Annotated in this window: 45 protein-coding genes and 1 pseudogene (1 of these 46 running past the window's edge); 17 read left to right on the top strand and 29 right to left on the bottom strand. The window is 64.0% G+C overall.

The genetic code is table 11. The annotated features are described in order from the left end of the window. From E5X34_RS19410 to E5X34_RS19370, 9 genes and pseudogenes are all read right to left on the bottom strand, one after another. On the bottom strand, positions 1 to 368 hold a 368-nt coding region (locus E5X34_RS19410; protein WP_292567945.1), incomplete at its 3' end, for a cupredoxin domain-containing protein. Beyond that, on the bottom strand, positions 365 to 2,896 hold the full coding sequence (locus tag E5X34_RS19405) for a copper-translocating P-type ATPase (protein WP_292567943.1): 2,532 nt from the start codon (positions 2,894 to 2,896) through the stop codon (positions 365 to 367). The genes E5X34_RS19410 and E5X34_RS19405, both read right to left, overlap by 4 nt. A gap of 700 nt (positions 2,897 to 3,596) precedes the next feature. Further along, positions 3,597 to 4,145, bottom strand: a complete 549-nt coding sequence (locus E5X34_RS19400) for an iron transporter (protein ID WP_292567941.1) — start codon at positions 4,143 to 4,145, stop codon at positions 3,597 to 3,599. A 41-nt stretch (positions 4,146 to 4,186) separates the two neighbouring features. Next, a complete protein-coding gene (locus E5X34_RS19395) occupies positions 4,187 to 5,074 on the bottom strand; it encodes a ribose-phosphate pyrophosphokinase (RefSeq protein WP_292567939.1) in 888 nt (295 codons plus the stop codon). Then, positions 5,071 to 6,627 carry a thymidine phosphorylase family protein gene (locus E5X34_RS19390; RefSeq protein WP_292567937.1) on the bottom strand — a complete coding sequence of 519 codons (1,557 nt, stop codon included), beginning with the start codon at positions 6,625 to 6,627 and terminating at the stop codon, positions 5,071 to 5,073. The genes E5X34_RS19395 and E5X34_RS19390 overlap by 4 nt, the downstream gene beginning before the upstream one ends. 100 nt (positions 6,628 to 6,727) lie before the next feature. Next, positions 6,728 to 7,990: an MFS transporter gene (locus E5X34_RS19385; RefSeq protein ID WP_292567935.1), complete on the bottom strand. Its 1,263-nt coding sequence runs from the start codon at positions 7,988 to 7,990 to the stop codon at positions 6,728 to 6,730. An 82-nt stretch (positions 7,991 to 8,072) separates the two neighbouring features. Beyond that, a pseudogene (locus E5X34_RS19380) lies at positions 8,073 to 9,391 on the bottom strand (glucoamylase family protein). Positions 9,392 to 9,460: 69 nt separating this feature from the next. After that, complete coding sequence (locus E5X34_RS19375; RefSeq protein ID WP_292567933.1) at positions 9,461 to 10,084, bottom strand: Spy/CpxP family protein refolding chaperone; 624 nt, start codon at positions 10,082 to 10,084, stop codon at positions 9,461 to 9,463. 20 nt (positions 10,085 to 10,104) lie between these two features. Then, positions 10,105 to 11,583, bottom strand: a complete 1,479-nt coding sequence (locus tag E5X34_RS19370; protein WP_292567931.1) for a multicopper oxidase family protein — start codon at positions 11,581 to 11,583, stop codon at positions 10,105 to 10,107. 790 nt (positions 11,584 to 12,373) lie between these two features. Between E5X34_RS19370 and E5X34_RS19365 the strand changes: the two genes are divergently transcribed. Next, positions 12,374 to 12,787 (top strand): hypothetical protein, encoded by a 414-nt coding sequence (locus tag E5X34_RS19365; protein WP_292567929.1) that lies wholly within the window; start codon positions 12,374 to 12,376, stop codon positions 12,785 to 12,787. A 236-nt stretch (positions 12,788 to 13,023) separates the two neighbouring features. On the opposite strand, the gene recQ is transcribed toward E5X34_RS19365, so the two are convergent. Both recQ and E5X34_RS19355 read right to left on the bottom strand, forming a co-directional pair. Further along, complete coding sequence (recQ, locus tag E5X34_RS19360) at positions 13,024 to 14,874, bottom strand: DNA helicase RecQ (protein ID WP_292567927.1); 1,851 nt, start codon at positions 14,872 to 14,874, stop codon at positions 13,024 to 13,026. After that, positions 14,874 to 16,514: a hypothetical protein gene (locus tag E5X34_RS19355; RefSeq protein WP_292567925.1), complete on the bottom strand. Its 1,641-nt coding sequence runs from the start codon at positions 16,512 to 16,514 to the stop codon at positions 14,874 to 14,876. The genes recQ and E5X34_RS19355 overlap by 1 nt, the downstream gene beginning before the upstream one ends. A 553-nt stretch (positions 16,515 to 17,067) precedes the next feature. Here E5X34_RS19355 and E5X34_RS19350 point away from each other — a divergent pair. Then, a complete protein-coding gene (locus E5X34_RS19350) occupies positions 17,068 to 17,694 on the top strand; it encodes a LysE family translocator (protein ID WP_292567923.1) in 627 nt (208 codons plus the stop codon). Between the two features lie 165 nt (positions 17,695 to 17,859). On the opposite strand, the gene E5X34_RS19345 is transcribed toward E5X34_RS19350, so the two are convergent. Together E5X34_RS19345 and uxaC are read right to left on the bottom strand one after the other, a co-directional pair. Next, positions 17,860 to 18,192, bottom strand: a complete 333-nt coding sequence (locus tag E5X34_RS19345) for a cupin domain-containing protein (RefSeq protein WP_292567921.1) — start codon at positions 18,190 to 18,192, stop codon at positions 17,860 to 17,862. Between the two features lie 58 nt (positions 18,193 to 18,250). Then, the gene (gene uxaC / locus E5X34_RS19340; RefSeq protein WP_292567919.1) at positions 18,251 to 19,660 is read right to left on the bottom strand and encodes a glucuronate isomerase; all 1,410 of its coding nucleotides are present in this window, start codon (positions 19,658 to 19,660) and stop codon (positions 18,251 to 18,253) included. Between the two features lie 307 nt (positions 19,661 to 19,967). Between uxaC and E5X34_RS19335 the strand changes: the two genes are divergently transcribed. Then, complete coding sequence (locus tag E5X34_RS19335) at positions 19,968 to 21,461, top strand: mannitol dehydrogenase family protein (protein WP_292567917.1); 1,494 nt, start codon at positions 19,968 to 19,970, stop codon at positions 21,459 to 21,461. Between the two features lie 117 nt (positions 21,462 to 21,578). On the opposite strand, the gene E5X34_RS19330 is transcribed toward E5X34_RS19335, so the two are convergent. From E5X34_RS19330 to E5X34_RS19295, 8 genes are all read right to left on the bottom strand, one after another. Continuing rightward, positions 21,579 to 21,986, bottom strand: a complete 408-nt coding sequence (locus tag E5X34_RS19330; protein WP_292567915.1) for a F0F1 ATP synthase subunit epsilon — start codon at positions 21,984 to 21,986, stop codon at positions 21,579 to 21,581. Continuing rightward, positions 21,979 to 22,203: a hypothetical protein gene (locus E5X34_RS19325; RefSeq protein ID WP_042645650.1), complete on the bottom strand. Its 225-nt coding sequence runs from the start codon at positions 22,201 to 22,203 to the stop codon at positions 21,979 to 21,981. Before E5X34_RS19325 ends, E5X34_RS19330 begins: the two co-directional genes overlap by 8 nt. 3 nt (positions 22,204 to 22,206) lie before the next feature. Continuing rightward, positions 22,207 to 23,784: a F0F1 ATP synthase subunit beta gene (gene atpD / locus E5X34_RS19320; protein ID WP_292567913.1), complete on the bottom strand. Its 1,578-nt coding sequence runs from the start codon at positions 23,782 to 23,784 to the stop codon at positions 22,207 to 22,209. A gap of 68 nt (positions 23,785 to 23,852) precedes the next feature. Further along, complete coding sequence (locus tag E5X34_RS19315) at positions 23,853 to 24,737, bottom strand: F0F1 ATP synthase subunit gamma (protein WP_292567911.1); 885 nt, start codon at positions 24,735 to 24,737, stop codon at positions 23,853 to 23,855. A 33-nt stretch (positions 24,738 to 24,770) separates the two neighbouring features. Beyond that, positions 24,771 to 26,300, bottom strand: coding sequence for a F0F1 ATP synthase subunit alpha (atpA, locus tag E5X34_RS19310; protein ID WP_292567909.1), 1,530 nt, complete (start codon positions 26,298 to 26,300; stop codon positions 24,771 to 24,773). Continuing rightward, entirely contained in the window at positions 26,300 to 26,860 is a 561-nt protein-coding gene (locus E5X34_RS19305; protein ID WP_292567907.1) for a F0F1 ATP synthase subunit delta, read from the bottom strand. Before E5X34_RS19305 ends, atpA begins: the two co-directional genes overlap by 1 nt. Positions 26,861 to 27,094: 234 nt before the next feature. Then, positions 27,095 to 27,490 (bottom strand): DUF4345 family protein, encoded by a 396-nt coding sequence (locus tag E5X34_RS19300; protein ID WP_292567905.1) that lies wholly within the window; start codon positions 27,488 to 27,490, stop codon positions 27,095 to 27,097. A 95-nt stretch (positions 27,491 to 27,585) separates the two neighbouring features. After that, positions 27,586 to 28,281, bottom strand: coding sequence for an aspartate/glutamate racemase family protein (locus E5X34_RS19295; protein WP_292567902.1), 696 nt, complete (start codon positions 28,279 to 28,281; stop codon positions 27,586 to 27,588). Between the two features lie 66 nt (positions 28,282 to 28,347). Between E5X34_RS19295 and E5X34_RS19290 the strand changes: the two genes are divergently transcribed. Then, positions 28,348 to 28,593 (top strand): type II toxin-antitoxin system Phd/YefM family antitoxin, encoded by a 246-nt coding sequence (locus tag E5X34_RS19290; RefSeq protein ID WP_292567900.1) that lies wholly within the window; start codon positions 28,348 to 28,350, stop codon positions 28,591 to 28,593. Beyond that, positions 28,590 to 29,042 carry a type II toxin-antitoxin system VapC family toxin gene (locus E5X34_RS19285; protein ID WP_292567898.1) on the top strand — a complete coding sequence of 151 codons (453 nt, stop codon included), beginning with the start codon at positions 28,590 to 28,592 and terminating at the stop codon, positions 29,040 to 29,042. Before E5X34_RS19290 ends, E5X34_RS19285 begins: the two co-directional genes overlap by 4 nt. Positions 29,043 to 29,052: 10 nt before the next feature. On the opposite strand, the gene E5X34_RS19280 is transcribed toward E5X34_RS19285, so the two are convergent. Continuing rightward, positions 29,053 to 31,236, bottom strand: coding sequence for a primosomal protein N' (locus E5X34_RS19280; protein WP_292567896.1), 2,184 nt, complete (start codon positions 31,234 to 31,236; stop codon positions 29,053 to 29,055). Between the two features lie 90 nt (positions 31,237 to 31,326). On the opposite strand from E5X34_RS19280, the gene fsa reads away from it, so the two are divergent. Beyond that, a complete protein-coding gene (gene fsa, locus E5X34_RS19275; RefSeq protein WP_042645642.1) occupies positions 31,327 to 31,983 on the top strand; it encodes a fructose-6-phosphate aldolase in 657 nt (218 codons plus the stop codon). Positions 31,984 to 32,188: 205 nt separating this feature from the next. Here the strand turns inward: fsa and lptE are convergent, their stop codons facing one another. Next, positions 32,189 to 32,770: an LPS assembly lipoprotein LptE gene (lptE, locus tag E5X34_RS19270; RefSeq protein ID WP_292567894.1), complete on the bottom strand. Its 582-nt coding sequence runs from the start codon at positions 32,768 to 32,770 to the stop codon at positions 32,189 to 32,191. Then, entirely contained in the window at positions 32,757 to 35,384 is a 2,628-nt protein-coding gene (leuS, locus tag E5X34_RS19265; RefSeq protein ID WP_292567892.1) for a leucine--tRNA ligase, read from the bottom strand. Before leuS ends, lptE begins: the two co-directional genes overlap by 14 nt. A gap of 148 nt (positions 35,385 to 35,532) precedes the next feature. Between leuS and E5X34_RS19260 the strand changes: the two genes are divergently transcribed. Beyond that, complete coding sequence (locus E5X34_RS19260; protein WP_292567890.1) at positions 35,533 to 36,195, top strand: YggS family pyridoxal phosphate-dependent enzyme; 663 nt, start codon at positions 35,533 to 35,535, stop codon at positions 36,193 to 36,195. 136 nt (positions 36,196 to 36,331) lie between these two features. After that, positions 36,332 to 37,381 (top strand): aldo/keto reductase, encoded by a 1,050-nt coding sequence (locus E5X34_RS19255; RefSeq protein WP_292567888.1) that lies wholly within the window; start codon positions 36,332 to 36,334, stop codon positions 37,379 to 37,381. A 61-nt stretch (positions 37,382 to 37,442) separates the two neighbouring features. Here the strand turns inward: E5X34_RS19255 and E5X34_RS19250 are convergent, their stop codons facing one another. Beyond that, entirely contained in the window at positions 37,443 to 38,348 is a 906-nt protein-coding gene (locus E5X34_RS19250) for a LysR family transcriptional regulator (RefSeq protein ID WP_292567886.1), read from the bottom strand. Between the two features lie 122 nt (positions 38,349 to 38,470). Between E5X34_RS19250 and E5X34_RS19245 the strand changes: the two genes are divergently transcribed. Both E5X34_RS19245 and E5X34_RS19240 read left to right on the top strand, forming a co-directional pair. Continuing rightward, complete coding sequence (locus tag E5X34_RS19245; RefSeq protein ID WP_292567884.1) at positions 38,471 to 39,658, top strand: MFS transporter; 1,188 nt, start codon at positions 38,471 to 38,473, stop codon at positions 39,656 to 39,658. A gap of 37 nt (positions 39,659 to 39,695) precedes the next feature. Further along, complete coding sequence (locus tag E5X34_RS19240; RefSeq protein WP_292567882.1) at positions 39,696 to 40,730, top strand: aldo/keto reductase; 1,035 nt, start codon at positions 39,696 to 39,698, stop codon at positions 40,728 to 40,730. A gap of 177 nt (positions 40,731 to 40,907) precedes the next feature. Here E5X34_RS19240 and E5X34_RS19235 read toward each other — a convergent pair whose 3' ends face one another. Then, entirely contained in the window at positions 40,908 to 41,180 is a 273-nt protein-coding gene (locus tag E5X34_RS19235; RefSeq protein ID WP_292567880.1) for an usg protein, read from the bottom strand. Between the two features lie 303 nt (positions 41,181 to 41,483). On the opposite strand from E5X34_RS19235, the gene acs reads away from it, so the two are divergent. The 3 genes from acs to E5X34_RS19220 all read left to right on the top strand — a co-directional run bounded on the left by acs (position 41,484) and on the right by E5X34_RS19220 (position 44,810). After that, positions 41,484 to 43,439 carry an acetate--CoA ligase gene (gene acs / locus E5X34_RS19230; protein WP_292567878.1) on the top strand — a complete coding sequence of 652 codons (1,956 nt, stop codon included), beginning with the start codon at positions 41,484 to 41,486 and terminating at the stop codon, positions 43,437 to 43,439. A gap of 267 nt (positions 43,440 to 43,706) precedes the next feature. Then, positions 43,707 to 43,994: a DUF3892 domain-containing protein gene (locus tag E5X34_RS19225; RefSeq protein ID WP_292567876.1), complete on the top strand. Its 288-nt coding sequence runs from the start codon at positions 43,707 to 43,709 to the stop codon at positions 43,992 to 43,994. A 60-nt stretch (positions 43,995 to 44,054) separates the two neighbouring features. Then, on the top strand, positions 44,055 to 44,810 hold the full coding sequence (locus E5X34_RS19220) for an MOSC domain-containing protein (RefSeq protein WP_292567874.1): 756 nt from the start codon (positions 44,055 to 44,057) through the stop codon (positions 44,808 to 44,810). 377 nt (positions 44,811 to 45,187) lie between these two features. Here E5X34_RS19220 and E5X34_RS19215 read toward each other — a convergent pair whose 3' ends face one another. Together E5X34_RS19215 and E5X34_RS19210 are read right to left on the bottom strand one after the other, a co-directional pair. Then, on the bottom strand, positions 45,188 to 46,603 hold the full coding sequence (locus E5X34_RS19215; protein ID WP_292567871.1) for a pilus assembly protein: 1,416 nt from the start codon (positions 46,601 to 46,603) through the stop codon (positions 45,188 to 45,190). A 367-nt stretch (positions 46,604 to 46,970) separates the two neighbouring features. Continuing rightward, the gene (locus E5X34_RS19210; protein ID WP_292567869.1) at positions 46,971 to 47,840 is read right to left on the bottom strand and encodes a transglutaminase family protein; all 870 of its coding nucleotides are present in this window, start codon (positions 47,838 to 47,840) and stop codon (positions 46,971 to 46,973) included. Positions 47,841 to 48,026: 186 nt separating this feature from the next. Between E5X34_RS19210 and E5X34_RS19205 the strand changes: the two genes are divergently transcribed. Then, positions 48,027 to 48,692 carry an HAD-IA family hydrolase gene (locus tag E5X34_RS19205; protein WP_292567867.1) on the top strand — a complete coding sequence of 222 codons (666 nt, stop codon included), beginning with the start codon at positions 48,027 to 48,029 and terminating at the stop codon, positions 48,690 to 48,692. Positions 48,693 to 48,836: 144 nt separating this feature from the next. On the opposite strand, the gene E5X34_RS19200 is transcribed toward E5X34_RS19205, so the two are convergent. Next, the gene (locus E5X34_RS19200; protein ID WP_292567865.1) at positions 48,837 to 49,058 is read right to left on the bottom strand and encodes a DUF1674 domain-containing protein; all 222 of its coding nucleotides are present in this window, start codon (positions 49,056 to 49,058) and stop codon (positions 48,837 to 48,839) included. A 105-nt stretch (positions 49,059 to 49,163) separates the two neighbouring features. Between E5X34_RS19200 and htpX the strand changes: the two genes are divergently transcribed. The 3 genes from htpX to E5X34_RS19185 all read left to right on the top strand — a co-directional run. Further along, a complete protein-coding gene (gene htpX / locus E5X34_RS19195; RefSeq protein ID WP_292567863.1) occupies positions 49,164 to 50,192 on the top strand; it encodes a zinc metalloprotease HtpX in 1,029 nt (342 codons plus the stop codon). Beyond that, entirely contained in the window at positions 50,183 to 51,562 is a 1,380-nt protein-coding gene (locus E5X34_RS19190; protein WP_292567949.1) for an RsmB/NOP family class I SAM-dependent RNA methyltransferase, read from the top strand. Before htpX ends, E5X34_RS19190 begins: the two co-directional genes overlap by 10 nt. Before the next feature lie 557 nt (positions 51,563 to 52,119). Then, on the top strand, positions 52,120 to 52,862 hold the 5' portion of the coding sequence (locus E5X34_RS19185) for a heparinase II/III family protein (protein WP_292567861.1). Its footprint extends 982 nt past the window's final position; only the first 743 of its 1,725 coding nucleotides appear in the window; the start codon lies at positions 52,120 to 52,122; the stop codon falls past the right edge of the window.

Raw genomic sequence — 52,862 nt, 5'->3', positions numbered from 1 at the left:
ACGAGCCGGCCGCGGAACATGCCCATCGGGCATGAGAATCCGAACTCGCCTGGTTGCTTGGGTATCAGCTCGACGGCGACGGTTTCACCGGTCGGCAGATCGGCGCTCTTCTGGAAATCGGGAAAAATCACCTTGTCCGAGCAGGAGGCGGTTTCCTCACGGCGGAAATTCAGCCGGACCGGGCGACCGCTGCGGACGACGATCGTGTCTGGCGTGTAGCCGCCCTTCACGAGGATCATCGCCTCCTGGTAGCCGCCGCTCGTTTCCGCCGCCCGCATGCCCTTCGAACGCTTGAGCCAGAAGAACCAGATGATGAAGGCGACCAGGCCGATCCCGGCCACGGTCACTGTCCAGCGGTCGGGTGTCATGAGCCTGTCCTCCTCGGCTGAAAGAAGCGCAAACGATTGGCGTTGGTGACGACGGTCACCGAACTGAACGCCATGGCGGCGGCTGCGATGAGGGGAGAGAGCAGAAGCCCGATGAACGGATAGAGCACGCCCGTCGCGACCGGGATGCCCAGCGCGTTGTAGCCGAAGGCGCCGACGAGGTTCTGCCGGACGTTGCGCATCGTCGCCCGGCTGATCTCGATCGCCGTGACGACGCCCATTAGGCTGCCCTTGATAAGCGTCACGTCGCTTGCCTCGATGGCGACGTCGGTTCCGGTGCCGATGGCGAAACCGACATCGGCTTGGGCGAGCGCCGGCGCGTCGTTGACGCCGTCGCCGACCATGCCGACCGACTTGCCTTCGAGCTGCAGCTTCTGCACCTCGTGCGCCTTGTCGTCCGGAAGGACTTCCGCTAGCACACGATCGATGCCGACTTCGCGCGCGATCGCCCGACCCGTGCGTTCGTTGTCGCCGGTCAGCATGACGACCTCGATGCCGAGCCCTTTCAGGATTTCGATCGCCGCCCTGGAATCCGGCTTCACGGTGTCGGCGACGGCGATCAGCCCGGCCGCCTGCCCGTCGACCGCCACATACATCGGCGTTTTGCCTTCATTGGCGAGGCGCTCCCATTGCGGCAGCAGCGCGTCTGCGGGAACACCGCGGTCGCGCATCAGCTTGGCGTTGCCGAACAGCACATCATGGCCATCGATGCGTCCACTGACGCCGTGGCCCGGGATCGCCGCGAAACCTTCAGCGTCGACCAGCTCGATCATCCACGCCTCGGCGCCCTTCACGATGGCCGAGGCCAGCGGATGCTCGGAGCCGCGCTCAAGGGAAGCGGTGAGCCGCAGCACGGCGCTCTCTTCGTGGCCCGGCGTGACGACGACGTCGGTCAGCGCCGGCTCGCCCTTGGTGATCGTGCCCGTCTTGTCGAGAATGATCGCGTCGAGTTTCTCAGCTGCCTGCAACGCGTCGCCGGAGCGGATCAGGATGCCGTTTTCCGCTCCCTTGCCGATGCCGACCGTAAGCGAGGTCGGTGTGGCAAGGCCGAGCGCGCAGGGACAGGCGATGATCAGCGTGGTGACCAGGATGACCGTGGCATAGATCAGCCGCGGTTCAGGCCCAAAGTCGTACCAGGCCACGGCTGCCAGGATCGCGACGATCATGACCGCGGGCACGAAGTAGCCCGACACGGTATCCACGACGCGCTGGATCGGCGCCTTCGACCCCTGCGCGTCCTTCACCATGCGGATGATACTTGCCAGCGCGGTATCCTTGCCGACCTTGGTCGCGGTGAAGCGGAAGCTGCCCGTCTCGTTGAGCGTGCCGCCGATGACCTCGTCGCCGGCCTGCTTTTCGACCGGCATGGATTCGCCGGTGATCATCGACTCATCGATAGCGCTCGATCCGGCGCTCACCTTGCCATCGACCGGGACCTTTTCGCCGGGACGGACGATCACCGTGTCGCCGACCAGCACCTCCTCGACGGGGAGGTCGATTTCCTTGCCGTCGCGCACAACTCTTGCGGTCTTCGCCTGCAGCCCGATCAGCTTCTTGATCGCTTGCGAGGTCCGGCCCTTGGCCTTGATCTCCAAGGCGAGACCCAGCACGACGAGCGCGACGACGACATCGGTCACGTCCCAGAAGACCTCGGCGAGCGCCATGTCGGGAAAGATCCCTGGCCATGCGACCGCCACGACCGAATAGAGGAACGCCGCCGTGATGCCGATCGCGATCAGCGTGTGCATGTTGGCCGCGCGGTGCTTCAGCGCGTCCCACATGCCAACAAAGAACTGCGATCCCGACCACAGCAGAACGGGCAAGCTCGCCAAACCGAGCAGCGCCCAAACGATCCGGCGCGTGTCGCTGCCCATGGGCATCCACTCGCGCAGTCCCGGAATGAGATCGGGATAGCTAAGCGCCATCACCGGGAGGGAGATGACCGCTGCGAGCCAGAACCTCCGCATCAGGCCGCGGTATTCCTGCTCGGTCGCCGCCTCGGCTGGATCTAGCGTCTCGCCCGTGGGTCTCACCTTCGGCTCGGCTACCCTGTAGCCGGAGGATTCGATCGACCTCCTCAGTTCCTGGAAATCAGTCCGTTCCGGCTGATACTCTATGTCGACGGCGTTGGGTGCGAGGCTGGCGCGGGCGGCGATCACGCCAGGGGTCGTCTTCAGCGCCAGCTCGACACGTATGGCGCACGAGGTGCAATGCATGTTCTTGATGGGAATTCGCGTCGTCGCCGTACCGGCGGCGTAGCCGACGGAGCGAATGGCGCGCAGGATTTCCGCAACCTTCGCCTGGGTCGGGTCATACTCGACCTTCGCCGTCTGCGTTGCGAGATTGACTGAGACGCCCTGCACCCCTTTGACGGCCCGAATGGCCTGCTCGATTGCCGGCGGGCAGTGGGCGCAGTTCATTCCTCCAATGCGGAGGGTGAGTGACTCGCGCGCCTCGGCCAGGCCACCAGACGTGTGATCAGGGATTGGGGCTTCTGTCCGCATGTTCATGCGTTTTCTCCTCGAAATACATTCGCGACCGAAGCCAGCGTAGGCCCGGCACAAAGAGCGATCCTGTTCGGCAAGCGCGAGATTTGTCCGCCGAACAGGGCGTCAGAGAACGGAACGAGGGGGCCGAAAGGCTTCGTCAGGCCTGGTCAGTGCGAAACCCGATTGTTCGGGGAAAGCTGGGGCGCCAGGCTCAGCTGCGGAGGCGATATCAGGGGAGGCTGCCAGAGCAACTGCCGAACAACCGAAACAATGTCCGCCCATGCACAAGCCGCAATGGCCGTCATGGCAACCCGACTCGTCCAGGGTTGATGCCGACAGAGAGGCCGCCGAGGCCAGCCGATCGGCCTTGCCATCGGCAACCGACTGGACGACCCTGACTGACGAGAAGTCTGGTGATGCGCCGAACGCGTGCGCTTGCGCTGAGCCCGAAGGCGTCAGCAACAGAAAAAGGGCAAGCCCGAACGCAAGCATGATCGCACCGAGGGTGCCGCTTGCAGTCTGATGGCGTCGCTGCCAGATGTGACAAGATTGTCCAAGCACGGCAAGGCTTCCGAGCTATTCACCATGTGCATGATCGCCTGCTCAGTCCAAATGCGCTTTGATGCACGTCAAATCCCGCCCGGCCGGTTGCAAGCTGCCATCCTCCAACGTCCGCGCGAAACCAGCAACGCCAGCCCGTAAGGCAGCGCGCCCGATCCAGCTACCGGATGTGCTGATAGGTTAAGCCGATCCGGACGGCAGCAGGTTTCCGACCCGGAACAGTGATGTCCAGCTTAATATCGTAGCGGTCATTGCCCGGCAGCTCGACGAAGTTGCCGTAGGTGACGGTTCCGGCAATCGACATCGGCTCCAGCTTGATATTCTGCTGGCCAACATGGCCGAGCGCTGACACATTCGCCGTCACCTCAGCGTTCTCGATCCGTTCGCCGGTCCTGGCATCGAAGACGGCGACGACGACGTGGTATTGATGCGCGCCCCGAGGTGCGCCACCATGCATGCCGCCCTCCGGGTGGCTTTCCAAGTGGCCTCGCAAAATTGCAGCGGGCAAAACCCCAAAATAGACGCTCAGGCCGTGTGCCTCCTTGTAGTTTTCATCGGCGGCCGAAGCCCTACCTCCGGTAGTGATCCCCACTAAAAACACGCTGACAACGAATCCGAGAATCCTAATCAACGTCCCAAATCGCTTTGCTCGGGCGCGTGGCAGTCCAGTCCTTTCGATCGCGATCGAGTATTGTCCCCTAGTGAACATGATCCTTCTCCACGATCTCCCAACCGCCTGCGTTCCAGTGATTAGATCATCAACTCCCTCACAGCCTCCGCAATGACCGGCGTCAAATCGATGGCGTTCGACGGATGAGGAACTGCGTTGGTCGTCACGACAGCCGAGGCGAAGTCCCTCAGACTGCGGTAGCTCTCGGCGGAAAGTAGAGCATGCACGGCAACGCAAACGACGAAATGAAAGTGCTGTTCGCGCAGATGTCGGGCGGTTTCCATCATCGTGCCGCCGCTCGAGATGATGTCGTCGATCAGCACAGGGATACGGTCGGAATAAAGGTGGAGGTCGGGAACACTGATCCTCACGTCGCGGTCTCCCCGCCGCTCCTTGCGAAGAACTCGGTAGGGTGCGCCCACCATGTCAGCGACGGCGGCAACCCACTGCTCGCTTTCGATGTCCGGACCGACCAGAAGCGGCCGTTCCACGTTCGACCTGATCCAGGCGGCGAGAAGCGGTGCCGCATGTGCCGTCCGTGTGGGGATGGGATAGATCGCGCCGAGGGTTGGATAGCGGTGGAGGTGCGGATCGACGGTCGCCAGCCAGTCGACCTCGGCCGAGAGCTGGCGGGCAAAGGCAACCGAGGTGACCGCTTCGCCGGGATGGAAGCGCTTATCTTGGCGCATGTAGGCCAGATAAGGAGCCACGAGACCAACGCGCCGTGCTCCAAGCTCGCGAGCGGTGGCGGCGGCGAAAGCGAGCGTCAGGAACTTTGCGTCTGGGCGATCGAGCGTGCAGACGATAATCATGGAGCGGTTCTTCACATCCGTGTGGAAGCGCAGATAGGTTTCCTCGTCAGGAAAGCTCCGCACCTCTATGACGCCTATTTCTCCTTCTATCTCGCCGGCCAAGACCCTGGTCATGGCTTCGTTACCGGGCAGCGCAAAAAGCAGCGGGCGCGTCATGACTTCATGCTCCCGCCGCTGTGCCAAGGGATATCGCCTGAATCATCCTGCCCTCTGATTTCGAAAACCTCAGCATTAGCGGTGGCGTACCCGAATGCGTATTCGAGTTCCCCCGGCGTTTGAGCGTGGATCTGAAACAGCGGTTCCCCGGAACGGACGCTGTCTCCAATGCGGACGCGGCAATCGACTCCCGCGGCAGCGCTGCCGGGTGCGCCGGCGAGCTTGGCGATCCTTGCAACCCGGCGGTTATCGATCCGCCCGATACGACCAGTCCTGTTGGCCAGGACTGGGCGGGTATGCGGCGCGGTTTTCGGTTCGGTGAAGCCTCCCTGCGCCTCGCAGATCGCGAGGAATTTGGCGAGTGCGGCCCCGCTGTCGAGCAGCATCCGGGCTAGCACGCGTCCCTTGCCGGGCCCCGAGCCAGGCACAGCATCCAGCAGCGCGCCGGCTATCTCGAGCGCGCGGTTGCGCAGGTCTCTGGGGGCTTCCGCTTCGTTGCGCAGGACGCTCAGCACGTCGCGCGCCTCAAGGGCCGGACCGATGCCATATCCGACGGGCTGGGAACCATCGGTGCGCAGTACCGTAAGCTGCAATCCGAGAGCCTGCGCAGTCACAAGCAACCTTGCCTCGAGAGATGAAGCCGCCGCCGCGGAACGCACCTTCGCGGTCAGCCCGACAGGAACGTCGATGAGGGCGTGAGTGGAGCCGGCCGCGACCTTCTTGGAAAGTACGCTGGCGACCAACTGGCCGTCGCTGTCGAAGTCGAGCGGGCGCTCGATACGAACCAAGAGATCGTCGGCCGGGCTAAGACGGGCATTGCCGCCCCACACGATACAGCCTCCTTCCCGCTCGACGACGCGCCGCATGGCATCGATATCCAATGTGACGGGGGCCATGACTTCCATGACATCAGCAGTGCCTGCCGGCGACGTAATGGCGCGCGAGGATGTTTTGGGGATCCGATGCCCTGCCGCGGCGACGATCGCGACGACTATCGGCGTGGTGCGATTTCCCGGCAGCCCGCCGACGCAGTGCTTGTCCAGCACCGGCCCACCGCCCCAATCGATGCGTTCACCGACTGCCACCATTGCCTTGGTGAGCGCGATCGTCTCGTCATTGTCCAACCGCTCGCCGGCACAGGCCGTGACGAAGGCCGTCAGTTCGACGTCGGACAGGCGATTTGCGACCGCGTCGCGCATGAGGGCGAGGAAATCATCATAGCCGAGCTGCCGGCCAAAAACTTTGGCTCGCAGCGCCGTCGTCGACACGGGCGGCTCAGCGTGGGAAAACGTCGCCCACGGATCAGGGCCGGGATCCATCACTTTCCAGGCTGCCTCCGACAGCGCGGCGACATCCGGTGCAAGATGATCGTCGACAACCACGTTAAGCGTGGCAATAACCTCGCGATCGCCGCTGCGCGCTAAAACGCGGGTGAGCGCGGTGAAACCTTCGGAGCGGCACACATGGCAATCGCGATGCATGTAGACCACCGGCTGCTGGTACGTGTCGATGCCCGCCCGGACGAGGCGGAGCCTGTCGTGTGGGTCGCTCATGTCTGCCACTCCCGATCGATCCGTTCGATATGCTCATGAACGCAGGCCTGCCGTCCCACTTCCCCACAGATACGGCCATGCAATATCTCGGGATAATTGCTCATCTTGCGATGCTCTTCCCGCGAGCCGTTGTCCGAGTGACCTCAAGCTGCCGTGGCAACTGCAGGCTTGCTATTGCGGCAATAGCCAGGACTGCGGCAGGCACGAGGGACGCAATCGAGACATCGAAAGACTCGAAAAGCAGGCCGGCACCTGCTGAGCCGAGTGCCTGGCCCGCGCTAGTCACGGTGCTCTGCAGACCAAGCTCAGCAGCATGGCCGCGTCTGGTAATCCAGGATATCCAGTAGGTGAGTGTAGGAGCCAGCAGGCCTCCGGAAGCCGCCACCGTGCCCGTGGGGATCAGAAGCCCGTCGGACCTGCCCGCGACGAGAACCAGCGCCAGGCCGATGGCCATCACCCCAAAAGCTGGAGCGACTAGCCACCGTGTTGTCTCCGGCTTCACCGATCGCGAGAATACGATGCCTTGGGCGACCAACATTACCGCCATGCACATAGCAAACATCGACCCGAGTGCCGTCGGCGTTACGGAAAGGGCGCGGCTCCGCAGCGTGAGATACACCTCGAACAGTCCAAGTCCTCCGGCCAGAGCGGCTGCAAGCCCCAGCAAACGGAACTCAACAGATCTCGCCACACCCTCGGATTCGATGTCGGTGCGCTTCCGCTGCGGCGGCGGACCGCCCTCGATGGCGCGCGCGACCACCGCGGCGGCAACCGCGGCCCCTCCCGCAACGAGAAGGCTCAACAAGAGCGCTCCGTCCGGCATCGCACCAAATGGTATAATAGTGCCGAGCCACTGCCACGAGAGGCCGCCTATCATCGGGCCGGCAAGAAGCCCGAGGCTGGACGCCACGCTGATTTGCCCGAAGGCTCGAGCGCGTCTGCTCTCGTCGGGTTGGATGTCCGCGATGAACGCATAGGCACTGGGAAGCACTGCCGCAGCGAAGCAGCCGTTGAGCAGGCGCATCACGTAGAGAAACGTTAGGTTTAGCGGAATTGTCGTGGCTGCAAAGGTGACGGCAAATCCGGCGAGGCCGAGAATCAGTATCGGCCGCCGCCCATGGCGATCCGACATGCGACCCCAGGGAAACGCTGTCGCCAACGGTGCGACCGCAAATGCAGCGGTCAGCAATCCCGTGTGACGAGCGATGTCAACCGGGTTCGGCGATGCCAGCAATCGCTGTACGATCATTGGCAGCACTGGCAGCATCGTCCCGTAGCCAAGGGCTATCACGAATGCGCAAAAAACGAGCGAGGCAAGCGCCTGGGAGCGACGGCGTCCGAGCTGTTTTGTCAATTGGATCACGCTACAACTCCTGTAGGGCTCTCGCCAGGGTCAAACATGTCGCTCGCAAATGCCGCCGCTCGACCCGCGGGAAAAACAGCGCTCAAGAAGGCGGAGCCTGCCCCAGCCAGCCGCCTTTGAACCCGGCGCGGCGCAATCCGGCAACGATGTGGGGGCAACCGCGCATCAAGCGCCAAACTTGGTCGCTCAGGTAGTTCTCGATCATCAGCACGATGGGGCCCTGGTTGATGCCGAACTGCCAGGGCGATACCCACCATCCGTACGAATTGCCGGGCTCTCCTGGATGGGTGGGATTGAAGGCGGCCTTGAAGCCGTATCTGTTGAACTCCTTCAGCTTCGCCTGATCGATGCAGAAGTCGAGCGCCTCCAGGACGATCTCCGGAGCGAATGGCAATGAAGCCGCGACCGCCCAAGGCGCGAGCGTGCCGTCATCCGGTCCATAGGGAACGCCGCGGCCGACATAGTCGTAGAACTCCCGCTGGACACCATTGAGCTTGAGAGTGACCGGACCTGGTCCCTCGCTTGCAGTGATCCCCCAGCAGCACTCGCGGTAACCTTCGAACTTCCGCGGATTCATGATGGCATAGCATTGCTGGAGATAGGTCGCCCGCCGGCTGTTCTCGAAATAATCGATGCCCTTCCCGCGCATGAAAGCGTCCTGGATCCCGCGAAAGTCGATCCAGACATGCGACAGCTGGTGCGTGAACAACGGCCCGGCATAGAGATATCCATAGCCGTAGCAGCTTTCCCAACGGTAGCTCGACGTCCAGGCGGCGTAACTGCTCTCGGGAAGAGAAAGGTCGGTGAGCCGAGCGCCAGAACGTAAAGCAGAAGGGCCTCGTCGTAACCTTCCCCGCGGTATTTGATGAACCCGTTTTCCGGGCTCCAGCCATGCGTCACCGTAGCGCCCTGGTTCTGGGCCCATTGCCAGTCGGCACGCCGATAGAGCGCATCGGCAAGCGTGCGGATTTCCTGCTCGTCGGCGGTCTCTTCACCGAAATACGCGGCCGCCGTGAGAGCCCCTGCCAACAGGAGGGCGCTGTCGATCGTGGACAGCTCGCACTGCCAGGCGCGCCGTCCTGTCTGCATGTCGAGGAAATGATAGTAGAACCCACGGTAGCCGATAGCGTCGGGCTCCGGCCCCTGGGGACTCGTCCAGAAGAAGCGGAGCGTAGCCAGGGTTCGTGCGACGGCTTCTGGCCGAGTCATGTATCCGCGCTCGACGGCGACCGGATAGCAGGTGAGAGCGAGACCCGTCGCCGCTATGCTGGCCGGCCAATAGGCGGCGGTCTTGTCGCGGATGAGGCCGTTGGCGGGATTCACCTCGCCCAGGAAGTACTCGAAGGTTTCGCGCTGCAGCTGCAGCAGTTCCTCCGTGCGGACGCTCCGCTTCGTCTTCATGGTCCAACCTGGAGATCTCGCGTTGATCGAAGGGGCCGCTGCGGCGTAACGCAACGGCCCCTTCGAGTCTCACATCATGCCCATCGGCGCCGGCACGAGCAGCTTGTCGGCCACGGCCTTCTGGGCATCGTCTAGCGACGCGTAGAAGGGCTCCAAAGCGACCTTGAGCCGCCTCAGTCCCTCGAGCCGCGTCGACAGCATTCGCTCCTGGACCTCGATCCGCTTCACTGGCGTTTCGGGGGCGGTATCTCCGCCCGTCATGCCGCCCGGCATTTTCGCCATCATGTCCTTGGCCGAACGGGTGTTTGCCCGCAGCGCCTCGGCGACGGCGTCCCACAAGGGCCGCTGCGCTTTGGTGAGTTTCAGTTCGGTCGAGAGGAAGGCGATCCGCCCCTCGACATGCTCGGGCGACATCATCTGCCCCATGGGGGTGTCGCCGCCCGCCATCATGTCCATCATCATCTTCATCATGTCGTTCGGCATCATGGTGTTGGACATCGAGCCGCCCATCATCATGGGCATCCCCAAGCCAGTGCCTCCGTCCTCCGCATTCTCCGTCGCGGCAGGTGGCGGCGAGGCATCTCCGCTGCCGGCTGGATGATGGGCATCGTTCGCGAGAACGGGCGCCGAGAAGGCGAGGATTGCTCCGATCGCCAGGGTCCTGAAGAGGGTATTCATATGGTTCTGTCTCATGGTCCTGTCCTTGAAATCGGTTAGGCGGTGTAGTCGACGACGGTCATCATGCCGCTCGCCATGTGATAGAGGTGATGGCAGTGAAACGCCCATGTGCCTGGGTTAGCGGCATCGAACGCCACCGTCACCTCGCGCATCGGCGGCAACCAGACGGTGTCGCGCACAGCTCCCGCGAAGCGGCGTCCGTCGATCGCGACAACCTGGAAATGATGGCCGTGCAGGTGCATGGGATGGCCCATCATGCTGGCGTTGCGCAGGACGAGTTCGATGCGCTCACCCTTTCGCACGGCGATCGGCTTATGGTCGTCCCATGTCCTGCCGTTGAGCGTCCAGGAGTAGCCCTGCATGGTGCCGCCAATCTCGACGGACTGGTTCCGGTCCACAGACGCCACGGCCAGGGGCTTGGCAGCGACGAGGCTGGACTCGAATGCAAGGTCGAACGCGGCTGTCGCCTGGTCGCCAGCCAGCGCGATGCGCTTTACCGCGCCGCCCCTGGTCGCCAACACGAAGCCAGTGCGCTCGACACTGCCCTCCCGCAGCGCCAGGATCGGCCAGGCTCCCGCCTCGTCCGGAATACGCAGCCGGATATCGAGGCGCTGGCCCATGGCGAGCGGAAAGCGGCGACCGCGCACTGGCGTGACGGGATTCCCGTCGACAGCGATCGCTTCGCCCTCGATCGACCCGGTGTCGATCCAGAATGCCGTGGCGGTGGCGCCGTTGATGAGGCGCAGCCGGACCGTGCCGTTGCGTTCCACAGCAAACAGCTGTGGATCGTCGAGCGTCCGGTCGTTCGCCAGGTAGGCGTCGTATTGGATGTCGTTGACGTCCATCGGCATGGCCATGCCTTGCCCGTCCGACATGCCTTGCCCGCCTGACATGTCTTGCATGTCCATGCCTGACATGCCCGACATCGAATGTCCGGCCATGCCGTCGTTTCCCGATCCGGGCACTGATCCGGTCAGCCCGGCCAGCAATTCCTCAGGCGTCTTGAAGCTGAAGTCGTGGAACAGCACCACCAGGGGCTGCTCGTCCGCGCCTGCCTCCGCAGGATCCGTAACGACCAGCGGCGCGGCAAGCAGCTGCTGTTCCTGCAGCGTGTGGGCATGCATCCAATGCGTGCCCGGCGTCGCGACGGGGAAGCTGTAATCATAGGACTGGCCCGGCTGCAGCAACGGTTGCGGCAGGTCGGGCACGCCGTCCTGTCCGAAGGGCGGCGTCAGGCCGTGCCAATGGATCAAGGTCGGCGCGTTCAGCCGATTTTCGAGCCGGACCTGGAAGTCATTGGCGGCCGAGGTGACGAGCCCTGGGGTGCCGTCGGGCTGGACGAGACCGAAGACTTTGGCGGCACGGCCGGCCACCTCGATGATGCGGGTATCTGCCCGGATGACGCTCGGGGAGGCCGCCTGTACAGCGCGGGGATAGATCAGCGGCAGGACGACGCCCGCGGCGCCGGCAGCCACCGTGGATGCCAGGAACTGGCGACGGGATATGGATTGCATTGCAAAGCTCTCATGTTCGTGACTCAAGGGCCGGATTAACCGGCGGCGAAGCGCACGAACGGAAGGCGCGCGTGCGCTCAGGCGGTCACGACAAGATTCGGAGGGCGCAGCCCGACTGGCACGTCACTTGGAGAGGATACGAAAGGCGGCGCTATCGCGACAGGATGGCTTCCCGAAATCGCGACGAAGAGATGAACGTCAACCGGGACGCAGAATGAGCAGCTTGAAGCCGAGATGCAGCATGTGCCTTGATGGCGCGCATGGCCGAAATCCTTGCACGGGGCGGAACCATCATGTCGGATCGCTGCGGAGCCATGATTATGCTCTGCGGCCCAATGGGCGCCAAGCGGAGACGCGGCCGAATTGGCATGGCTGGCAAGGACCGTGGTGAACGCCATCAGCAAGGCGAGGCAGATGCCGAGCCAACGCGAACCGTCGAATCCTGACGAGCGCTTCATGGAACAGCCAAGCCTTGGTCGGATGCCTTTCCGATCCACAATCAACCCTTCCCGAGCCTCGGCGAACGCCATCTTGGAATTACTCTATCCCGCAGACGTGGGCCGGAATTTGCCAAACTCGTTCAAGCACAATGCGGCTTCCAAGTTCTTCACATTAATGATTACTTCTTCAATCAAAAAGCGCTTTGACATACGTCAATCCGATCGAACCGGCTCTAGGGGACAATTCCGCGACAAATAAGAGGATCTCTGATGGAAACATCCCGCGGAGGACCATTTTCGACATACGCCCTGGGTCGAATCCAATCGACGGTTTCACGATGGGTGATAGGATGACCGCGCGAACCATCATGGCAGCCCTGGCAATTGCGTTTTCCCTCTCGCCTTCGCATGCAGCACAGCATCGTCTGCCGACCGGTTACAAATGGGGCCGCTGCCTGCTCGTCGTTCACGGCGAGACCCGCATCTCCGGAAAATGCTCCTACCAAATCGAGCAGGGCGGCGATTTCAACATCCAGGGCCCCAAGCAGGTTTTCGCGGGTATCGACTATCCCGACACGCATAGCGGGGCTGGCGAGATGTCCAAGGATTACTGGGCGGTTATCTACAAGGACGGAGATTCTTGGGCAGGCTATGCCAACGGGGATATTCGCGAGACGCACGGCGAGGTGGGCGATTGGGGAGACCTTCGCCGCGAAGGCGCCTGCTATATCGGGAAGGACGTCAAGGTCTGCCTTTGGCGTTAGAGCAATTCCAGGAAAAGTGTGAGCGGTTTCCGTCCGGAATTGCGTGAAAACAAAGAGATAAGTGGTTCGCCGTTTCCGTGAAACGGTGAACCACTTTACCCGGCTCAAGGCGATTGCGGAGTTCCTTGAGACCTAAAGCGCGTTGCGATCCTTCGGATTCGCTCCATGCGCTTTAGGTTTTTTGATTTTACGCATGTCTTTATCCCGAAACCGGTCCCACTTTCGGGAGACATGCTTTAACGGCCAGCTTTTTCAGACCCCGATTGATGCGCGGCGATCGCGCTCAGGAAAACCTCGCCGAACTCCTTCAGCTTGGCTCCGCCCACGCCATTCACCTCGGCGAAATCGTCGAGGTCTTGCGGGCGGCGCTCGGCCATGTCGATCAGCGTGCGATCGGAGAACACAACATAGGCCGGCACCTGGCGTTCCTTGGCGAGCCGCAGCCGCAGCGTCTTGAGCGTCGCCAGAAGCGATGCATCGACGCCTTCGCCACCCATGGCCGAGCCTTGCGCGGCGCGCTTCCTGCCGCGCGCAAGACGGTCCCGGCCCTCGACGCGATACTCGAAGGCAACCTCGCCGCGCCCGAGCGCGCGGCCGCTTTCCGAGATGACGAGGCCGCCATGGCCGTCTGGATCCGGCACCAGGAAGCCGCCGGCGACCAGTTGCCGGATCAGCGACAGCCAGACCGGCTTCCTGTGCATGATGCCGGTCCCGAAGCTGGCGAGCTTCTGATGGCCTCTCGCCAGCACCTTCTCGGTCTCGTGGTCGAGCAGGATATCGATGACATGGGCGGCTCCGAAGCGCTCGCCGCTCTGCGCCACGGCCGCAAGGATGATGCGCGCCTCGGCGCTGCCGTCGGCGCGCGGCGCCTGGTTAAGACAGTTGTCGCAATTGCCGCAGGCCTTCGCCTCCTCGCCGAAATAGCCGAGCAGCACCTGGCGCCGGCACTGCGCCGTCTCGCAATAGCCGATCAGCGTGTCGAGCCGGCGATGCGCCCGTCTCTTGTGCTCGGGCGAGGTATCCTCCTCGTCGATGAACATGCGGCGCGTGCGGATGTCGCCGGCGCCGTAGAGCATATGCGCTTCCGCCGGCCGGCCGTCGCGCCCGCCGCGGCCGATCTCCTGGTAATAGGCCTCCAGGCTGCCCGGCAGATCGGTGTGGAAGACATAGGCGACATCGGGCTTGTCGATGCCCATGCCGAAGGCGATGGTCGCCACCATGACGACGCCCGGCAGGCTCATGAAGGCGTTCTGGTTAGCTTCCCGCGCCTCCTTGCTCATGCCGGCATGATAGGCGAGCGCGCGCACGCCGTTCTTCTCCAGGAAGGCCGCCATTTCCTCGGTCTTGCGCCGCGACAGGCAGTAGATGATGCCGCTTTTGCCCTGGTGCCGCTCGACGAAGCGCAGCAGCTGGCGCTTGCTGTCCTGCTTGGTCTCGATCGCCAATTTGATGTTGGGCCGGTCGAAACCCAGCACCAGGGTTTCGGCGCGTCCGGCAAACAGCCGCGCCTCGATATCGCCGCGCGTCGCCTCGTCCGCCGTCGCCGTCAACGCAATGATCGGAACGTGCGGAAACACGCCGCGCAGCTGCGACAGGTCCTCATATTCGCGGCGGAAGGCCGGGCCCCATTGCGAGATGCAATGCGCCTCGTCGATGGCGATCAGGCTGACATCGAGCCGCGACAGCGCGTCCAGCATACGCTCCGTCATCAGCCGCTCCGGCGCCAGATAGAGCAGCCGCGTCTGCCCGGATGCCACGCGGCGCCAGGCCGCCACGTTGGCCTCGCGATCGAGCGAGGAATTGATCGTGTCGGCGGCCACGCCGGCGAGACGCAAGGCGGCGACCTGATCCTGCATCAGCGCCACCAGCGGCGACACCACGATGGTGAGCCCGCCCTTGACCAGCGCCGGAACCTGATAGCAGAGCGACTTGCCGGCGCCCGTCGGCATGACCGCCAGCATATGGCGTCCGGAGAGCAGCGCCTCGATCACGGTCGCCTGCCCGGGACGGAAATCGTCGTAGCCGAACACATCCTTCAGGACGCGACGCGTGGGATCCTCGGCCCGGATGCTTGCTGCCTGTGGCATCAACTCGCTTCCGCGGTCAACATGTGGCCCGGCATATCGTAGCCGAATTCGCGGCAGAAGCTTTCCACGCGGGCGAGAAACGTCGCAGGCAGGCTATTCAGATAGGTCCGGAATTCTTCATTGCGCTCCCATTTCCTCAGCGACGTCGCCCGTATCGGATTGTCCGCATCCCGGCTATACAGGGTGACCGGTGAAAGATCGAACGATCGAGCGATCCTGCCCTGGACGATATCAGGTTCGGCGATCAGCTCTTCATAGCGCAAATAGAAAACGGCTCTTTCGGGCTGAGCCCGTCTAAGGCGCATCAATCCGGCGTACTCCGCCTCCCAGCGTTCGGTCGTTACATGGAAACGCCGCTCGTTCACCGTCTCCGGATGCGAGCTGGTGAGCACATCGAAAGGATGCCTCACACAGTAGATCAACCCAACCGAGGCAGGCAGATGTTCGATATCCTTGTGGCTTTCATGAGTGCGTTTGACGACCAGATTGAATTGGGGGCGATCGAGTTCGAGCAGCGCCTGATAGGGCGCTTCGTCCGCATGGACATAGGTATCGTCGAAACACGCCATCAAACGACGGCTGAGCGTGGTTCCGCTGCGAGCACAGCCTGCGATGAAGATTCGTTTGCGAAATGTCATTGCCGAGGGCAGCCGCCGCGCGGCCTTGCGCAGGCGCCAAAAAAATCGCCTTGCGCCGCGGCCCAGAATGGTGACCCGGGTTGGGGCTCGGGCAGGGACGTCCTTCGACGTAATCTCGGCCAAGGCGATGCCGCTCTCTCCCGCGACGGAGTAGAGAAGCCAAGTGCGGCCATTTTCCTCGAAAATAGCGGGATCGCGCAACGCGTTTTCCTTGCCTTCGGCCGCCCCGTCCCGGCTGGGACGGACCGGCAAACCCGCTCCTTCGAAGTCCGTCTGCGGCCGCAGCAGTTCCGTTTCGCCCTGCACCGTCCAGTTTCCCCAGTCCTCGGCGAGATCTATCGCGCCATGAAGGATTCGTTCCGGCGCATCGCCCCTGCGCGTGTAATAGATCCGCAGCCAGCGGCCGGACTTCTGCAGCGCAAGATGCCGTAGGGTCGGGCCGCGCTTTACGGGAGGCAGGATGACCGGGCCTTGTTCGAAATCGGAGATGCCAGTCCCGGAACGGAAGACGGTGACGGTTCCCGTCCCCAGAAAACCGTACCACCATTGGTCGTGGTGGAAAAAGCGCGCATAAGAAGGCCCAAGCGGCTCGGGAAGCGGATTGAAATGAAGGCCGTCAGCGGATGTCGCGGCAAAGGTCATCTGGCCTTCCCCGCTTTCTGCCGGTCCATGAAAATACATGACAAGGCGGTGGTTCCGCTGATCGACATGAACGTCGGGAGACGCGATGTGCTCCTTGATGAACGGACATTGCTCAAGGGACAGCACGCCGCCGGGATGGATGTGCCACGGACCTTCGATCGAATCTGCGTGGGCGAGGCGAATATAGGAGCCGCCATGGTCGGCGAAGTAGAGATGGTAAGCGCCTAGCCGCCCCTGCGCCCAGTCGGGCATGCGGATCAGCGACGGCCCGTTGATGTTGATTCCCTCGTTGCCCGGCAACATGTCCGGCGTCACGATAAGTCCATGCCGCGTTGCGGTGAGGATGGGCTGCGAGATCATGCGTCGGGATGCCTCCGGCCGGCAGCGCCCATCCGACGACAACTGCGCCTGTTTTGGGGGCCCGCACGTTCCAGCCCGGCTTCGCCGGGTCTCACCCGTCGCTTGCTCTTCCAAGCCAGCCCCCTTCAAGGATAAATCCGGGCTCGCCGCGCGCGGCAGGCGTCTTTGCCCGATTGCCGGTTCTGGCATCGTTCGGTCTTGTCGTTTCGATACAACGACATGCGTAGAAACGGAAGGTCTAGAGCAATTCCGGGAAAAGTGTGAGCGGTTTTCCTTCCGGGATTGCGTAAAAACAAGGAGATAGCGCGGTTCGCCGTTTCCGTGAAACGGTGAACCGCTCTAAGCCAATGCCGATCGATCCCGACCAGACACCGCGCAGGCGAAGTAATGACGCTCGTGAAATCGTCGCAGCCTGGCAGGCCGGCGCGTCATGCCGCTTCGAGCCGCGGCGACGGTGACATCGCCGCTGGTGGGAGTTCCACCGGCGCCTTGTGCAGTGCTATAAGGCCAAGCCGTCCGCTGCCGACAGCCGGGATCCAAAAGGAACCTTCACATGATCGATCCCGCCACGCTCATCACCTACATCGCGATCGTGTTCGGCTTCGTCTTCATTCCGGGACCGGCGACGCTGCTCACCGTGTCGCGCGCGACGAGCTCGGGCACGAAGGTCGGCATCGCCACCGGCGCCGGTGTCGCGGCGGGCGATGTCATCCACACCATCATGGCCATTGTCGGCATCTCGGCCATCATCGCCGCCTCGGCGATGCTGTTCAGCATCATCAAATATATCGGCGCTGCCTATCTCGTTTATCTCGGCATCCGCGCCATGCTTGAAAAGGTGCCGGCCGATCTCGCGGGCAGGACGCTATCGATCTCGGCGGGAAAAGCCTTCCGGCAGGCGATCCTGACCGAAGTGCTCAACCCGAAGACCGCTCTGTTCTTCCTCGCCTTCCTGCCACAATTCGTCCACCCGCAAGGCGGCTTCGTGGTGCTGCAATTGATGCTGCTGGGCATCATCTTCGTCCTGCTCGGTCTCTTCAGCACGGTGGTCTTCGCCGTCAGCGCGGGTGGCCTGGGCTCCTTCCTGCGCCGCCATCCGGCAGTTCTGAAATGGCAAGGCAAGGTGGTCGGCGGCATCTATTGCGCGCTCGGCCTGAGGCTCGCGCTGCAGCAGCGCTGAATTTTTGCCAGCCTGCCTCCAGCCAGTCGTCGTTAAACCTATCTTCACCATGCTGCGGCACAGTTGCTGTCCTGCGGCAATGTTAGAGTACCGCGGCGGCGCAACCAGCGCCCAGGCAACAGGCCCGCGCCCGACGGCGCGGGCTTTCCTTTGAGCGGCGGATACTCAGCCGAGGAAATCGGCGCGGTAAGGCGCGAAGCTGTCGACCAGGCGCCCGGCCTCCAGCGCCCTGACGCCATGCACGAGATTGGAAGGCACGATGAAGCTGCTTCCGGTCTCGAGGATCTCCGATCGGCCGTCGATGGTGACCTCGAAGCGGCCCTCGGCGACATAGCTTGCCTGGACATGCGGATGCGAATGCAGCACGCCGACGCCGCCCTTTTCAAAAGCGAATTCGACCATCATCAGTTCGTCTGTATGCACCAGCACGCGCCGGCGATTGCCATCCGGCGTCGGTTCCCAGGCTTTTGTGCCCGCGTGTGAGAAAATATCGCTCATCGTCCAATTTCCATTCGAAGCATGACGTTCCTCCCTGCCAAGACCATGGGCGCCAGGTTCAGAGCCGGTAGGCCTTCTTGGCAAGCGTATAGGCAAGGTCGCGCGCCAGCTCATGCGCCTCGTCCTCGCGCAGCCGATGCTCGGCGACCAGCCGCGCCAGGAAGGCGCAGTCGACGCGGCGCGCGACGTCGTGGCGCGCCGGGATCGACGGAAAGGCGCGCGTGTCGTCGTTGAAGCCGACCGTGTTGTAGAAGCCTGCCGTCTCGGTAGTCATCTCGCGAAAGCGGCGCATCCCTTCCGGACTGTCGTGAAACCACCAGGCCGGGCCCAGCTTTAGCGCCGGATAGACGCCGGCGAGCGGCGCCAGCTCGCGCGCATAGCTCGACTCATCGAGCGTGAACAGGATGATCGTGAGGTCGCGCTCCAGCCCGACGCAGTCGAGCAGCGGCTTCAGCGCCGTCACATAGTCGGCGCGCGTCGGGATATCGAAGCCCTTGTCGCGGCCGAATTTCTGGAAAACGGCAGGGGAATGATTGCGCCATGATCCGGGATGGATCTGCATCACCAGGCCGTCGTCGCGGCTCATCTTGGCCATTTCGGTCAGCATCTGCGCCCTGAACAGCCGCCGCTCGCGCTCGTCGTCGGAGCCGCGGCGGATACGGTTGAACAGCTCCTGCGCCGCCGGGTCGGAGAGATTGGCGGTCTCGGCGGTCGGATGGCCGTGATCGGACGAGGTGGCGCCGAATTGCTTGAAATAGGCGCGGCGCTGCCGATGCGCATCGAGATAGCCCGTCCATGTGCCTGTATTGCAGCCGGTGATGTCGGCAAGGCGATCGAGATTGGAAGCAAATCCCTCGAAATCGGGATCGACCACCGCGTCCGGCCGATAGGCCGTGACGACGCGGCCGTTCCAGCCGCTGTCGCGGATCATCCGGTGCCATTTGAGATCGTCGAGCGCGCCGTCGGTCGTGGCGATCACCTCGATGTTGAAGCGCTCGAACAGCGCGCGCGGACGATAGTCGTCGCGCTGCAGCAGCGTGGCGATCGTATCGTAGGTGCGGTCGGCGGAAGCGGCGGTGAGCAGCTCCTCGATGCCGAACAGATGCGCGAACACATGGTCGAGCCAGAGCCGGGTCGGCGTGCCGCGGAAGAGATAATAATGCTCGGCGAAGCGCCGCCAGATCATCCGGCCATCGGTCTCGCCCGGCGCGCCATCGAGCGTCGGCACGCCGAGCTCTTCCAGCCGCAAGCCCTGGCTGAGCAGCATGCGAAGGATGTAATGATCGGGCACGATCAGCAATTGCGCCGGATCGGGGAACGGCTCGTTGAGCGCATACCAGCGCGGGTCGGTATGACCATGCGGGCTGACGATGGGCAGGTCCTTCACGCCGGCGTAAAGGGCGCGGGCCAGCGCGCGCGAATTCGCCTCGGGCGCGAACAGCAGATCGGGATCGGTTAGTGCGGCCACTTGGCTCCTCCCGGATTGCGTTGGAGCATGATCTCGAACCGAGGGTCGGTGAACGCAAGAAGCGGGACCCGCTTTGCAAAAGATCATGCTCCGACAAAGAGTTAGATCGAAATGGCGATTCAACGAAATCGCCATCCTGATCTAACGGTGAATCTGTCGGAGGCAATGTCAACATGCAAAACGATCGATTGCATGGCGGCTCTCGAAAGCAACGCAGCCATTGTGCGCGCCGACAGCGGATGTTACGTCGCTGCCATCGTTTTCGCCCGGCATCAGGCGGGCAACCCGATCGGAGACTTTGCTTCCCATGAACGGTCGCCTGTCCAACGCCACAATCGCCAAGCTGCCGGCCGAAGTCCTGGTTCCTCGCTATCCCCGCAATTCTGTCACCCCCGGCATCGTCCATCTTGGTGTCGGCGCTTTTCACCGCGCGCACCAGGCCGCCTATGTCGATGCCTGCCTGGCGGACGGCGAAAGCGATTGGGGCATCGTCGGCGTCTCGCTGCGCAGCCCCGACACGCGCGACGCGCTCAAACCGCAGGACGGGCTCTACACGCTGGCGATCCGGGACAGCGCCGGCGAACAGCTACAGGTGATCGGTTCGATCCAGTCCTTGCTCGTCGCTCCGGAGGACCCCGGCGCGGTGCTCGCCGCGCTGTCCGATCCGCGCACCCGCATCGTGACGCTCACCATCACCGAGAAGGCTTATCTCAGGGCGGCCGACGGCAGTCTCGACAGCGCGCACCCCGACATCGTCCACGACCTCGCCAACCCCGGGTCGCCGAGGACGGCGCATGGCTTTCTCGCCGAATCACTGGCGCGCCGCAGCATTGCCGGCACACCGCCTTTCACCGTGCTCTGCTGCGACAATCTTCCGGCCAACGGCGCCACGCTGCACCGGCTGCTGATCGAATTCGCGAAGCTGCGCGATGCCGATCTCGAGCGCCATGTCGCCGACGAAGTCGCCTTCCCGTCCTCCATGGTCGACCGAATCGTGCCGGCGACCACGGATGCCGACCGGACGCGCATCGGCCAACAGCTCGGCGTCGAGGATGCCTGGCCGGTGATGACCGAGCCCTTCCGCCAATGGGTGATCGAAGACCGTTTCCCGGCCGGTCGGCCGGCCTGGGAGAGATTCGGCGTCACCATGGTCGAGGATGTCGGCCCCTTCGAGGATATGAAGCTGAGGCTGCTCAACGGCGCGCATTCCGGCATCGCCTATCTCGGCCTGCTCAGCGGCCATGCCACCGTCGACCGCGCCTTTGCCGACTCGGCAATAAGGCAATTCGTCGACCGGCTCTGGGCCGAAGCCATCCCGACGCTGCCGCAGGATGCCGGGCTCGACACAACCGCCTACACAGCCGAGCTCGCAGATCGGTTTTCGAACACCGCGCTCGCCCACCGCACCGCGCAGATCGCCAATGACGGCAGCCAGAAGCTGCCGCAACGCATCGTCGCTTCAGCGCTTGCGCGGCTTGAGGCGGGACTGCTTCCCGAACATCTGTCGCTGGTTGTCGCCGCCTGGATCGCGGCATGCGCCGCGCGCGGCGGTGCTTTGCCAGAAGGCCATTTCACCGATCCGCTCGATGCCGCCCTCAGCGAGCTGTTCGGCCGCAATCTGCCGACGGCGACAATGGCCGAGGCCGTGTTCGACCTCGCCGGCTTCGCCATAGGCCACGCGGAGCGCCAGCGGTTGATCGAGTTTGTCGCCACGCATCTCGTCCATTTCAGGCAGGGCGGCCCGAAACTGGCCTTTGCCGCGCTCGGCATTGGCAACGAGCCGCCCAGGCTGGCGGAGTAGCAGTTCGCCCGCCGACCCGCCCGGGATTGCGCCCCAAGCAGCGCGAACTTTATTGCAAACAACAAACAAAAAAAGCGGGGCAAGCCCCGCTTTTTCAGTCTCGTGTCCTATCCGCAATCAGGCCGGCAGCAGCGCGCCTTCCAGCGTCGTGAGCTGGGCGAGGAACTGCTCGGCGCGGCTGCGCGCCATGTCGTCCTTGGCGTCGGCGGCGTCTTCCCTGGCGTCCTGGATGCGGCGGGCAAGGTCGGCGCGGTCGATGTCGTTAACATGCACGGCCGATTCGGCAAGCAGCGTGCAGCCCGACGGCAGGATGTCGGCGAAACCGCCGAACACGACATAGCGGTCTTCCTTGCCGCCCGCGGCCTTCACCGTTACGACGCCGGGCTTGATGGTGGTCATGACCGGCGCGTGCTGCGCCATCACCGTCATCTCGCCTTCGGCGCCCGGGATGACGACGGACTCGACCTGCTCGGAAACGAGCAGCCGCTCCGGCGAGACCAGTTCGAACTTGAAAGCTTCAGCCATTGTGCTTCACCTTGCCGGCGATACTTTTGTCAGTCTGCAATCCTGTCCCACAGAAGGGACAGAACATGACCGCTTGATCGAAATACCCAAGACCGTCTTCCGTTTCCACAGTCCCAACGGTCATCATCAATATCCCATCGTCGGTCTCGAAGAACGACGGCGACGGAAGCTCTGTCATCACCTCTTGCAGGGTGGAGCAACAGAACTTCCTGTCCATGGATTACGCCGCTTCAGCCGCCAGGCGCTGTGCCTTCTCGACCGCTTCGTCGATACCGCCCACCATGTAGAAGGCGGCTTCCGGCAGGTGGTCGTAGTCGCCGGCGCAGAGGCCCTTGAAGCCCTTGATGGTGTCGGCGAGGTCGACCAGCTTGCCCGGCGAGCCGGTGAACACTTCGGCGACGAAGAACGGCTGCGACAGGAAGCGCTCGATCTTGCGGGCGCGGGCCACCGTCTGCTTGTCCTCTTCCGAAAGCTCGTCCATGCCCAGGATGGCGATGATGTCCTGCAGCGACTTATAGCGCTGCAGGATCGACTGCACCTGGCGGGCCACCTGATAGTGCTCCTCGCCGACAACCATCGGGTCGAGCATGCGCGAGGTGGAATCCAGCGGATCGACGGCCGGGTAAATTCCCTTCTCCGAGATCGCGCGGTTGAGCACGGTCGTCGCGTCAAGGTGCGCGAAGGAGGTCGCCGGCGCCGGATCGGTCAAGTCGTCGGCCGGCACGTAGATGGCCTGCACCGAGGTGATCGAGCCCTTGGTCGTCGTCGTGATGCGCTCCTGCAGCGCGCCCATGTCGGTGGCTAGCGTCGGCTGATAGCCCACGGCGGAAGGAATGCGGCCGAGCAGCGCCGACACTTCCGAGCCCGCCTGCGTGAAGCGGAAGATGTTGTCGACAAAGAATAGCACGTCCTGGCCCTGGTCGCGGAAGTACTCGGCGACCGTGAGGCCGGTCAGGCCGACGCGGGCGCGCGCGCCCGGCGGCTCGTTCATCTGGCCGTACACCAGCGCCGCCTTCGAGCCCTGGCCGCCGCCCTTCTTGTTGACGCCCGATTCGATGAACTCGTGATAGAGGTCGTTGCCTTCGCGGGTGCGCTCGCCGACGCCGGCGAACACCGAGAAGCCGCCGTGAGCCTTGGCGACGTTGTTGATCAGTTCCTGGATCAGCACGGTCTTGCCGACGCCGGCGCCGCCGAACAGGCCGATCTTGCCGCCGCGGGCGTAAGGCGCCAAGAGGTCGAGAACCTTGATGCCGGTGACCAGGATCTGCGCTTCCGTCGACTGGTCGACATAGGCCGGAGCCGGCTGGTGGATGGCGCGCATTTCGATGCCGTCGACGGGGCCTTCCTCGTCGACCGGCTCGCCGATGACGTTGATGATGCGGCCGAGCATGCCCGGACCGACCGGAACCGAGATCGGCGCGCCGGTGTCAAAGACGTCCTGGCCGCGCACCAGACCTTCGGTCGAGTCCATGGCGATGCAGCGCACGGTGTTCTCGCCGAGATGCTGGGCGACCTCGAGCACCAGGCGGTTGCCGACATTGTCGGTTTCCAGCGCGTTCAGAATGGCCGGCAGGTGATCTTCGAACTGCACGTCGACGACGGCGCCGATGACCTGGCGGACCTTGCCGGCGGCGCCGACGCGCTTGGCCGCGACGCTGGCCGCGGAAGCCGCGGCCTTGGCCGGAGCGGCCGCCTTCTTCGCCGGAGCGGCGGCCTTCGCGGCCGCTGCCGGGGCCTTTGCCGCCTTCGGGGCCGATGCCTCCTTGGCCGCGGTCTTCGGGGTAGCTGCTTTCGCCATCGTCTTTGCCCTTTTCGTCTATCCGTTGTTCACGCCGCTGCGAGGTCCGGGACCCCGCCCGCGCGCGCCTAGAGCGCCTCGGCGCCCGAAATGATTTCGATCAGTTCCTTGGTGATCTGCGCCTGCCGCTGGCGGTTGTAGGTGATCGACAGCCTGTTGATCATGTCGCCGGCATTGCGCGTCGCATTGTCCATCGCGCTCATCTTGGCGCCCATCTCGCCGGCCGCGTTCTCCAGCAGCGCCCGGAAGATCTGCACCGCGATGTTGCGCGGGATGAGGTCGGAGAGGATCTCGCCCGGCTCCGGCTCGTATTCGTAGACCGCGGTGGCGCCATTGCCCGTCGCGGCGGCGGCCGAAGCCTGTGCCGCCGGGATGATCTGCTGCGCCGTCGGAATCTGGCTTATCACCGACTTGAACTGCGAATAGAACAGCGTGCAGATGTCGAAGCCGCCCTCGTTGAAGAGGTGGATGACCTTGCGCGCGATTGCGTCGGCGTTGACGAAGCCGAGCGTCTTGACCTCGCGCAGATCGACGCGTTCGAGGATCAGCGCGCCGTAGTCGCGGCGCAGGATGTCAAAACCCTTCTTGCCGACGCAGATGATCTTGACCTGCTTGCCGTCGGCCAGAAGCCTGCGGATGTGGTCGCGGGCAAGCCGCGCGATCTGCGAGTTGAAGCCGCCGCACAGGCCACGCTCGGCTGTGCAGACGATGAGCAGATGCACGTCGTCCTTGCCGGTGCTGGTCATAAGCGCCGGGGCATCACCGCCACCGCCGATCGCCTGCGTGATGTTGGCCAGCACCGCGCCCATGCGCTCGGAATAGGGACGCGCCGCTTCCGCCGCTTCCTGCGCGCGACGCAGCTTCGCCGCGGCGACCATCTGCATCGCCTTGGTGATCTTCTGCGTCGCCTTGACCGAGGCGATGCGATTACGAAGGTCTTTTAACGAAGCCATGCTTCAAACCTGATCCCGTGCGTCCGGCTTCGTTCAAGCGAAGGTCTTGGCGAAGGCGTCGATTTCCGCCTTCAGCTTGGCGCGCAGATCGTCCGACAGCGCCTTCTCATTGCGGATGCCGTCGAGCACGTCCTTGCCGGCCGAGCGCATGTGGCTGAGCAGGCCATGCTCGAACTTGCCGACCTGATTGAGCGGCAGCTTGTCGAGATAGCCGTTGACGCCAGCGAAGATCACCGCGACCTGCTCTTCGGTCTTCAGCGGCGAGAACTGCGGCTGCTTGAGCAGCTCCGTCAGGCGCGAACCGCGGTTGAGCAGGCGCTGCGTGGCGGCGTCGAGGTCCGAGCCGAACTGCGCGAAGGCCGCCATTTCGCGGTACTGCGCGAGCTCGCCCTTGATCGAGCCGGCGACCTGCTTCATCGCCTTGATCTGCGCCGACGAGCCGACGCGCGACACCGACAGGCCGACATTCACCGCCGGACGGATGCCCTGGAAGAACAGGTTGGTCTCGAGAAAGATCTGGCCGTCGGTGATCGAGATGACGTTGGTCGGAATGTAGGCCGACACGTCGTTGGCCTGCGTCTCGATAATCGGCAGCGCGGTCAGCGAGCCGTTGCCGTTGTCGTCATTGAGCTTGGCGGCGCGCTCGAGCAGGCGCGAGTGCAGGTAGAAGACGTCGCCCGGATAGGCCTCGCGGCCCGGCGGGCGGCGCAGCAAGAGCGACATCTGGCGATAGGCGACGGCCTGCTTCGACAGATCGTCATAGCTGATGAGGGCATGCATGCCGTTGTCGCGGAAATACTCGCCCATGGTGCAGCCGGCGAACGGCGCCAGGAACTGCATCGGCGCCGGGTCGGACGCTGTGGCGGCGATGATGATGGAGTAGTCGAGCGCGCCGCGCTCCTCCAGCACCTTAACGAACTGCGCGACGGTCGAGCGCTTCTGGCCGACGGCGACGTAGACGCAGTAGAGCTTCTCCTTCTCCGGGCCGTTGTCGTGCACCGACTTCTGGTTCAGCATCGTGTCGAGGATGATGGCGGTCTTGCCGGTCTGGCGGTCGCCGATGACCAGCTCGCGCTGGCCGCGTCCGACCGGGATCAGCGCGTCGATGGCCTTGAGGCCGGTCGACATCGGCTCATGCACCGACTTGCGCGGGATGATGCCGGGCGCCTTGACGTCGACGCGCTTGCGCTCGGTCGCCTGGATCGGGCCCTTGCCGTCGATCGGGTTGCCGAGCGCGTCGACGACGCGGCCGAGCAGGCCCGGACCGACCGGAACGTCAACGATAGCGCCGGTGCGCTTGACGGTGTCGCCTTCCTTGATGTCGCGGTCGTTGCCGAAGATGACGACGCCGACATTGTCGGCTTCGAGGTTCAGCGCCATGCCGCGGATGCCGCCCGGGAACTCGACCATTTCGCCGGCCTGGACATTGTCGAGGCCGTAGACGCGGGCGATGCCGTCACCGACGGACAGAACCTGACCGACTTCGGAGACCTCGGCCTCCTTGCCGAAATTCTTGATCTGGTCTTTCAGAATTGCGGAAATTTCCGCGGCGCGGATGTCCATCAGCCGACCTCTTTCAGTGCAAGCTTGAGCGAATTGAGTTTGGTTTTGAGCGACGTATCGATCTGGCGCGAGCCCATCTTGACGATCAGGCCGCCTAGCAGCGACGGATCGACGGTCATGGCGATGGCCACATCCTTGCCGGCGATGCTCTTCAGCGTCGCCTTCAGTTCAGTCTGCTGCGCGGCCGTCAGCGCATGCGCCGAGGTGACCTCGGCGGAAGCCTCGCCGCGATGGTCGGCGGCGATCTGGCGGAACGCCTTGATCATGCCGGGCACCGCGAACAGGCGACGGTTCCTGGCGACGACGCGCAGGAAATTGGCAACGAGACCGGTAATGCCTGCCTTGTCGGCGATGGCGGCGATGGCCTTGGCCTGGTCCTCGCTGGAGAACACCGGGCTGTCGATCAGCCGCTTGAGATCGTCGCTGCTGTTGAGCATCGCCTCGAAGCTGGCGAGGTCGGCCTCGACCTTGGCGACCGAATTGTCCTGCAGAGCAAGCTCGAACAGCGAGCCTGCGTAGCGTTCTGCGACAGCTGAGATTGGCGATGACGATTGGGCCACGGACCGTCTTTTCTCTTGTCTGACAGGCCGCAGATTGTTGGCGCGAGCGAGAACTCTGGCTAAATCTTTGACCTTACTGCATTTTTCCAAGCACGGAGGCGCGGCTTCCGCTATCCCCGGTCGAAAGTCGATTGCCGTCTAGCACAGGCTTTTTAAGACCGCAATGCATCGTCCGGCATGGTTTTCAGGCACTTTTGTCGCATCAGGCGGCAGAGTCCAGCGGAAGTGCTGGATTCATGGCACAAAGCCGAAGGCGAAGGCGAGGGGCAGGGCCGCAAGCGCCAGCTCGACAACGATCGAAACCCAGTTGAACGGCGTGTTGGCGCCATCCGACATCATCGACAGCAGGCGGCCGAAAGCGGTGAAGAGCCACGAGAAGCCCAGCGCCATGTAGAGCAGCGGCTGCGCAAGCAGGATGCAGCACAGGCTGACCCCGAGATAGAAGCCCGACATGCGGCCGCGCCCTTCGGCGATCGCCGCCGCTTTCTCTGGCCTGGACTGCAGCCGCAGCACGCGAAAGGCAAGCCCCGGCGCCAGGAACAGGAAGAGGCCGAGCGCCAGAGTCACGACGGCGCTCGACCAGGCCAGCCATTCGCCCTGGCTCACGGGCCACGGAAACGCGAAATCCATAAAGTCCCCCTCATATTTCTTGCTCTGAAACACCGGCATTCTAGCGGGGGAATGAAAGCGCGCCAGAGCATGGCCGGCACATTAGGAATCGCGCATCAGGAGAGCGCGAAGTCGACCGCGGCCTCGGCATGGATGCGTGTGGTGTCGAACACCGGAATGTCGAAATCGCCCTGGCCGATCAGCATGGTGATCTCGGTGCAACCCATGATGACGCCGTCCACCTGGTCGGCGCGCCGCATCCGGCCGATCTCATCGAGATAGGCGGATTTCGATTCGGGCCTGACGATGCCCTGGCAGAGCTCGTCATAGATCACCTTGTGCACCATCTCGCGGCCAGCCTGATCGGGCACGATCGGCTGCAAGCCGTATCTGTCGGCGAGCCGACCCTTGTAGAAATCCTGCTCCATGGTGAAGCGCGTCGCCAGCAGCGCCGGCCGCTTCACGCCGGCCTTGACGACGGCGCGACCGGTTGCGTCGGCGATGTGAATGAGCGGGATCAAGATGGCCGCCTGCGCCGCGTCGGCGAGCTTATGCATGGTGTTGGTGCAGATCACCAGGCCATCCGCGCCGCCCGCCTCCAGCTTGCGCGCGGCCTCCACCAAAAGCGCGCCGGCGCCTTCCCAGTCGCCCGCATGCTGCCGTTCGGCGATCTCGGCGAAATCGAACGACCACAACAACAGCTTTGCCGAATGCAGCCCGCCCAGGCGCTCGCGCACGATCTCGTTGAGCAGTCGATAGTAGATCGCCGTCGATTCCCAGCTCATGCCGCCGATCAGGCCGAGGGTTTTCATCTGGACTTGCTCCTTTCCTGTGCAATCTCTATATTGTGACCACATGAGACTACAAGGGAGATCGCCTTGAAAACCGTCCATCTTCGGGAAGCTAAGGCAGGGCTCTCGGCGCTCGTCGAGGCCGCGGGAAATGGTGAGCCTACTACCATCACAAGGCATGGCAAAGCGATTGCCATGGTTGTTCCGATTGATGAGGGGCGAAAGCTTTATCCGCAGGGCGGTCAAAAAGCCTTTGTCGACTTCTTGCTTCAGTACCCTGGCGGTATCGAATTCGAGCGGAACGAATCGCCGTCACGGGACGTCGAATTTTGAGCGGTTACTTACTCGATACGTCGTTCCTGTCGGCCTTCGCGCCTGACCGTCCCCGACTTCCCTCACATATGCTGACCTGGATTGATGAACAGCGGGAGCGCGGCTCCTGGCACATCTCGTCCATCGTCGTTCTTGAGCTGGAAAAAGGCATCGCAAAACTGCAGCGATCGGGCGCAAGTTCGAAGGCGGCACGTATCGGCGACTGGTTCGAACGGCTGCTGACGGAATTCGATCAACGCATTCTGCCGGTAGACGTCACAATCGCAAGAGATGCCGGCAAGCTGGAAGATGCCGCGATCGCCAAAGGCTTTAATCCTGGCTTGGCGGACGTCGTGATCGCCTCTACAGCCCGTGTGAACGGCATGTCTGTCTTAACCGCCAATGTCCGGCATTTCGCAATTCTCGATGTGCCCTACTTGAACCCGTTTGCCGAGGGCGGCGCGGCATAATCTCGCAATCTCAGAGGAAGCTCTGCGGGTCGATGTCGACTTGCACGCGCACCGAGCCGCGCAGCTTCGGGCCCTCCGCCAGCATGGTGCGGATGAAGCCCTGCATGTCGGAGCGCCGCTCGCCCTGGACAAGCAAGCGAAAGCGATGCCGTCCGCCGATCAGCGACAGCGGCGCTTCGGCTGGGCCGAGCACGAACAAGTCCGAAGCCTGCGGCGCCGCGCGCCGCAAGCCTCGTGCGTGGCTTTCGGCCTCGCCCCGCGTCGCCGCGCTCACAATGATGCCGGCGAGCCGGCCGAAGGGCGGCAGTCCCGCCCGCTCGCGCTCGGCGATCTCGCGCTCGTAAAAGGTTTCCGAATCGCCCGAGACGATCGCCCGCATCACCGGATGGTCGGGCTGGTAGGTCTGCAGGAGGCCGAGGCTCTTCTTGCCGGTGCGTCCGGCGCGCCCGGTCACCTGGCTGAGCAACTGGAAGGTGCGTTCCGCGGCGCGCGGATCGCCATTGGCCAGTCCCAGATCGGCGTCGACCACGCCGACCAGCGTCATGCCAGGAAAATTGTGGCCCTTGGCCACGAGTTGCGTCCCGATGACGATGTCGGCCTCGCCATTGGCGACGGCCTCCAGTTCCAGCCGCAGCCGGCGCACGCCGCCCAGGAGGTCAGAGGAAAGCACGATGGTGCGCGCGTCCGGGAAATGGGCGACCACTTCCTCGGCGATTCGCTCGACGCCGGGGCCGCAGGCCACCAGATGGTCGAGCGCGCCGCATTCCGGACAGGCCTCCGGCCGCCGTTCATTATGGCCGCAGTGATGGCAGACGAGCTGGCCGCGAAAGCGATGCTCGACCAGCCAGGCTGAGCAGACCGGGCAGCCGAAGCGGTGGCCGCAGACGCGGCAGAGCGTCAGCGGCGCATAGCCGCGCCGGTTGAGGAAGAGCAGCGACTGTTCCTTCCTCTCCAGCGTGCGCTGCATCTGCTCCAGCAGCACCGGCGAGAGGAAGCCGCCGCGCGCCGGCGGCGAACGCCGCATGTCGATCGACTTCAGGTCAGGGAGCGCGGCTTCCGCGAAACGCGACGACAACACGGCCCGATCGTAGCGACCCTGGCTGGCATTGACCCGGCTTTCGACCGACGGCGTGGCCGAGGCGAGCACCACGGGAAAGCCGCCGATATGGCCGCGCACCACCGCCATGTCGCGCGCATTGTAGAAGACGCGGTCCTCCTGCTTGTAGGCGGGGTCGTGCTCCTCGTCGACGACGATCAGGCCGAGTTCCTTGAACGGCAGGAACAGCGCCGAGCGCGCGCCGGCGACGACGCGCACGCCGCCTTCGGCAACCTGGCGCCAGACGCGTTCGCGCATCCTGGGCGGCAGGTCGGAATGCCACTCCGCCGGCTTGGCGCCGAACCGGTCCTGAAAACGTTCGAGGAAGGCATGCGTCAGTGCGATCTCCGGCAGCAGGATCAGCACCTGTTTGCCCTTGTCGAGGGCTGCCGCCACCGCTTCGAAATAGACTTCCGTCTTGCCCGACCCGGTGACGCCATCGAGCAGGGTGACGTTGAAGGCATCGGCCGCAATTGCCGCGCGCAGCTTGTCCGCCGCAGCTTCCTGGTCCGGCATCAATTCCGGCACGGCGTGAGAGGGGTCGGGCGCCGCCACCACCGGACGCGGCGGGATCATCACCGTCTCGAAAACGCCCTGCGCCCTCAGACCGTCGATCACGGTCGAGGAAACGCCCGCGGCATGCGCCAGCCCTGAGCGTGTCCAGGCTAGTCCGCCCTCGGCCGTCTCCAGCACGCGTCGCCGCGCGTCCGTCAGCCGGTCGGGCTCGGCCAGCGTGCGCTGCAATCCCTCGATCCAGGGCTCCGGGTCGAAAGCCTCCGGCGCCCTGAGCAGCATGCGCGCCACCATGCCCGGCGCCGACAATGTGTAATGCGCGATCCAGTCGACGAAACGGCGCATTGCCTTGTCGATCGGCGGACAATCGAAGACCTCCTCGATCGGCCGCAATTTCTTCGCGTCGACCGTCTCGACCGCGCCATCCCAGACGATGCCCGCGACCTGGCGCGGCCCGAGCGGCACGCGCACGATCGAGCCCGGCACCACGCGCATGCCCGGCGGCACGGCATAGGTGTAAGGCCGTTCGGCCGGCATCGGCACCAGCACCGGCGCGGCCGCGACAAAGGGCGAATCTTCGATCATCAGGCGTGACCTTGCCCTGACTTTGGTCTAGATCAAAGGGGACCCTCTCATCTGCCTGGCGCCCGCCGGGCAATCCCCAAGGAGACAGCCATGAAGTTTTTTGTCGACACCGCTGACATCAAGGAAATTAAGGAGCTGCACGATCTGGGGCTTCTGGACGGCGTCACCACCAACCCGTCGCTGATTCTGAAATCGGGCGGCAAGATCGCCGAAGTCACCAAGCAGATCTGCGACATCGTCGAAGGCCCGGTCTCGGCCGAGGTCGTCGCGACCGAATTCAAGCAGATGATGGCCGAGGCCGAGGTGCTGGCCAAGATCGCGCCGAATGTCTGCATCAAGGTGCCGCTGACGCTGGATGGCCTGAAGGCCTGCAAGACGATCCGCACCGAGATGAAGCGCATGGTCAACGTCACCCTCTGCTTCTCGGCCAACCAGGCGCTGCTCGCCGCCAAGGCCGGCGCCTCCTTCATCTCGCCCTTCGTCGGCCGCATCGACGACACCGGCTCGGACGGCATGGAGCTGATCTCGGAAATCCGCACCATCTACGACAATTACGATTTCAAGACCGAGATCCTGACCGCCTCGGTGCGCACGGTGAACCATGTCAAGCAGGCTGCGCTCATCGGCGCCGATGTCGTCACCGCGCCGCCGGCGACGCTGAAGGCGCTGGTCAACCACCCGCTGACCGACAAAGGCCTCGCCGCCTTCCTCGCCGACTGGGCCAAGACCGGCCAGAAGATCGGCTGAAGCCGGCATCTCGTCAGACCAAAAAAGGCCGGGCGACCGGCCTTTTTTATTTCAAACGGTGCGAAGGCGTGCCGAGATTCAGGTCAGGCTGAGCCGAGAACGGTGGTTTTCGAGAACCGGAGCGGAGCGTACTGAAGTACGTGAGCACCGGAAGCGGAGAAAACCGCCGTTCGCAGGCCGGCCTCACCTGAATATCGGTACGGCTCTAGGCTTTCTTGCCGTGCTTGGCCAAATCCTGGGCAATGGAAAGCCGCAGCAGATCGGCCAACTCACGCGCGGCGCGGTTCTCGGCGTCGATCTGTGCCCGATAGGCCGCGAATTCCTGGCGCGGCCGGTCGAAGGACGACGGGATCGAGCGCTTGCCGACGGCAATCACAGTGTTGGTCGCGGTGTCCCTGAGCACGTAGTTGGCGGTCAGCGTGACCGTGCCCGCCGTCGGCTCGTCTTCCTGGGTCTGCACCTGCACGATGGCCGCCGATTCGACCAACTCGCTGACGCCGAGATCGAGCGTGTAGACCGGCGAGGCCGGCTCGCCCGAGCCTTGCCCGAAAGCGAAGATCAGATTGTTGCGCACCTGCTGCGCGTAACGGGTGTTGACCGGCTTGATCGAAATCGAGGCAAGCTCGGCGGAGGCGCTGAGCTGCGATCCGGGCGACAGCGGCTGGTTGGAATAGAGCGGCCGCACCGTGCAGGCCGAGACCAGCGCAAGCGCGGCGGCCATGCCGCAGACCGCCAGGCGGCCACGCAGGCGGGCCGCTTGTGACTTCACCGGATCAGGCAACGACATTGACGATCCTCTGCGGCACGATGATCACCTTGCGCGGAGCCTTACCTTCCAGTGCTTTTTGCACGAAGTCGAGAGCCAGCACCGCTTTTTCGACGGCACCTTGATCCGCGTCGCGGGCAATTGTCAAATCCCCGCGCTTCTTGCCGTTGACCTGCACCGGCAGCACGATCTCGTTGTCGACGACCAGCGCCGGATCGTAGACCGGCCACGGCCGCTCGGCGACCATCTCGGTCCCGCCCAGCGCCTCCCAGCATTCCTCCGCCAGATGCGGCATGACCGGCGCGATGATGTGCACCAGGATCTCCACCGCCTCCCGGCAGGCGCCCTTCAGCGCGGCGTCGGCCTTGCCTTCGGCGACGTCGTTGAGCGGGCTCGCCAGCGCATTGGCAAGCTCGTAGATGCGGGCGATCGCGCGGTTGAAGCCGAGCTTCTCGATGTCCTCGCCGACCGCCTTCAGGATCTTGTGCGCGGCCTTGGACACGGCGCCCGCATCGCCATCCTTCGCCGCTGCCGGCTTCACACCGGGCAGAGATTCGGCGGCGATCTGTACCAGTCGCCAGATGCGCTGCACGAAACGGTGCGCGCCGGCCGCGCCATCGTCGGTCCACTCGACGTCGCGCTCCGGCGGCGAGTCCGACAGCATGAACCAGCGCGCCGTGTCGGCGCCGTAGCCGTCGGTGATCTCTTCCGGGCTCACCGTATTCTTCTTCGACTTCGACATCTTCTCGAGCGCGCCGATCGTCGCCTCCTCGCCGGTGGCGATCTCAAAGGCGAGGCGCTTGCCGCCGACATCCTCGAGCCTGACCTCGCTCGGCGACAGCCAGCGCCCGTTGTTGGACGGGCCGCCGACGCGGTAGGTCTCGTGCACCACCATGCCTTGCGTGAACAGGCCCTTGAACGGCTCGGCGAGATTGAGGTGACCGGTCTCGCGCATGGCGCGGGTGAAGAAGCGCGAATAAAGCAGGTGCAGGATCGCGTGCTCGATGCCGCCGATATACTGGTCGACAGCCAGCCATTCGTCGGCCGCCTTCGGTTCGGTCGGCTCGTTCGCCCAGGGCGCGGTGAAGCGCGCGAAATACCACGACGAATCGACGAACGTGTCCATCGTGTCGGTCTCGCGCCGCGCGTCGCGGCCGCATTGCGGGCACTTCACATGTCGCCAGGTCGGGTGACGGTCGAGCGGATTGCCCGGGCGATCGAACTCGATGTCGTCGGGCAGCTTCACCGGCAGGTCGGCCTTCGGCACCGGCACCACGCCGCAGGCCTCGCAGTGGATCATCGGGATCGGGCAGCCCCAATAGCGCTGGCGCGAGATGCCCCAGTCGCGCAGGCGGAAATTCACCTTGCGCTCCGCCATGGGCCGGCCGCCGATCGTCTTTGCCTCCAGCAGCTTCGCCACTTCGTTGAAGGCCTTTTCCGGCTTCATGCCGTCCAGGAAGCGCGAATTGATCATCACGCCGTCGTCGACATAGGCCTCCTCGATGACCTGGAAGGTCTTGGCGTCGCCGTCTTCCGGCATCACCACCGGGATCACCGGCAGGCCGTATTTGTTGGCGAAGTCGAGGTCGCGCTGGTCGCCCGACGGGCAGCCGAAAATGGCGCCGGTGCCGTATTCCATCAGCACGAAATTGGCGACATAGACCGGCAGGGTCCAGGTCTCGTCGAACGGGTGGACGACGCGGATGCCGGTGTCGAAACCCTTCTTCTCGGCCGTCTCCAGCGCCGCCACCGAGGTGCCCATATGGCGGACCTCCTCGATGAACTTCGCCAGCTCGACATTTTCCTCGGCGGCTTTCCGCGCCAGCGGGTGGTCGGCGGCGACCGCCATGAAGGAAGCGCCGAAGATGGTGTCGGGCCTTGTCGTGTAGACTTCCAGCTCATGCGCGTCGCCAACCGGCTTTGCCAGCGGCCAGCGGATCAGCAGGCCTTCGGAGCGGCCGATCCAGTTGTGCTGCATCAGCTTGACCTTCTCCGGCCACTCCTCGAGCAGGTTGAGCGAATCCAGCAGATCCTGCGCGAAGTCGGTGATCTTGAAGAACCACTGCGTCAGCTCGCGCTGCTCGACCAACGCGCCCGAGCGCCAGCCGCGGCCGTCGATGACCTGCTCGTTGGCGAGCACCGTCATGTCCTCCGGGTCCCAGTTGACCTTGGAGGATTTGCGCGTCACCAGCCCCTTTTCGACGAAGTCGAGGAACAGCATCTGCTGGCGGTGATAGTAGTCGACGTCGCAGGTCGCGAACTCGCGCGCCCAGTCGAGCGACAGGCCCATCATCTTGAGCTGCTCGCGCATCACCGCGATGTTTTCGTAGGTCCAGTCCTTGGGATGGACCCTGTTCTGCATGGCGGCGTTTTCGGCCGGCATGCCGAAGGCGTCCCAACCCATCGGATGCAGCACGTTGAAGCCCTTGGCACGCTTGTAGCGCGCCACCACGTCGCCCATCGTATAGTTGCGGGTATGGCCGATATGGATCTTGCCCGACGGATAGGGGAACATCTCGAGCACGTAGTATTTCGGCTTCGGATCGTCGTTCCTTGCCTCGAACAGCTTCTTTTCGGCCCAGGCCTTCTGCCATTTGGGCTCTGACGTGCGCGGATTGTAACGTTCGGTTGCCATCGGATGTTTTTCACTTAAAAGCGGATACGCGGCGCCCGGAAAAGACCGGCAGCCGAGACAATGTCGTCGCGGTGTTCACCATGGATTGCCGGACCCGTCAACTGCGGCGAGCCGGCCCGGCCATGAAAACTATAGGCAGGATAGCGGCATGACGAACGCCGTAGAGCAGCTTCACGCGGTCAAGGCGAAGATAGCGAGCGCCGAACGCGAGGCAAGGCGCGAGCCCGGGACTGTGACGCTGGTGGCGGTGTCAAAGACCTTCGCGGCCGAAGACATTCGCCCCGTGATCGAGGCCGGCCAGCGCGTGTTCGGCGAGAACCGCGTGCAGGAGGCACAGGGCAAATGGCCGGCGCTTAAGGAGGCATTTCCCGATCTCGAGCTGCATCTGATCGGCCCGCTCCAGTCCAACAAAGCCAAGGAAGCGGTCGCGCTTTTCGATGTCATCGAGACGGTCGACCGCGAGAAGATCGCCGTCGAGCTTTCGAAGGAAATGGCCAGGCAGGGCCGGACGCCAAGACTCTATGTCCAGGTCAACACCGGCTCCGAGCCGCAAAAGGCGGGCATCGAGCCGCGCGAGGCGGTCGCCTTCGTCAAGCGCTGCCGCGACGCTCATGGCTTGGCCATCGAAGGCCTGATGTGCATCCCCCCGGCCGATGAAAACCCCGGCCCGCACTTCGCGCTGCTGGAGCAGCTCGCTCGCGAGGCCGGTGTCGAAAAACTGTCGATGGGCATGTCCGGCGATTACGAGACCGCGATCGCCTTCGGCGCGACCAGCGTCCGGGTGGGCTCGGCGATCTTCGGCAGCCGGTGAGCGCCCCGTTGCGCTCGTAACGATCTCGTTACCGATCGGCCAATCGAACGATAACGCTTGCACCAGCGCTTGAAACGAAACGGGCCGTTCCTATTTGCTTGTGGTCACTCACTCCTTCTCTCGGGGAATCCCAACCATGCGCTACAACCAGCTCGGCAATACCGGCCTTTTCGTTTCCGAACTCTGCCTCGGCACCATGACCTTCGGCGCCGCCGGCGAAAATGCCCAATGGGGGCTGATCGCCAGTCTCGACCAGAAGGCCGTCAACGAGATCGTCGCCCGCTCGATCGCCGCCGGCGTGAATTTCTTCGACACCGCTGACGTCTATTCCTTCGGCCAGTCCGAGCAGTTGCTGGGACAGTCGCTCAAGGACCTCGGCATCAAGCGTTCGGACGTTGTCATCGCCACCAAGGTGCATGGCGCCATGGGCAACGGCCCGAACGAGCGCGGCTCCTCTCGCGGCCACATCATGGATTCGGTCGACGCCAGCCTGGAGCGGCTGCAGCTCGATCATATCGATCTCTACCAGCTGCATGGCACCGACACGGCGACGCCGATCGACGAGACGCTGCGCGCGCTCGACGATCTCGTCGCCAGCGGCAAGGTGCGCTATGTCGGCGTCTCCAACTGGCAGGCCTGGCGCATCGCCAAGGCGCTGGGCATTGCCGAGCGCAAGGGCTTCGCCCGCTTCGAGACCATTCAGTCCTATTACTCGATCGCTGGCCGCGATCTCGAGCGCGAGATCGTGCCTTTGATCAATGAAGAGAAGCTCGGCCTGATGGTCTGGTCGCCGATGGCCGGCGGACTGCTCTCCGGCAAATACGGTCCCGGCGCTCCCGGCAATGGCGAGGGCCGCCGCGCCTCCTTCAACTTCCCGCCCGTCAACGAAGACCGCGCCTGGGCGGCGGTTGCCGTCATGCGCGAAGTGGCGAAGAAGCATGACGTCAGCGTTGCCACGGTGGCGCTGGGCTACGTGTTGGCAAAACCTTTCGTGATGAGCGTCATCATCGGCGCCAGCCGCATGGACCAGCTCGAGCAGAACCTGGCCGCCACCGGTCTGAAGCTCGACGCCGACGACTTCGCCCGGCTCGACGAGGTGAGCGCGCTGCCCGCCGAATATCCCGGCTGGATGTTGGAGCGGCAAAGCGCCGGCCGGCGTCCGGCGCCTTTCGTGCCGAAAGCCTGATCCGTCTTCAAATAGGCTGACTTTTTCGGGAGCCGCGCTGTCTAAGCGCGGCTCTTCCGTTTCAGAGGCGGACAGTCTCCGCGAGAAAGTCGAGAAATGCCCGCACCCTTGCCGGCAGGTACTTGCCCTGGCCGACATAGACGGCGTGCGTCGGCTCCTCGTCGCCGGGATTGAATTCCTCCAGCAGCGGCACGAGCCGCCCTGCGGCGATGTCGGGCTCGACATGCCAGCGCGCCAGTCTTGCGATGCCCACTCCGGCCAATGTCGTGAGCCGCATCGCCTCGCCATCGGTCAGCGACATATTCCCGACGATCGGCACGATGATCGATTTGCCAGCGGCATCAAGGAAAGGCCAGCCGTCGATATGCCTGGCAAAGCCAAAGGCCAGCATGTTGTGGCGGGCGAGGTCTGGCAATGCGCGCGGCGTGCCGCGTGCGTCGAGATAGGCAGGCGACGCGACCAGCACCATCCGGCTCTGGCCGAGCTTGCGCGCAACCAGCCGTGACTCGCGCAGCGGCCCGGCGCGGATGGCGACATCGGCGCGCTCTTCCAACAAGTCGATGACACTATCGGTCAGCACGGCTTCGACGAAAATCTCGGGATAGCGCTCCAGGAAACGCGGCAGCAGCGCCATCAGCCGATGCTGGCCGAATGGCACATAGGAATTGACCCTCAGCCTGCCACGCGGCGCCGCGCCCGCCGCGGCTTCGCGTTCCGCCGCATCGAGATCGGCAAGGATGCGCAGGCCGCTGTCATGGAAGGCCACGCCTTCCGGCGTCAGCTGCAGCTTGCGTGTCGAGCGGCTGACCAGCCGCGCGCCGAGCCGTGCCTCCAGCCGCGCGATCAGCTTGCTCACCGCCGACGGCGTCATCCGCAGCGCCCGCGCCGCGGCGGAAAAACTGCCCGTCTCGGCGACACGGACGAACACTTCGATCTCGCCGGAGCGGTTGATGTCGGGTCTCGCCATTCGTGAATCTATTTCACAGAAAATATGCCTGATGCAAGGCTGGTTCACAGCTCGACGGATCACGATCTTTCGCGTCGGGGCGCGGGACTTTGGGCGTCCTTCAGCACCAAACGGATCCTGCCATGCCTCTTGCACTCTATGCCCTCACCGCCGGCGCCTTCGGCATCGGCGTCACCGAATTCGTCATCATGGGCCTGCTGCTCGATGTCAGCGCCGATCTCGGCGTCTCGATCTCGGCTGCGGGCCTGCTCATTTCCGGCTACGCGCTGGGTGTCGTCGTCGGCGCGCCGCTGCTTGGCGCCTTGACCGGCCGCCTGCCGCGCAAGACCTTGCTGCTTGCGCTGATGGTGGTCTTCACCGTCGGCAACCTCGCCTGTGCGCTGGCGCCCGACTACTGGACGCTGATGGCGGCGCGTGTGCTCACCGCCTTCGCCCACGCCTCCTTCTTCGGCGTCGGCTCCGTCGTCGCCACCAGCCTGGTCGCGCCCAACAGGAAGGCCTCGGCCATCGCGCTGATGTTCACCGGCCTCACCGTCGCCAACATCCTCGGCGTGCCCTTCGGCACCTGGCTCGGCCAGGCCTATGGCTGGCGCTCCACCTTCCTCGCCGTCGCGCTGGTCGGCGTCATCGCCTTTGCCGTGATTGCGCTGCTCGTGCCGCGCGACGAACCGGCCGCAGCAGACGAGGAGGAAAGCTCCGAAGGCACGCTCGCCGTGCTCGGCCGCCGGGCGGTGCTGCTCGGCCTTCTCACCACGGTGCTAAGCTGGGTCGGCGTCTTTGCCGCCTTCACCTATCTGGCGCCGATCCTGACCCGCGTTACCGGCTTTTCCGAGGGAGCCGTCTCGCCGATCCTGCTCGTCTTCGGCGGCGGGCTGGTCGCCGGCAACCTGCTTGGCGGACGCCTCGCCGACCGGCACCTTGTGCCGACGGTCGTCGGCACTCTGGTCGCGCTGTCGGCGGTGCTGTTCGTCATGACCGCGGCGATCCATCAGCCGGTCACGGCGATCATTGCCGTGGGCCTGCTGGGTGCCGCCGCCTTCGCCACCGTCGCGCCGCTGCAAATGTGGGTGCTGGAGAAGGCCAAGGGCGCCGGCCAAGGCCTGGCCTCCTCCTTCAACATCGCCGCCTTCAATCTCGGCAACGCCATTGGCGCGTGGCTCGGCGGCTTCGTCATCGATCACGGCCCAGGCCTCGGCGCCGTCCCCCTCGTCGCCGGCCTGGTGCCGATCGCCGCGCTCGGCGTGGTGCTCATGGCGCTGCGTCTCGAACGCGGCAGCGCGATCGGCAAGCCGGTCACGGCGCAGTGCTGAGCGCTGATCCCTTCGACATTCAATCAGGAGAAAAAAGATGGACTATCGACCTCTCGGCGCCTCCGGCCTGAAGGTGCCGGCGCTTTCCTTCGGCGCCGGAACCTTTGGCGGCTCCGGCCCGCTCTTCGGCCATTGGGGCAACAGCGGCGCGCAGGAGGCGCGCCGGCTGGTCGACATCTGCCTGGAGGCTGGCGTCAATCTTTTCGACACGGCCGATGTCTATTCGAACGGCGCCTCGGAGGAGGTGCTTGGCGAGGCGATCAAGGGCCGCCGTGACGCGGTGCTGATCTCAACCAAGACGTCGCTGCCGATGGGCGACGGCCCGGCCGACTGGGGCTCGTCGCGCTCGCGGCTGATCCGCTCCGTCGACGCGGCGCTGAAGCGTCTCGGCACCGACTACATCGATCTTTTACAGCTCCATGCCTTCGACGCCTCGACACCGATCGAGGAAGTGCTGTCGACGCTGGACGACCTCGTGCGCTCCGGCAGGCTGCGCTATGTCGGGGTCTCCAACTTTTCCGGCTGGCAGGTGATGAAATCGCTCGGCCTGGCCGACAAACACGGCTACCCGCGTTACGTCGCGCATCAGGTCTATTACTCGCTGGTCGGCCGCGACTATGAGTGGGAGCTGATGCCGCTCGGCCTCGACCAGGGCGTCGGCGCTTTGGTGTGGAGCCCGCTCGGCTGGGGCCGCCTGACCGGCAAGATCCGCCGCGGCCAGCCCTTGCCGGAAAAGAGCCGGCTGCACGGCACCGCCGATTTCGGCCCGCCGGTCGAGGACGAGCTTCTTTTCAAGGTGGTCGATGCGCTGGAAGTGGTCGCGGCCGAGACCGGCAAGACCGTGCCGCAGGTGGCCATCAACTGGCTCCTGCGGCGGCCGACCGTGTCATCGGTGATCATCGGCGCGCGCAACGAAGAGCAGCTCCGCCAGAACCTTGGCGCTGTCGGCTGGGCATTGACGCCCGAGCAGATCAAGGCGCTTGACGACGCGAGCGCGGTGACGGCGCCCTACCCGTACTTCCCCTATCGCCGCCAGGAAGGCTTCGCCCGGCTCAACCCGCCGGCGGTGTGAGTGCCAGCGTTGAAGCTGCCCCTCAGAGCGAGCGTGAACGCTCGAGATTATCCGCAGCCCTCTGAACTTCGTCACCCACGGGCGAAGCAGCCGCAAAGCGACGCAGCGCAGACCCGTGGATGACGAAGCGGGGAGCGTTTCCGCCTAACGCTCGACGTCCAGGACCCTCTGCGCCGCTCAGTGCAATACGAACTCCCCATCCACCTTCCGCCACTCATTCGGCGCGATCAGCTTGTGGTGCGTATACGTCACCGAATGCAGCGGCCCGTCGAGCTTGGTCTTCCAGAATTCGATGAAGCGGATCAGCACCGGGAATTGCGGTGCTATGTCGTAATCCTGCCAGACGAAGCTTTGCAGCAGGTGCGGATGGTCCGGGTAGTGGTAAAGGATCTTGGCCGTGGTCAGCCCATATCCCCTGAGCATCAGGTCCATTTCGGAATTGTCGCGCATTGCGTTTCCTTGGTTGATTCTCCTTCCTCCCAACGCCGAATTGTGCGCACGGTTGCTTAACTGTCTATGGTTTTTTGCGCGGTCCCTAAAAATTTTTCTCATTAAAACAGGCGGTTAGCAGCCGCCAAGCGGGAGTGCTAATAGCCTTGAGCGCTTGACCCTGCGTCATCCCGCCGCGCGAATCCAACGTCTAATATTGCCGTCGCCGCGGAACTGTTAATAATGCCCGCGAATTCGCGGCCGCTTCGCCGCGATGCCGCTGGCGGCTCAAGCCGGCGGAGTGGTTTGGGAGGAAAGCAGGAAATGTCCGACATGCATGTCCACCGCGTCCAGCCGGCGTGGAAGAAGAACGCGTTGATCGACAACGATACCTACCTCAAATGGTATGCCGACAGCGTGAAGAATCCGGATAAGTTCTGGGGCAAGCACGGCAAGCGCATCGACTGGTTCAAGCCTTTCACGAAGGTCAAGAACACCTCGTTCGATGGCAAGGTCTCGATCAAGTGGTTCGAGGACGGCCAGACCAACGTCTCCTACAACTGCATCGACCGGCACCTGAAGAAGCGCGGCAACCAGACCGCCATCATCTGGGAAGGCGACAATCCCTACGACGACAGGAAGATCACCTACAACGAGCTTTACGAACATGTGTGCCGGCTCGCCAACGTGATGAAGAAGCACGGCGTCAAGAAGGGCGACCGCGTCACCATCTACATGCCGATGATCCCGGAAGCGGCCTATGCGATGCTCGCCTGCACCCGCATCGGCGCCATCCATTCGATCGTCTTCGGCGGCTTTTCGCCGGACGCGCTCGCCGGCCGCATCGTCGACTGCGAATCGACCTTCGTCATCACCGCCGATGAGGGCCTGCGCGGCGGCAAGACCATTCCGCTGAAGGACAATGCCGACAAGGCGATCGACATCGCCGCCAGGAACTTCGTGATGGTCAACAAGGTCGTGGTCGTGCGCCGCACCGGCGGCAAGGTCGGCTGGGCCCCCGGTCGCGACGTCTGGTACCATGACGAAGTCGCTTCGGTGAAGGCGGACTGCAAGCCGGAGAAGATGAAGGCCGAGGATCCGCTCTTCATCCTCTACACCTCCGGCTCGACCGGCAAGCCGAAGGGCGTCCTGCACACCACCGCCGGCTATCTCGTCTATGCCTCGATGACGCACCAATATGTCTTCGACTACCATGACGGCGACGTCTACTGGTGCACCGCCGATGTCGGCTGGGTGACGGGCCACAGCTATATCGTCTACGGACCTCTGGCCAACGGTGCCACCACGCTGATGTTCGAGGGCGTGCCGAACTATCCCTCCCAGGCGCGCTTCTGGCAGGTCATCGACAAGCACAAGGTCAACATCTTCTACACCGCGCCGACGGCGCTGCGCGCCCTGATGGGCGCCGGCGACGGCCATGTGAAGAAGACCTCGCGCAAGTCGCTGCGCGTTCTGGGGTCGGTCGGCGAGCCGATCAACCCGGAAGCCTGGGAGTGGTATTTCAACGTCGTCGGCAACGGCAAGGTGCCGATCGTCGACACCTGGTGGCAGACCGAGACCGGCGGCATCCTGATCACGCCGCTGCCCGGCGCCACCGACCTGAAGGCCGGTTCCGCCACGCGGCCCTTCTTCGGCGTTCAGCCGCAGCTGGTCGACGGCGAGGGCAAGGTGCTGGAAGGCGCCACCGACGGCAATCTCTGCATAACCGATTCCTGGCCGGGCCAGATGCGCACCGTCTATGGCGACCACGAGCGGTTCGTGCAGACCTATTTCTCGACCTACAAGGGCAAGTACTTCACCGGCGACGGCTGCCGCCGCGACGAAGACGGCTATTACTGGATCACCGGCCGCGTCGACGACGTCATCAACGTCTCCGGCCACCGCATGGGCACGGCCGAGGTCGAGTCGGCGCTGGTCAGCCACGACAAGGTTTCCGAGGCTGCGGTCGTCGGCTATCCGCACGATATCAAGGGGCAGGGAATCTACTGCTACGTCACGCTGATGGCCGGCGAGACGGGCAGCGACGACCTGCGCAAGGAACTCGTCGCCCATGTCCGCAAGGAGATCGGCGCCATCGCCACGCCGGACAAGATCCAGTTCGCGCCCGGCCTGCCCAAGACCCGTTCCGGCAAGATCATGCGCCGCATCCTGCGCAAGATCGCCGAGGACGATTTCGGTTCGCTGGGCGATACCTCGACGCTTGCCGATCCGGCCGTGGTCGACGACCTCGTCGCCAACCGCCAGAACAAGAAAGCGTAACGCTTGAGCCGACTTGCTCGGCCTCACGATTCACGTTGGTAACTGCTTGAAACGACTCGACAAAAATCGGGATCGGAGTCACGACTCCAAGGGTGCCCTGATTCGGGGGCGCACCCAATAGCGCCGAGGCTGCAACCTCGGCGCTATGTCGAAACCGGTTGCGGATTCGATGGTTGAGCAGTGTTGGCCACTCAGCGTCTGCATTCAAGCAGAAGCCTTCCCTGTCGTCCAGCGGAAACGTGACCTCAGAAAGAAGGTTGAACTGCAATGACATCCAAAATTCGCATACTCTGCGTCAACAAGACGGACCGCTATGATCCCCACGACAGGATCAAAAACATCGGCGGCCTGAATGGCGACGGAACCCGATGGAAACTCACCCAGCCTGACGCGATCATTGGGATCGAACAGGGGAAGTGGGCCTTCTATGTTTCAGTGAACGGGCAGTCTGTCGACGTCGTCGTCGCCGTAAGCAGATTCGGACACAAATATCTGAAGACCACTTCAGACGGCGAGCAGCCCAACAATCTTCTGTCGCTACCGGAGTGTCCCTGAGTAGATTAAGTAGGCGGTGGTTTCGAACCTCCGCCTACTTTTTTGAAAGAGTCGTTTGCGATGGCTGTTCTTGGTTCCGTCACTGAGCTCTGGCGCTATCCGGCGAGCTCGCTCGCCGGCGAGCGGCTCAATGCCATTGCCGTCGGCACGACGACTGTCGATGGCGACCGGCTGTTTGGACTGGTCGATGCTTCCGACGGCGAGATCGCAAGGCCAGACCGCGAAACAAAGTGGCACAAAGTGCCGCTTATTCGCACCCGGCTGAGCGGGGCCCCGATGAGCAGGCAATGGCGCCTGGAAGTCGCCGTGCCCGGCGGCGGCTGGCTGCCGGCGCCCAACCCGGAAAGCGACCGCGCGATTTCAGCCTTCCTCGGCTTCGCGGCCTCCATCCGTCCGTTCGGCGCCGAGAACGCGGCGCCCTTCTATGCCGGGCCGCTGACCGCAGCCCGCTATGCCAAGGCGCCGATCCATCTGCTCACCACTGCCTCGCTGGCCCGCCTGAAGGCGCTGCATCCGGAGGGCGCGCCCGATCCGCGCCGCTTCCGGCCCAACATCGTCGTCAACATGGCGCCTGTCGAAGGCGCCTTCCCGGAAACGGAATGGATTGGCAGGAAGCTCGCCGTCGGCGATCTCGAGCTCACCGTCTCCGAGCCCTGCCGCCGCTGCGGCTTCACCATCATCGCCCAGGACGGGTTCGACACCGACCCCGGCATCCTGCGCAATCTGGTGCGCCATAACGCCCACAATCTCGGCGTCTACTGCACCGTCGACCGGCCGGCGCGGATCGAGATCGGCGCGCCGATGCGCTTCCTCTGATCCGCCCCTTGTCTTTTGCTGCAACGCACCCCATCATTGGGGTGTGTTCAACAAACCGAAAGGAGGTGATCCGATGTCGAGTGATTTCGTTTTCCATAACGTGAGCTCAGCGGATTGCACTTCCGGGAAGCAGTCTTCCCGTTAAGGCGCGAGACGCGCGGCAGGTAGCCCGAAGGGGCTGCCGCCAGGAGCCGCGTCATGGACGGAAACACGGAAGGCCGCCGGCTTCGTCAAGGAGCGGCGGCCTTTTCCGTTTGAAGCATGTCTTCCGAAAGTGGGAACCGGTCTCGGGATAAAGACATGCGTTAAATGAAAAACCTAAAGCGCATGGAGCGAACCCAAAAAATCGCGACGCGCTTTAGGGTCGGCGCTGCAGGTCAGCGGCTGATTGTGAGCTTCTCGATATTGCGGCTGATTTCGCCAAAGGCATAGGACAACTCGGCGCCGTTGGCAGCCTCGTAATAATGTTTGAGCGACGAGGTGTCGTCCGTCGCGCAGTCCTTCAACACCGACTTGGCCTGATCGCGTTCGGTTCCGGTCATCGCCGGGTCGTTGAGATCGAAGCCGATGGTGAAGATCTCGATGCCGTCGCGCTTCATGTTATCGCAGATGTTTTCGGCATTGGCGCGCGACTTCTGACCTTGATCCTGCGACCTCGACGCCCCGCGTCCGCCGGCGAAGGCCGTGTTGAACTGGCCGTCCGTCATCAGAATGGCGATCTTGGCCACCCTGTTCCGATCGAAGTTGGCGGGGCCGGCGCCCAGGCGGGCGCCCGAGATTGCCGTACGCCAGGATGGCGAGAGCATGTAATAGCCCCATTGCACGGCAATGCCGCCTGCGGTCACGCCCCCGGCCTGGAAATGATCGATCGCCGTCAGCAGCTTGTCCTCATCGGCAGTCAGCGGAATCAGGGTAGCCGTCGGGCATACTTTCACACGGTAGTCGCGGTTGACTTTGGCCAGATAGATCTTGCCCTGATTGTCGCGCCGTTGCGTGTAGGGCCCGTCCGACGAATAGTCGGCATAGCCGTCCTTGTCTTTGCGCTCGGTTGCGCAATTGTCGGACACCGTGGCGGAAATCGACACCGCGGCATCGATCGGCGGCGGCACTTTCGGCCCCAGCTCTGTCTCGACGAAGACGGTATCGGAAAGGCCGCCGGTATTGACGGCTTCGGCATAGGGGATGACCGACACCCGAATCCGGGGATCGTTGGGGTCCCGATTCTGATCCAGGAGATCCTTGACCGTCTGTGACGCGGCGGTCCTCAGGTCGCCGATCTTGTTGGTCTTGGCGCGCCGGTCGGGAGCCATCGAACCGGTGACATCGAGCATCATCGCCACCTCCACCGTCTTGTCCGAGTAGAGCGCGGTCGTCGAAGCGGTCACGCGGCGCATGCTGTCGGTGCTGAACAGCGGAAAGAAGAGGCCTACATCGGCATGCGCGTCCGCCTGCACGGTGTTGGCTGTCCTGTTGACCGTAAGCTTGTCCAGCACCACCTGGTCGGCCTGCAGGATGCCGGCGGTGCTGTTGGCGTCGAGGAATGCCTGCACCGTTTTGTTGGCGTCGGCTTCCGTGATGACGCCGAGGGTGAGATCGCGGGCCGTCGAGGTCACCGCGGCGTCGACGACGCCCTGCAGGCTCGACCTCGCATTGTAGAGTTGCGAGATGTTGACCGCGAATCCCACCCCCAGCGCGAGGACAGATACGGCAGCTCCGAACAGAACCGCGAAATTGCCTTCGCGATTCCGGGTAAAGCCGTCCACCCCACGAACGACACCTCTGAACTGCCGCATCCCTTCCGCCTCCACTGTCTGCGGCTTCGTGCCGCTCGGCAAAGGCGTTGCAGGATTTCGGCCGAACCCGGAGAGTCCGCCGCCAAAAGACGCTTAACAGGCAGTTAACACGTTGTTTTCACTGACTTTCGGCGGATTTGTGGGTAAACCGGAAGTAAACGAAAAATGCGCCGTCGAAGCGACCTTAATGAAGCGCTTACCATGATCTCGAGGGCTGTCGCAGCCGTTCTCTCTTCGGCACAATCGCACTGTGCCGAAGCGGGTCAGCGGCAGCCATGAGCCGCGATGAAACAGCAGGGCGCTGGGTCTTTGGGCACTCGAAGCGCAGGAGGCCATCCTTCGCAGGCCGACCTAATATAACCCGACCTCAAGCCAGCATCTGCGCGCTGACCGTCCGGTCGACGCCGTGGTGCGGCGGATTGAAGCGGTTGCCTTCCTGCTCATAGGTCCAAACCTTGAACAGGGCGAGCCGATGCGGACCGAAACTGTGCAGCAGCGGCACGTCGGTGGCGTCGCGGCCGCGCGCGATGACGACCCGGCCGATGCGCGGCCGGTTGTGGCGCGGATCGAACGTGTACCATTTGCCGTCGAGGAAGACTTCCATCCAGGCCGAGAAATCCATCGGCGCCGGATCGACCGGCACTCCGATATCGCCGAGATAGCCGTTCACGTAGCGAGCCGGAATGTTCATGCATCGGCAAAGCGTGATCGCCAGATGCGCGAAATCACGGCAGACACCAACCCGCTCCTCATGCGCCTGGGCCGCCGTGCGGGTGGCGCGTGCATAGCCATAGCCGAAGGAGAGCCGGCTGTTGACATAGTCGACGATTGCCTGGACGCGCGCCCAGCCGGGCGGCAACTGGCCGAAACGCCGCCAGGCGACGTCGCTGAGATGATCGGTCTCGCAATAGCGGCTGCCGAGCAGATAGACCAGCACGTCGTCGGGCAGTTCCGCGACCGGCGTTTCCCGCGCCAGCGTGTTGACCTCGTCGGTCTCGCCGCTGTCCTCGATCGCCGCGTCGTAGAGGATGCGGAAGCCTCCGGCCGGCGCAGTGAAGCGACGGCAGATATTGCCATAGCGGTCATGGTAGGTCCGGGTCGGCACCGACGGCGAGGTCAGGACCCGCGTCTGCCGCTTGATGTCGGCTTGCCGGTCGGGATGGATGTCGAGAAGCGAGATGATCGGCGTTGCCGCCGCGCATTCGATGGCGATTTCGTAGCCGAGCCGGATCAGCATCGCATCCCCCCTTGGTGGTTGTGGCCCTTGGTGATTTTGGAAGACAGCCCTTTCAACGCAACGAACCGAAGGTTGTTCCCGCGCGGAATCGAAATGCGCGCATCTCGCCTTCTCAGCCAGCGATGGCCGGTCTAGACTGGGTAGCACGTTTCGCCCTCCCCGAAAACGATTCTCCAGGAAAACCCGATGTTCGCAGGCTCAAAGTTCGCTGCCTTCCTGTTCGACATGGATGGCACGGTGCTCAACTCGATCGCGGCGGCGGAACGGGTGTGGACGAAATGGGCCGAGCGTCACGGGCTCGACGTGGCAAGCTTCCTGCCGACGATCCATGGTAAGCGGGCGATCGAGACGATCGCCGGACTGAGGCTCGCTGGCGTCGATGCGGTTGCGGAGGCCGATGCGCTGCTCAAGGCCGAGGCGGACGACCTCGAAGGCATCGTCCCGATCCCCGGCGCCGTCGCGTTCCTGGAATCGCTGCCGCCGGAGCGCTGGGCCATCGTCACCTCGGCGCCGCGCGAGCTGGCGCTGCTGCGCATCCAGGCGGCCGGCATCCCGGTGCCCGCCATGATGGTGACGGCGGAAGACGTCACCCATGGCAAGCCGGCGCCTGACTGCTTTCTCCTGGCCGCAAGCCGTCTCGGCGTCGAGGCGCGCGACTGCCTGGTCTTCGAGGATGCGCCGGCAGGCATCGCGGCGGGCGAGGCTTCCGGCGCCTCGGTGATGGTGATCAGCGCCACGCACGTCCACCCGCTCGTCACACCGCACCCGACGATCCGTTCCTATGACGAAATCGGCATTGCGACGGACGAAAGTGATTTCATCGTTTTGTCGCCAACCCAGGCAGCGGCCTGAGGATGTGTTGAGATTCAGGTCAGGCCGAGCCGAAAGTGGTGGGTTCCGAGAACCGGAGCGGAGCGTACTTAAAGTACGTGAGCACCGGAAGCGCAGGAAGCCGCCATTTGCAGGCCGGCCTCACCTGAATATCAGCACATCCGGCTAGAAGTCGCTGGTGAGGCCTTTCACCTCCCAGTCGCCATAGCGGCCAGGTTCCTTGCCGCCGCGGCCGCCGATTTCCTTCGGCAATTTTGCCTCGGCCTCGCGATATTCCCTGCGCCTGGCCTCGGCCTCCGCCAGCGCACGACTCGCGGCCGGCGTCAGCATCTTTCGCGGCCCGTCGCCTTCGCCCGCGGTTTCGGTCTTGTTGGTCAGTTCGGTCATGCGATATTCCCTGCCGATTGAAACGGGGGCCGGCCTTTCCCATCATATAGCCATGACCACAAAAGGATCGACCCCAATTCTCCATCGCCCCGAACGGATGAAACGATGAACACGCTTCGCACCGCAATGCTGCTTGCCGCGATGACGGCGCTGTTCATGGGCGTCGGCTATCTGATCGGCGGCTCGGGCGGCATGGTCATTGCGCTTCTGATCGCCGCCGGCACCAATTTGTTCAGCTACTGGAACGCCGACAAGATGGTGCTGTCGATGAACCGCGCCGTCGAGGTCGACGAGAAGAACGCGCCCGAATATTACGCGATCGTCCAGGCGCTGGCCAAGCAGGCCGGCCTGCCAATGCCGAAGACCTATCTCATCGACAACCCGCAGCCCAACGCCTTCGCCACCGGCCGCAATCCCGAAAATGCCGCGGTGGCCGCGTCCACCGGCCTGCTCCAGCGCCTCTCCCACGAGGAGGTCGCGGCGGTGATGGCGCATGAGCTTGCCCATGTCCAGCATCGCGACACGCTGACCATGACGATCGTGGCGACGCTCGCCGGCGCCATCTCGATGCTCGGCAATTTCGCCTTCTTCCTCGGCGGCAGCCGCGAGAACAACAATTCCTTCGGCTTCGTCGGCGTGCTTGTGGCGATGATCGTTGCGCCCTTCGCCGCCATGATCGTGCAGATGGCGGTGAGCCGCACCCGCGAATACGAGGCCGACCGGCGCGGCGCCGAGATCTGCGGCAATCCGCTGTGGCTGGCTTCGGCGCTCAACAAGATCGCGCGCGGCGCGGAACAAATCCCCAATGAGGATGCCGAGCGCAACCCGGCGATGGCGCATCTTTTCATCATCAACCCTCTGCATGGCGAGCGCATGGACAATCTGTTCTCGACCCACCCGAGCACCGAGAACCGCATCGCCGCGCTGCAGGAGATGGCAAGCGAGATGGGTCGTGCGTCGTCGGCCAATCGGCGCGAGGCTTCCGCGCGGCCCATCCAGCCCGAGGAGGAGTCGGCCGGTCCGTGGGGCAAGCGGACGGAACCCGCGCCGCCTGCCGAACCACCGCAGCCGAAACCCAATCCCTGGGGCCGCAACCCGACCGCACCGCGCCGGTCGAAAGGTCCCTGGTCGTGACGCCGCCGAGGCGCGGACAGCCAGGTAATGCGCAACACAAGGCCGGTGACGAGATAGCCGGCCTTGCCGCGCGCAAGACGGCGGCGCGGCTGCTGGCCGCCGTCATCGACGCCCGCACGCCGCTCGATGGATTGACCGACAACGAGCACGGCCACCCGCAATACAAGGCGCTGGACGGCCGCGACCGCGCGCTGGTGCGCGCCATCCTGGTGACCGCGCTGCGCCATCGCATGACCATTGCCGGGCTGCTGTCGAGGCGGTTGGAAAAGCCGCTGCCGCCCAATGCCACGGCACTCTCGCACATCCTGCATGTGGCCGCCGCGCAGATCCTGTTCCTCGATGTTCCGGACAGCGCCGCCGTCGACCTTGCCGTCACCCACGCCAAATCCGATCCTCGTACCACCCGCTTTTCCGGCCTCGTCAACGGCGTGCTGCGTTCGCTGGCCCGCGCCAAGGACGCCGAGCTTGCCCGGGCGCCTGCCGCGACCAGCGAGGCGCCGCAATGGTTCGCCGAGCGGCTGACCGCCGCTTACGGCGCCGACAAGGCGCGCGCCATTCTTGCCGCGCATCGCCACGAGGCGCCCGTCGATTTCAGCGTCAAGGCCGATCCTGCGCTCTGGGCCGAGCGCCTGGGCGGCATCGTTCTGCCGACCGGCACAGTGCGTGTCGAAAAGCTGGCGGCCAATGTCATCGACCTGCCCGGCTTTGCCGACGGCGCATGGTGGGTGCAGGACACGGCCGCCAGCCTGCCGGCGCGCCTGTTCGGCGACATAAGTGGCCAGCGCGTCGCCGACCTCTGCGCCGCGCCCGGCGGCAAGACGGCGCAGCTCATCTTGGCCGGCGCCGACGTCACCGCGGTCGACACCTCGAAGAACCGGCTGGCGCGGCTCAAGCAGAATCTCGACCGCCTCGGCCTGACGGCCGATCTGGTCCAGACCGACCTCATGGATTACCAGCCGGCGGACCTGTTCGACGCCGTGCTGCTCGACGCGCCCTGCTCCTCGACCGGAACCGTGCGTCGCCATCCCGATGTGCCCTGGACCAAGACCATGCCGGACGTCGAAAAGCTCGCCGATCTCCAGCGTCGCCTGCTTGCCCATGCCGTCGGTCTCGTCAGGCCCGGCGGCCGCGTCGTTTTTTCCAATTGCTCGCTCGACCCGATCGAAGGCGAGGAGCTTTACCGCGCCTTTCTTGCCGAAACCCCCGGGGTGATCGACGACCCGATCCGCCCAGGCGAGTTCGCCGAGCTCGACCCATTCCTCACGCCTGCGGGCGCGCTGCGGACGACGCCCGCCGACCTGACGCTTGAATCGCCGGGGATTTCCGGTCTGGACGGCTTCTTCGCCGCGCGGATGAGACGGGTTGCATAGGATCTTCCTGGTGGGAGGTTTGCTGTGCCCCTGTCAACCGATCGCACGCTTTCGCGATTAGCCGAAGCTTTCGAACCTCGTCATCCACGGGCGGAGCAAGGAGCGAAGCGACGCGCGCAGACCATAGAATCCATTCCGTTACGCCGAAGCGACGCCCAACGATGCAGAATTCTACGCCGCGGCGCTCTTCAGTGAAAGTCACGGAATGGATCCTCGGGTCTGCGCTCCGCTTCGCGTCGCTCCGCCCGTGGATGACGACGTCACGGAGGCATAGGCAAATCGCGAAGAGCTCAGCATAGAAAGGAGACGTGAGATCCTGGCCGCGCCGACCCAAATCCCAGTCCGCCTTGAGGTATCGTCAAGACTCCGTCCGCTCCCCCCAGCAGGTGTCGATTTCATCATCGACACAATTCGGTATGCCTCGGAAAGCCATGACTTTTTTAGGGACGACCCCGCCGTCGCGGCGTGAAGCGGTTCACTTCGGCGAAATCCGCCTTCGCATAAGTTCTTGAATCGCATAAGCTTGCGCTTGGGTAATGGGGACATCTGGAGGGCTATTGGCACTTGTTGCCGGCAACACGACGCGTCTATGGACGCTCGTCGCGAAGGAGTTCTGGCGCAAGACGCGCCGGCGTTTGCGCGCCGGTCCGGTCTATCGCTGGCGCTATTCCGGCCGCACGCCCGAACGCGTCCTGATCGCCCCGCCGGATTTGCGACTCGCCGATCCGCAGATCGCGCTGGAGATTTATTACGGCCGCTACCCGCTGTCCGGCCATCTGGTCGAGACCGGCGGCACCTCGCCCTTTCAGCTCGACGTGCCCAATCGCGGCTGGCAGAAATCGCTGCATGGCTTCCGCTGGCTGCGCCACATGCGCGCCGCCGGCACCGAGCTCGCCGCCGCCAACGCGAGAGCCCTGGTGACCGACTGGATCGCCATGCACGGCAACCAGATTTCGGGCATCGCCTGGGAGCCTGGAACGACGGCCAAGCGCGTGATCGCCTGGCTGCAGCATTCCTCGGTGGTGCTGCAAGGCGCCGAATTCCCGTTCTATCGCGCCTTCCTCAAATCGCTTGCCGTGCAGATTCGCTACCTGCGCTCGGTGGCGCGTGAGATGCCGGACGGCGAGGCCAGGCTGCGCGCCCGCATCGCGCTCGCCTTTGCCGCGCTGTCGCTGCCGGCGCCGGCTTCGGCGCTGCGTTCCGCGACGCGCAACCTGGCCGAGGAGCTGGAGCATCAGATCCTGCCCGATGGCGGCCACATCTCGCGCAAACCGATGGCGGTGCTGGAACTGCTGGCCGA

Source organism: Mesorhizobium sp. (assembly GCF_004963255.1).
GTDB lineage: Bacteria > Pseudomonadota > Alphaproteobacteria > Rhizobiales > Rhizobiaceae > Mesorhizobium.
This window is presented reverse-complemented; position numbering and strand designations above follow the sequence as displayed.

What these genes read in the sequence shown, in the direction of transcription:
- E5X34_RS19405 (WP_292567943.1), bottom strand. Translation starts at nt 2,896, where the DNA reads ATGAACATGCGGACAGAAGCCCCAATCCCTGATCACACGTCTGGTGGC.
- E5X34_RS19400 (WP_292567941.1), bottom strand. Translation starts at nt 4,145, where the DNA reads ATGTTCACTAGGGGACAATACTCGATCGCGATCGAAAGGACTGGACTG.
- E5X34_RS19395 (WP_292567939.1), bottom strand. Translation starts at nt 5,074, where the DNA reads ATGACGCGCCCGCTGCTTTTTGCGCTGCCCGGTAACGAAGCCATGACC.
- E5X34_RS19390 (WP_292567937.1), bottom strand. Translation starts at nt 6,627, where the DNA reads ATGAGCGACCCACACGACAGGCTCCGCCTCGTCCGGGCGGGCATCGAC.
- E5X34_RS19375 (WP_292567933.1), bottom strand. Translation starts at nt 10,084, where the DNA reads ATGAGACAGAACCATATGAATACCCTCTTCAGGACCCTGGCGATCGGA.
- E5X34_RS19370 (WP_292567931.1), bottom strand. Translation starts at nt 11,583, where the DNA reads ATGCAATCCATATCCCGTCGCCAGTTCCTGGCATCCACGGTGGCTGCC.
- E5X34_RS19365 (WP_292567929.1), top strand. Translation starts at nt 12,374, where the DNA reads ATGACCGCGCGAACCATCATGGCAGCCCTGGCAATTGCGTTTTCCCTC.
- recQ (WP_292567927.1), bottom strand. Translation starts at nt 14,874, where the DNA reads ATGCCACAGGCAGCAAGCATCCGGGCCGAGGATCCCACGCGTCGCGTC.
- E5X34_RS19355 (WP_292567925.1), bottom strand. Translation starts at nt 16,514, where the DNA reads ATGATCTCGCAGCCCATCCTCACCGCAACGCGGCATGGACTTATCGTG.
- E5X34_RS19350 (WP_292567923.1), top strand. Translation starts at nt 17,068, where the DNA reads ATGATCGATCCCGCCACGCTCATCACCTACATCGCGATCGTGTTCGGC.
- E5X34_RS19345 (WP_292567921.1), bottom strand. Translation starts at nt 18,192, where the DNA reads ATGAGCGATATTTTCTCACACGCGGGCACAAAAGCCTGGGAACCGACG.
- E5X34_RS19335 (WP_292567917.1), top strand. Translation starts at nt 19,968, where the DNA reads ATGAACGGTCGCCTGTCCAACGCCACAATCGCCAAGCTGCCGGCCGAA.
- E5X34_RS19330 (WP_292567915.1), bottom strand. Translation starts at nt 21,986, where the DNA reads ATGGCTGAAGCTTTCAAGTTCGAACTGGTCTCGCCGGAGCGGCTGCTC.
- E5X34_RS19325 (WP_042645650.1), bottom strand. Translation starts at nt 22,203, where the DNA reads ATGGACAGGAAGTTCTGTTGCTCCACCCTGCAAGAGGTGATGACAGAG.
- atpD (WP_292567913.1), bottom strand. Translation starts at nt 23,784, where the DNA reads ATGGCGAAAGCAGCTACCCCGAAGACCGCGGCCAAGGAGGCATCGGCC.
- E5X34_RS19315 (WP_292567911.1), bottom strand. Translation starts at nt 24,737, where the DNA reads ATGGCTTCGTTAAAAGACCTTCGTAATCGCATCGCCTCGGTCAAGGCG.
- atpA (WP_292567909.1), bottom strand. Translation starts at nt 26,300, where the DNA reads ATGGACATCCGCGCCGCGGAAATTTCCGCAATTCTGAAAGACCAGATC.
- E5X34_RS19300 (WP_292567905.1), bottom strand. Translation starts at nt 27,490, where the DNA reads ATGGATTTCGCGTTTCCGTGGCCCGTGAGCCAGGGCGAATGGCTGGCC.
- E5X34_RS19295 (WP_292567902.1), bottom strand. Translation starts at nt 28,281, where the DNA reads ATGAAAACCCTCGGCCTGATCGGCGGCATGAGCTGGGAATCGACGGCG.
- E5X34_RS19280 (WP_292567896.1), bottom strand. Translation starts at nt 31,236, where the DNA reads ATGATCGAAGATTCGCCCTTTGTCGCGGCCGCGCCGGTGCTGGTGCCG.
- fsa (WP_042645642.1), top strand. Translation starts at nt 31,327, where the DNA reads ATGAAGTTTTTTGTCGACACCGCTGACATCAAGGAAATTAAGGAGCTG.
- lptE (WP_292567894.1), bottom strand. Translation starts at nt 32,770, where the DNA reads ATGTCGTTGCCTGATCCGGTGAAGTCACAAGCGGCCCGCCTGCGTGGC.
- leuS (WP_292567892.1), bottom strand. Translation starts at nt 35,384, where the DNA reads ATGGCAACCGAACGTTACAATCCGCGCACGTCAGAGCCCAAATGGCAG.
- E5X34_RS19260 (WP_292567890.1), top strand. Translation starts at nt 35,533, where the DNA reads ATGACGAACGCCGTAGAGCAGCTTCACGCGGTCAAGGCGAAGATAGCG.
- E5X34_RS19255 (WP_292567888.1), top strand. Translation starts at nt 36,332, where the DNA reads ATGCGCTACAACCAGCTCGGCAATACCGGCCTTTTCGTTTCCGAACTC.
- E5X34_RS19250 (WP_292567886.1), bottom strand. Translation starts at nt 38,348, where the DNA reads ATGGCGAGACCCGACATCAACCGCTCCGGCGAGATCGAAGTGTTCGTC.
- E5X34_RS19245 (WP_292567884.1), top strand. Translation starts at nt 38,471, where the DNA reads ATGCCTCTTGCACTCTATGCCCTCACCGCCGGCGCCTTCGGCATCGGC.
- E5X34_RS19240 (WP_292567882.1), top strand. Translation starts at nt 39,696, where the DNA reads ATGGACTATCGACCTCTCGGCGCCTCCGGCCTGAAGGTGCCGGCGCTT.
- E5X34_RS19235 (WP_292567880.1), bottom strand. Translation starts at nt 41,180, where the DNA reads ATGCGCGACAATTCCGAAATGGACCTGATGCTCAGGGGATATGGGCTG.
- acs (WP_292567878.1), top strand. Translation starts at nt 41,484, where the DNA reads ATGTCCGACATGCATGTCCACCGCGTCCAGCCGGCGTGGAAGAAGAAC.
- E5X34_RS19225 (WP_292567876.1), top strand. Translation starts at nt 43,707, where the DNA reads ATGACATCCAAAATTCGCATACTCTGCGTCAACAAGACGGACCGCTAT.
- E5X34_RS19220 (WP_292567874.1), top strand. Translation starts at nt 44,055, where the DNA reads ATGGCTGTTCTTGGTTCCGTCACTGAGCTCTGGCGCTATCCGGCGAGC.
- E5X34_RS19215 (WP_292567871.1), bottom strand. Translation starts at nt 46,603, where the DNA reads ATGCGGCAGTTCAGAGGTGTCGTTCGTGGGGTGGACGGCTTTACCCGG.
- E5X34_RS19210 (WP_292567869.1), bottom strand. Translation starts at nt 47,840, where the DNA reads ATGCTGATCCGGCTCGGCTACGAAATCGCCATCGAATGCGCGGCGGCA.
- E5X34_RS19205 (WP_292567867.1), top strand. Translation starts at nt 48,027, where the DNA reads ATGTTCGCAGGCTCAAAGTTCGCTGCCTTCCTGTTCGACATGGATGGC.
- E5X34_RS19200 (WP_292567865.1), bottom strand. Translation starts at nt 49,058, where the DNA reads ATGACCGAACTGACCAACAAGACCGAAACCGCGGGCGAAGGCGACGGG.
- htpX (WP_292567863.1), top strand. Translation starts at nt 49,164, where the DNA reads ATGAACACGCTTCGCACCGCAATGCTGCTTGCCGCGATGACGGCGCTG.